Here is a 40375-nt window from a genome sequence, read left to right on the forward strand (position 1 = left end):
CCCGGCCCCGGGCCGGGGGGGCGCCGTTTGCCGCCGCGGGGGGTTTTTCCCCGGTCGGCGGCGGGCGGGGCAATGCGCGGGGCGGGGGGGGGGGGGGGGCGCCCCCCCGGCCGGGAGGATCACGTGGCAACGAACGAGGCGAACCGGACGGCCACCCGCCGACGCCGTCAGCTGTGGGCCGGGGTCCTCGCGCTCGTCGGCCTGGTCCTGCTGATCATCGGTGTCACCGTGGCCGACGGCGTCGCGGCCTGGGTCGAGGTGCTTGTCGCGATCCTGCTGCTGGTGACCAGTTACATCGTGCAGCACCTGGCCCGGCGGGCGACCGTCTACCGGCACGACGAGCGGCGCTGACACCGCCGACGGCCGGGCGTACCCCGGATCGTCGGGGGCCTGTGCCAGGCTGTCCGGCGTGGCACACCGACCCCCGATCCTGCTGATCGACGCAGCCAGCCTCTACTTCCGGGCCTACTTCGGCATTCCGGAGTCCGCCGCGCGCACCGCGGACGGCACCCCGGTCAACGCGGTGCGCGGCTTCCTCGACATGCTCGCCACCCTCATCCGCGGGCGCGGCGCCGACCGGATGGTCTGCGCACTGGACCACGACTGGCGGCCGGCGTGGCGGGTCGACCTGCTGCCGTCGTACAAGGCGCACCGGGTCGCCCCGCAGGGCGGCGAGATCGTTCCGGACACCCTCTCCCCGCAGGTCCCGATGATCCTGGAGGTGCTGGCCGCGGTCGGCATCACCGCCGTCGGCGCGACCGGCTACGAGGCCGACGACGTGCTCGGCACGCTCTCGGTCACCCAACCGGGGCCGGTCGAGGTGGTCTCCGGCGACCGGGACCTGTTCCAGCTCGTCGACGACACCCGGCCCGTCCGGCTGCTCTACGTCGGGCGCGGCGTGGCCAAGCTCGACGACTGCGACGACGCCGCGGTGCGGGCCCGTTACGGCGTGCCGGCCGACCGCTACGCCGACTTCGCCGCGCTGCGCGGTGACCCCAGCGACGGGCTGCCCGGCGTGGCGGGCGTCGGCGAGAAGACCGCCGCCCGGCTCATCGAGCGATACGGCAGCATCGCCGGGATCCTGGCCGCGCTCGACGACTCCGACTCGTCCTTCGCACCGGGCCTGCGCACCAAGCTGGCCGCGGCACGCGACTACCTGGCCGTCGCGCCGACGGTGGTCCGGGTCGCGCTGGACGTGCCACTGCCGGAGCTGGCTACCGCGCTGCCGACCGCGCCGGTCGACCCGGACCGGCTGCTGGACCTCGCCCAACGGTGGAACCTGGCCGGCTCCGCCCGCCGCCTGGTCGACGCCCTCGCCGCCCGCGCCGACGCCACCTGAGGGCCGGGAGACCGGCGTCGGCGAACACCCGGTCGCCGGCCGCGTCCCGGGGGCCGAGCAGGCCGAGCGGGTCACCCACGGCGTGGCGGTGCAGGGCACGGGAGTGGAGCTGGGCTGTCTCCCCGGGGTGCGGTCGGGCGGTGTTTACTTGATCTTCCGGGTGGTCCGGACCACGATCGCCTCGTACTCCGGGTGCTTGACGACCCAGTCGGCGATGAACGGGCAGATCGGCACGACTGTCCGTTTCCTGGCCCGCGCGTCGTCCAGCACCGCGCGCGCCAGGGTCGACCCGACACCTTTGCCCTCGTACGTCGGGTCGACCTCGGTGTGGGTGTAGGCGATGATGCCGCCGGTCAACTGGTAGGTGACGAAGCCGGCGAGCGCACCCGCCTCGTCGCGCGCCTCGAAACGCTCCCGTTCCGGCGCGTCTGTCACGGTGATCTGCACCCACCCATCCAATCACCCACCCCGCCACCGCCCACCGTGCGGCCGAGGCGAGGTGACGCCGCGCGCATTCTCCGGACCGCAACGGGAAACGCACAGCCGCCGGTCGCGACGTGGGAGGAGACGCGCCACATGACGAACCCGTCGAGGGACCTCGGCTTCGCCGTCGTGGAGATGTTCACCTCGCAGGGCTGTTCGAGCTGCCCTCCGGCGGAGGAGGTGCTGACCGAGATCGAGCGCGACGCCCGGGATCGGGGGCAACCCGTCTTCGCCCTCGGCTTCCACGTCGACTACTGGGACGACCTGGGCTGGCCCGACCGCTTCGCGGACGCGGCGTACACCGCGCGGCAGGAGGCGTACGCCCGCGCCTTCGGCACCGGACGCCTGTACACACCGCAGATGGTCGTCAACGGCACCGTCGAGTTCGTCGGGTCCGACCGTCGGCGTGCGGCCGGCGCGATCACCTCCGCCCTGACGTCGACCGCCACCTCGCCGGTCACGCTCACCGCACCGGACCTCAGCGGGCAGCGGGTGGCGGTGGACTACCAGACCGCGCGGCCACCGCGGGGTGCGGTGCTGCACGTGGCGATCGTGGAACGCGGCCTGGACAGTGCGATCGCCCGCGGGGAGAACGCCGGACGGACGCTGCGACAGGACAACGTCGTCCGCGCCTTCACGTCTGTGGATCCGCACGCCGAGCGGGGACGCGTGGAGCTGGCGGCACCACCCGATCTCGATCCGCGCGGCGCCACTGTCGTCGGGTACGTGCAGGAGAACGGCAACCGGGCCATCCTCGGTGCCGCCGCCGTCGACCTGTCCACCGCGTAATCTCGGCACATGCTGATCGTGCGCGGTGCGGGGGGCCTCGGTGGCTGACGCCGATGACGTACGCCGGGTGGCGCTGGCCCTGCCGCACGTGGTGGAGAATCCCAGTGACGGCTTCGACTTCCGGGTGGCCGACAAGGGCTTCGTCTGGTCCTATCCGGAGCGCGTCCCCGGAAAGCCCCGGGTGATCCGACTCGACATCGCCGTGCTGTTCGTCGGTGACGAGGCCGAGAAGCAGGCGCTGCTGCTCGGCGAGCCCGACCTCTTCTTCACCACCGCCGGCTACGACGGTCTGCCCCTGGTGCTGCTGCGGCTGGCGGCGGTGGACCGTGAGCGTCTGCGCGAGCTGGTGACCGACGCGTGGCGGATGCGGGCACCCGAGGCGCTCCTGGGCGACCTCGACGACGCCGCGTCGGTCGTCGCGACGGACGCGGGCGCCGGCACCTAGCGACATCGGCACGCAACGGGTTTGACACATTGACGGGGATCTCAGTGCTCCACTACCGTGGCCTGTGAGAGCGCTCTCTCAGTCGACCTTCTCCCCAATTCAGACGCACCGCGTCGGGCCCGGCAAGGGCCGCATCCCGGCGCGCGATGGAGGCACCATGAAACCTCCCGTCCCCCGCCGCCGCTGGGCCCTGGCCACGGCCACCGCACTGGCCCTGGTCGTCGGCGGTCTCGCGATCCCCGTCACCCGCGCCGCCGAGGCCGCACCCGTGGGCGCCGGCAGCTACACCACCACCGCGGTCGGCCCGCTGCCCAGCGGCTGCGGGGCGATGTCCAGCAACCCCCGCCAGTTCGCCACCGCCAACGCGCCGGCCGGGCCGATACCCACCAACGACTGGTGGTCCTCTTTGCTGTGGAAGCGCACCGACTGCTCCTTCAGCGAACCGCTGCACGCCCACCCGATCTCGTACGACACCTTCACCGACGGCCTGGGCTTCTCCGCCAACTCCACGCCCGCCATCAGCGGCACCGCGACCGGCGTCGGCGAGTACCACTACCCCTACGTCCAGGACATCCGGGTCGGCGTGGCCGGGCTCGCCGCGCCCCAGGTCAGGGTGGACGGCTGGACCGACTGGACGGTCAGCCCACACTGGAGTGACGGCACCCGCACCATGCGCGCCACCATCGGCCACGGGCTGCCCTTCGCGTACTTCCAGACCACCGGCGGGGACGCGGTGATCGGCACCGCCGGCACCCCCGAGGTGTGGTCCTCGGGCGGCGCCACCATCGGCTTCCGGGTCAACGGTCACGACTACGTCGGGTACGCGCCCACCGGCGCCACCTGGACCGTCGCCGGCGGCCGGATCTCGTCCACCCTCGCCGGTCGGGGCTACTTCTCCGTGGCCCTGCTGCCGCCGACGTCCAGCGCGACGGAACGCGCCGACCTGGCCGCGACCTACGGCCGGTACGCGCACGCCCACGTGACCGGCACCCGGGTCTCGTACGCGTACAACCCGGCGACAAGCGGCCTGAGCACCACGTACGCGTTCACCACGACCGCCCGGGAGGGCTCCGCCACGCAGACCGTGGTCAGCCTCTACCCGCACCAGTGGAAGTCGCTGAGCGGGTCCACCGCGATCACGCCGACCTACCCCTCGGCGCGCGGCCGGATGAAGGTGCTCACCGGCGTCAACCAGTTCCGCACCGCCATGACGTTCCAGGGCATCCTGCCGGAACTGCCGGCCGTCGGCGACGGCAGCGGTGCTGACCTGGCGACGCTCACCGGCCAACTCGCCGCCGCCCGCGCCAACCCGATGGACCAGCGCGGCAACGACACCTACTGGACCGGCAAGGGGCTCGGCCGGGCCGCCCGCATCGCCGAGATCGCCGACCTGGTCAACGACACCGCCACCCGCGACAGCGCGCTGAACGCCATCCGCAGCACGCTCACCGACTGGTTCACCGCGTCCAGCGGCAAGACCAGCCGGGTCTTCTACTACGACAACAACTGGGGCACCCTGATCGGCTACCCCGCGTCGTACGGCTCCGACCAGGAACTCAACGACCACCACTTCCACTACGGCTACTTCATCGCCGCCGCCGCCACGCTCGCCAAGTTCGACCCGACCTGGGCCACCACCAGCCGCTACGGCGGCATGGTGGACCTGCTCATCCGCGACGCGAACAACTACCGCCGGGACGACACCCGCTTTCCCTACCTGCGGGACTTCGACATCTACGCCGGCCACGACTGGGCGTCCGGGCACGGCTCGTTCGGTTCCGGCAACAACCAGGAGTCCTCGTCGGAGGGGATGAACTTCGCCAGCGCCCTCATCCAGTGGGGGCAGGTCACCGGCGACACCGCAGTCCGCGACGCCGGCGTGTTCCTCTACACCACCCAGGCCGCCGCGATCCAGGAGTACTGGTTCGACGTCGGCGACCAGAACTTCCCCGCCGCCTTCGGGCACTCGACTGTCGGCATGGTCTGGGGCGACGGCGGCGCGTACGCCACCTGGTTCAGCGGCGAGCCGGAGATGATCCAGGGCATCAACCTGCTGCCGATCACCGGCGGACACCTCTACCTGGGCAACAACCCGGCGTACGTGCGGACCAACTACGCCGAACTGGTCCGCAACAACGGCGGGCCTCCGACGGTGTGGCAGGACATCCTCTGGCAGTTCCAGGCCCTCGGCGACGCCGACGCGGCGCTGGCGAACCTCCGCGCGAACCCCGGCTACACCCCGGAGGAGGGCGAGAGCCGGGCACACACCTTCCACTGGATCCGCAACCTCGCGGCGCTGGGCACCGTCGACACCACGGTGACGGGCAACCACCCGCTGTCGGCGGTGTTCTCGCGCAACGGCGCGCGCACCTACGTGGCGTCGAACCCGACCGCCGCGCCGATCACCGTGACGTTCTCCAACGGCACCACCCTCACCGTGGGAGCCGGGAAGACGGCGACCACCGGGGCGTACACGTGGAGTGGGGGCAACGCCTCCGGCGGCGTACCTCCGACGACAGCCCCACCGACGACCACGCCGCCCACGACGGCCCCACCGACGACGGCGCCACCGACGACCACTCCGCCGCCGACGACCGGCGGTCCCACCCGGTACCTGTTGCCCGGGGGTGGGTTGGGCGCCGCCGGCAGCGCGGCCACGACGACAGTCGCGGCCGCCAACGGCAACCACGACGGTACGCCCACCAACGCGCAGGTCTTCACGGCGACCGGCCTCAACCTCGCCTACTCCGGCGGGCAGACCGCGTTCGACGTGTTCGTGGATGCCGGGACGGCGGTCGGCAACGGCGTGCAGGCGCGGATCTCCTACGACCTCACCGGCAACGGCAGTTGGGACCGGGTGGAGACGCTGCGCTACTTCGCCACCGACCCGGTGCCCGGCTACGAGCACTACACCCAGAGCGCCGGCCTGGCCTCGGCCACCGGCACGTTGGGCACGTTGCGCAACGGCACGGTCCGGGTGGAGATCTGGTCGGCGATCGGCAACAACCCCAGCACCGTGGGCATCGGCAACCAGTCGGTGCTGCGGTTGCCGTACTCCTGACCGACCCGTGCACCGCGAACGGCCGGTGTGCGGGACCAGGAACGGTCCCGCACACCGGCCGACGGGGACGGGTCGGTCAGTCGTGCCCGGTCAGGAGGCGGTGCAGGTGGGCGTGATGCCAGCCCCGCTGCCGGTGCCCTGGAAGCCGAACTCGGCGACCTGGCCGGCGGCGAGCTGGCCGTTGTAGTTGACGTTGGCGAACCGGACCGTGCCGGTGGAGCCACTGGCCGTCGCACTCCAGGTGTTGGTGACACTCGCGCCACCGGGCAGCGTGACGCTGACGTTCCAGCCGTTCGTGCCGGCCGAACCGGCGGTGACCTTCACGCTGGCCACGAAACCACCGGTCCACGAGTTCAGTGACACCGACGCCGTGCAACCCTCCGGGCCCGGCGGGGGCGTCGTGGGCGGCGGGGTGGTGGGCGGGGGCGTCGTGGGCGGCGGGGTGGTGGGGCCAGGCGTCGTCGGGCCCGGGGTCGTCGGCGACGGGGTGATCGCGGGGCCGGCGTTGAGGGCGTTCAGAACGCTCGTGTACGCCGCCTTCTTGTTGCCGCTGCACTCGAAGAGCAGGGCATTGTCCGACCCACGCCACGAGTCACAGTCGCGCACGCCCCACGTGGTGATGCCGGTGCAGCGCGACACGTTCATGCACGCACGGGTGACCCCGGCGAAGACGTTCGCCTGGTTGCCGCCGCTCATCACGTCCAGCTCGGTGATCTGCACGTCCACGCCGAGATCGGCGAAACGCTGCAGATTGGCCTGGTAGTCACTGGACAACGACGTGCCCAGGTGCGACTGGAAACCCACACAGTCGATCGGCACACCACGGGACTTGAAGTCCCGCACCATGTTGTAGATCCCGGTCGACTTCGCGTTGATCCCGTCGGTGTTGTAGTCGTTGTAACACAACTTCGCACCCGGATCCGCCGCCCGCGCCGCCCGGAACGCCGCCTCGATCCAGTCGTTGCCCGTGCGCTGCAGATTCGAGTCACGCCGCGCACCACTGTTACCGTCGGCGAACGCCTCGTTCACCACGTCCCACGCGTAGATCTTGCCCTTGAAGTGGGTCGCGACCTGCGTGACGTGGTTCATCATCGCGCTGCGCAACGCACTACCCGACATGCTCTGCGCCCAGCCCGGCTGCTGCTGATACCACAACAGCGCGTGACCCCGCACACTCTGACCGTTGGCCTGCGCATGCGCGACCAGCCGGTCCCCACCGGTGTAGTTGAACCGACCCTGCTGCGGCTCCGTCGCGTCCCACTTCATGTCGTTCTCGGCCACGACACTGTTGAACTCGCGGTTCAGGATGGTCACATACGTGTTGTCGGAGAGCTTCTGCCCCGCGACGGCCGCACCGAAGTAGCGGCCCTTCTCGGCCGCCGACGCCTTCAGGGTCGTGCCGGCACTGGCCGTGGAGGTCAGCGTCATCGTCATTCCGGCGGCGAGTGCGCCGGTGGCAGCGACGGTCACCGCCAATCGCAGGACTCTCTTGTGATTCATGCGAATTCCTTGTCTGTGGTGGTTCGGTGATGGAGGCGCAGCGCCCGATCTGCTCCCGCGAGGTCGTGCCACCGACACCGGCGATGCGGACGCCGAGTGCCGGTGCGGCCGCGGAGTCGGCTCGCAGTGACGGGATCGTGGCGAGCGAGAACCCGGTCGCCGTCACGGCCACCAGTGGTGGGATGCTCCGACACGACGTCCGGCATGCCCTGGGCGGACGTCGTGCTCCGAGGTGCGACCAGCAGGCTCGCCCGGTGAGCCACGGGTGCGGTCGCCCTCAACCATCGACTGTGAGCGATAACATGCCGTTCGTCAAGTCGTAACGATCCGCCGGCCGGGAAGCGGCTCGCTGCGGTCGTCACGCCGGGGCGAGTGCTGCCGGAGTCGTCCGCGGACGACTCCGGCAGCTCGCGTCACTGGAACGAGGCGTCGTCGACGAGGAGGCTGTCGGTGCCCGCCGCCGTCTCGACGTAGAAGGTCGCGTTGGACAGCGTGCCGCTCCACGACACGGTCGTCGTGCCGGTGAGCAGGGTCCAGCCGTTGACGTTCACTCCCACGGCCGGGGTGAGCTGGACGTAGTTCGTCGTGCCGTTCGCGGTCAGCGAGAGGGTCGCCTTGGCCGACGGCGTGCCGCTCTGCGCCCGTACCCAGACGTTCGTGGTGTAGGTCTTGCCGTTGGTGAGCTTCGAGGTCACGTCCTGGCCGGGGCCGTTCCAGGCCCCGGTCCGGCCGGTGATCGAGAGCGACCCGCCTCCGCCGTGGGCGACCGACGTGTTCCGGGAGAGCGTTCCGCTGCCGTGCACACTCCAGCCTGTCGTGCCGTTCTCCACGTCGCCGTTGGTGAGCACGGTGCCGCTGCCGCCGGTGCCGGCGAACTGCCACCAGTTGATGTTGAACAGGTTGCCGCTGCCGCCGGCGAAGCGCAGGTACAGGTCGTGGGTGCCGGTGGCGCCGTTGACCGCGCAGGTGGTGCTGGTCCAGGTCTGCCAGCCGCCGGTGCCGCCCACGGTGCAGGTGCCGACGACCGGGCCGCTGGCGCTGTCGAGGCGGACCTCGACGCGCCCACCACTGGTGGCCGAGGCGACCCGGGCGGTGAACGACGTCGCGCCCGCGCCGAACGCGACGCCCTTGACCTTGACGTAGTCGCCGTTCTCGATCCACCCGACGTTCATGCCGCCCTCGCTGGCGACCTCCGTCTCGATCCCGGAGCCCCACGCGATCGTCTCGGCCTCCTGGCGCACGTACGGGTTCAGGGTGCCCACCTGCGGTGCCCCGGTCGTGCTCATCGTGATCGTCGGGAACGTGCCGTTGGAGTTGTAGGAGAACTTCTCCACCGCCACCGACCTGGTGTAACCACTACCACCGGGCAACGCCCCGTTGTGGTAGAAGAAATACGATCCACCGTTGAAGTCGACGACCCCGGCATGATTGGTGAAACTCGCACCCTGCCGCGGCATGATCGTCCCCCGGTACGTCCACGGCCCGGTCGGCCCGGGAGCCGTCGAGTACGCGATGAATTCCGAACAACACTCCGCCGCGAACACGTTGTAGTACAACCCGTTGCGCTTGAACACCCACGGCCCCTCCTCGTAGAGGGTGGGCCGGGAGGCGTTCCCCGTCCGCGTGCCGAAACCCGCGGTCGTCAACGGAATCCGTGTCGCGCTGCCCGAGTACGAGATCATGTCCGCGTTCAACCGCACGTACCACAGACCCGGATTACCCCAGTACAGGTACGCCTGCCCGTCATCATCGATGAACACGTTCGGGTCGATCTCGTTGTTGCCCACCAGGGGCCGACCGAGAGCGTCACGGAACGGCCCGGTCGGGCTGTCCGCGACGCCGACGCCGATGACCATCTGCCCGTTCGACCGCTGCCGCACCGGCACGTACCAGTAGAACTTCCCATTGCGGGCGACCACGTGACCGGCCCACGCGTTGGCATCCGCCCACGCGAACGTCGCCAAACTCATCGGCGACCCGTGATCGGTCCAGTTCACCATGTCCGCCGACGAGAACACCCGCCAGTCCCGCATGGTGAAGTACGTCGAACCGTCCTCGTCGTGCCCGGTGTACAGATACACCCGACCGTCGTGCACCAACGGCGCCGGATCAGCGGTGTAGACGTGCTGGACTATCGGATTGTCCGCCTTCGATGCGGTGGCGGGGGCCAGTGCGAGGACGCAGGCGAGGCTCGCCAACCAGGCGATGGCGCGCCTGGGCCGGCGGGTGGTCCGGGTGGTGGTTCGGGTTCTCACCTTCACGATTACTCCCAGAGAGAGTGCGCTGTGCGCGAGGCCCGCGTCGAGTCGACGAGTCACCGCTACCCGGATTGCCGGTCGAACGGACCGCACCGTGCGCGTGCGAAAGGAGCACGGGCGGCATCCGTGTTAGCGCTAACAGATCTTCGTCAATGCTTTCCCCGGCGCTTGACCTGGACTTTTGAGCGATGCGGAATGGCTGTCGTAACGACAACGCCACAAGGATGTAGCGACCACGACATCCACGATTTACGATGCAACGTACTGAGCCGTGCCGCCGACGTCAACGGGGCGCCCCGCAGCTCGCCGACAACGGCTGCCCGTTACGGGCTGTTATCTTGTGGTGGCCAGAAGCCCCATCGACGTCCATTCCGGACCACCGACCACCTCTCGATCGCCGCCCACCAGGGGCCACGGGGTGCCGCCACCCGATCGACGCGCCAGGGTGATCAGCGCGGCGCATCCGGGGGTTGCGGGCGTGTTAACGACCAACTATGTTAGCGATCACATCGATGTGCCGCGATAGGCCCCCGGGCAGCCCGTCGCGTCCACGGCGGCACGTGCTCCACCACGCCGCGCCGACGACCGCCAGCACCGACGCGCACCGTGGCAGTTCGAGCACCGCCAACCGCCAGCACGCCACCGTGTCAGAACACCCCCATAGCGCACCCGTCCCCGTACCGAAGTTCCTGGAGGTTCCCATGCCATCCCTGCCCCTCAGCCGTCGCCACCTCCTTCAGGCCACCGGAGCCACCGCGGTGGTCACCGCCACCGGCGCCACCCTCGGCTCCGGCAGCGCCTCGGCCGCCGTGGTTCCCCCGGCCCGGGCGGACATCGGCGTCTCGGCGTACGCGTTCGACCTCGGCCAGGTGCGGCTGACCTCCGGCCGCTGGATGGACAACCAGTCGCGGACGCTCAACTACCTGCGGTTCGTCGACGTCGACCGGATGCTCTACAACTTCCGCGCCAACCACCGGCTGTCCACGAACGGCGCCGCCACCAACGGGGGCTGGGACGCGCCGAACTTCCCGTTCCGGACCCACATGCAGGGCCACTTCCTGAGCGCCTGGGCGTACGCGTACGCGGTGCTGGGTGACACCACCTGCCGGGACAAGGCGAACTACATGGTCGCCGAACTGGCCAAGTGCCAGGCGAACAACGGTGCCGCCGGGTTCGGCGCGGGTTACCTCTCGGGCTTCCCGGAGTCCGACTTCAACGCGCTCGAGGCACGGACGCTGTCCAACGGCAACGTGCCCTACTACTGCATCCACAAGACCCTCGCCGGCCTGCTCGACGTCTGGCGCTACATCGGCAACACGCAGGCCCGCACGGTGCTGCTGTCCCTCGCCGGCTGGGTCGACAACCGGACGAGCCGACTGAGCTACAACCAGATGCAGTCGATGCTGGGCACCGAGTTCGGGGGCATGAACGACGTACTCGCCGACATCTACCAGCAGACCGGCGACAGCCGGTGGCTCGCCACCGCGCAGCGGTTCGACCACGCCGGCATATTCGACCCGCTGGCCAACAACCAGGACCAGCTCAACGGCAAGCACGCCAACACTCAGGTGCCCAAGTGGATCGGCGCGGCCCGGGAGTTCAAGGCCACCGGGACCACCCGTTACCGCAACATCGCCAGCAACGCGTGGAACATCACCGTCGGCGCGCACACCTACGTCATCGGCGGCAACAGCCAGGCGGAGCACTTCCGGCCGCCCAACGCGATCGCCGGGTACCTCACCAACGACACCTGCGAGCAGTGCAACACGTACAACATGCTCAAACTGACCCGGGAGCTGTGGCTGCTCGACCCGAACCGGGCGGACTACTTCGACTACTACGAGCGCGCGCTGATGAACCACCTGATCGGCGGACAGAACTCGGCCGACAGCCGCGGCCACATCACCTACTTCACCCCGCTGCGGCCGGGTGGCCGTCGGGGCGTGGGCCCGGCGTGGGGTGGCGGCACCTGGAGCACCGACTACAACTCGTTCTGGTGCTGCCAGGGCACCGGCCTGGAGATCAACACGAGGTTGATGGACTCCATCTACTTCTACAACGGCACCACGCTGAGCGTGAACCTGTTCACGCCGTCGGTGCTGGACTGGACGCAGCGCGGCATCACCGTCACCCAGACCACCAGCTTCCCGGTCAGTGACACCACCACCCTGACCCTGGGCGGCTCGATGAGCGGCTCGTGGAGCATCCGGGTGCGGATCCCGTCCTGGACCAGCGGTGCGACGATCGCCGTCAACGGCACGATGGAGAACGTCACCACCACCCCGGGCAGCTACGCCACAGTCACGCGCACCTGGGCCGCGGGCGACACCATCACCGTGCGGCTGCCGATGCAGATCGCCGTCAAGGCCGCCAACGACAACGCCAACGTCGGCGCGGTCACGTACGGCCCCACGGTGCTGGCCGGCAACTACGGCAACACGGCGCTGAGCACCCTGCCCACCCTGACCGTCTCCTCGATCACCCGGACCAGCACCAGCTCGCTCGCGTTCACCGCCACCGCCAACGGGTCCACTGTCAACCTCGCGCCCTTCTACGACGCCCACGGCTACAACTACACGGTCTACTGGAACACCAGCGGCAGCGGCGGCGGCCCCACCGGCAGCTACCGGCTGGTCAACGTCGGCACCGGGCTGGTCCTCGGTGTGCAGAACATGTCCACCGCCGACGGTGGCCTGGCCGTGCAGTGGAGCGACAACGGAACCGCCGACCACAACTGGGTGGTCGTGACCGACGGCAACGCGGTCCGGTTCCGCAACGCCCACAGCAACAAGGTGCTGGGTGTGGAGAACATGTCCACCGCCGACAACGCCCGGGTCCTGCAGTGGGCGGACAACGGCACCGCCGACCACCGGTGGATCCTCGTGGACAACGGCGACGGCACCTACAAGATCCGCAACGTCAACAGCAACAAGCTGCTCGGCATCCTGAACGCCTCGACCGCCCTGGGCGCCCAGGCGGTACAGGATTCCGACAACGGCAGCGCGGACAACCGCTGGCGGCTGGTCCGCAACGCCTGACGATCCGCCCAGCTCGCCGGCGTCGCCGGCGCGGTCGCCCGAGGACCGCGTCGGCGACGCCGGGCGGGCGGTGGGCAGCGGTCGTACAGTGGGCAGGGTCCTGGCCCCATTGATCGTGGCGGATCTGTCGGCTCGTGCCGCGCTCCGTCCGAAAGGAGCACAGTGAACCGACCCCTCCGGGCCGCGCTCGGCGGTGCCCTGACCGCCGCCCTGCTGACCTCCGTCGCCGTCGCGCCCGCGCAGGCGCACCCCGCGCAACGGCTGCCCACCGTCCTCGCCCTGCCCGACGGGTTCCCACCCGAGGGCATCGCCACCGCCGGCCGGTACGCCTACGTCGGCTCCCGCGCCACCGGCGCGATCCAGCGCCTCGACCTGGTCACCGGCCAGGGTACGACGATCGGCGCGGCCACCGGCACCCCGTCGCTCGGCCTCAAGATCGACCCACGCGGCCGGCTCTTCGTCGCCGGGGGCACCGCCGGTGACGCCCGCGTGCTCGACACCCGCACCGGCAGGGTGCTGGCGAGCTACCAGTTCGCCACCACCCCCACGTTCGTCAACGACGTCGTCCTGACCCCCGACGCCGCGTACTTCACCGACTCGAACCGGCCCGTGCTCTACCGGTTGCCGCTCGGTCGCGGTGGGGCGCTGCCGCCCGCCGACGGGTTCACCACCATCGCGCTGACCGGCGCGTACGCGCAGGTCGGCACCGGCGTGAACCTCAACGGCATCACCACCACACCGGACGGCAGTGCGCTGATCGTCGTGCAGTCCAACACCGGGACGTTGTACCGGGTCGACCCGGCGACCGGCGCGACCACCGTCGTGGACGTGCCCGGCTACACCTTCACCAACGGCGACGGGCTGCTGCGGCGCGGTCGCACCCTCTACGTCGTACAGAACAGCCTCAACCAGATCGCGGTGGCCACACTGAACCACACCGGCACCGGGGGCACGGTCACCGGCACCATCACCGACCCGAGCTTCGACGTGCCCACCACCGTCGCCGAGGCGCTGGGCCGGCTCTACCTACCCAACGGCCGCTTCACCACGCCTCCGACGCCGACCACGCCGTACACGGTCGTCGCGGTCCACGCCCGCTGAGCGACCCGAGGGGGTACGCGCACCGCGGGTGCCCCCTCGGCCGCCCCGGCGGGGGCCGGTCGTCAGTAGGATCACGGGCACCTCGGCGAAGACTGTCGCCCTCTGCACCCGGAGCCCGCGTGGCCGACCGCCGTTCGCACCGCCCCCTGCGTCGCGCCCTGGCCGTCGGCTGCCTGATCGCCGCCGCCGCACTACCCGCCGGGCCGCCGGTGACCAGCTCGGCCGACAGCACCGGGCCCACGATCCTGCGAGTGTTGCAGATGAACCTCTGCAACAGCGGTCGCGCCGGCTGTTTCACCGGCCGATCGGTGCACCGGGCCGCCGAGGTGATCAGCGCCGAGGCACCCGACCTGGTCACCCTGAACGAGATCTGCCGGGACGACGTCGCCACCCTGGAGCGGGTGTTCGCGACGGCCCACACCGGCCGGAGGGTCGTGTCCGCGTTCCAGGCCGCCGGGGACCGCCCCAGCGGAGGTGACACCCGGTGCCGCAACGGCCAACCGTACGGCCTGGGACTGCTGACACGGATGCGGACCACCGACACCCCGCCCGCCGTGTACCGCGGAATCCACCCGACGCAGGACCTCGCGGACCCCGAGGAACGCGCCTGGCTCTGCGTCGACGTCGACGGGGTCCTGCTCGCCTGCACCACGCATCTCGCGAACACCGGTGACGGTGTCGCATCACCCAGTGCCGCCACCTGCTCGACACGATCCTGCCGAGCGTCCGCCGGCGTACCGGGAACGCGCCGGTCCTGCTCGGCGGCGACCTCAACCTCCACGACGGCGGCGACCCGGACGTGCGCTCCTGCACGCCGCCGGGTCACCAACGGATCGACGACGGCGCGCGGCAACACCTCGTGGCGACGACCGACATCGGGCTCTGTTGTCGCAGGTCCGTGGTGATGCGTGGGACGACCGACCACCCGGGGCTGCTGGCCACCCTCCGCGTCGACGGCAGTCGGCCCGGCCGCCGGCCGACCTGACCCCGCGCCGCCCGTTCGCCGCTCAGCGCGGTGGGGTGTCCCGGCGGGACGGGAACGGGGTGCCCGGCTGACCGAGGGTGGAGCGGGCACGCAACCCGACCGGGTCCGGGGCGACGTCGGGCGTCGCGGGGGCCGGCTCCGGGACCCGTCGCCCATCGAGGTACGCGGCGGCGGCCCGGTCGTCGTCGGTCGGAGCGGCGAGCAGGGCGTAGAGCAGACCGACCACGCCGAAGATCACCGCCACCATGATCGGCACCAGCAGCGTGCTCACCTGGGCACCGGTCACCCCGCCCACGCGTTCGTGCCGGTGCACCGACAGGGCGCTCATGCCGGTGAAGTGCATCCCGTTCACGGCGACGCCCATGACCAGCGCGGAGGCGAAGATCGCCAACCCTCGGCGGACGGTCATCGCCAGCCACAGCGCGACGGTGGACGCCACGACAGCGATGACCACCGAGAGCACGACCCGCGTGCTGTCGTAGCCGAGGCTGCCGTTGAGACGCATCGCCGCCATCCCGGTGTAGTGCATGGAGGCCACCCCGGCACCGGTGAAGACGCCACCGGCGACAAGTCGTACCGGATTCAGCCGGCCGGTGCCCACGATGGCCAGGCCGATGCCGACCGCCACCACGGCGATGGCCGTGCTCGCCGCGGTGAGCGGCACGTCGTAACGGATCCGGGTGCCCTCGACGGCGAAGCCCAACATGGCCATGAAGTGCATCGCCCAGATGGCGGTGCCGCCCAGCGCCCAGGCCGCCAGCAGACCCCACCAGGCCCGCTGGCGGGCGGTGTGCGCGGTGCGGATACGCCCGGCGCACACCAGCCCGAGGACCGAACCGAGCACGGACAACGCGTAACTCAACGCGGGCGTGATCCACCCGTACTCAAAGTGATTGATGTCCGCCACAGCGGTCTTCTCCCCGATCGTTACCGGCGCGTCAACAACGACGCTCGGCAATGATCAGGGGTGGTGTGATCAGGCGCAACAGCACCCCCCAGGCTATTCGGGGGGTGCTGTTGCGGTGACTGTCCGAAGCGTCGATTCGTCGGCGATCGTGACTGAATGTGACGATCAGGCGGAGGTGTGGTAGGCCAGCACACCCCGGTTGACGGCCGCGATGGCCTGGCGGGCGGTGGACCGCAGCTCCGGCGAGGCACCGCCGGAGTCGGCGAGCTGACCCAGCAGGTCGACCACCTGCCGCGCCCACCGGACGAAGTCACCGGCGGGCATCTCACCGTCGATCTCGTGACCGCTGCCGAGCACCTTGGCCAGCGCCTCGCCCCGCGCCCACCGGTAGACGGGCCAGGCGAAACCCAGATCCGGTTCCCGGGTCGCGGTCAGCCCGCGTGCCGCCTCGTCGGCCTCGATCTCCCCCCACAGCTTCAGCGTCTCCTCCACCGCGTCGGCCACCGGCCCACGCGGCAACGACGCCCGCTCGTCGACGTCGCGGCGCGCCTCGAAGACCACCACGGACACCGCGGCGGCCAACTCGGACGGCGACAGCCCGTTCCACACCCCCCGGCGCAGACACTCGGCGACCAGCAGGTCCGCCTCGGTCCAGATCCGACCGAGCATCCGACCGGCGTCGGTGACCGCGCCGTCGCGGCCCAGGTAACCGCGGTCGGTCAGCAACGCCACGATCCGGTCGAAGGTCCGCGCGAGGGACCCGGTGCGCCCGGAGACCCGCTCGCGCAGCTCCTCGGTGTCGCGCTCCAGCCGCCGACGCCGCTCCGCCCAGCGGGCGTGGTCGTCACGCTCCGGGCAGGCGTGGCAGGGGTGGTTGCGCAGCTCCGTGCGGAGCTGGGTGAGCCGGTGGTCCTCGCCTGTCGCCTGCCGGGAACGGCCACCCCGTCGGCCGCCGTGCCGGTCCAGACCGGTGCCGCTGACCTCGGCGGCGAGATCCCGGCGGGCGGCCGGGGAACGGTGGTTGAAGTGCTTGGGCACCCGGATCCGGGCCAACACCTCGGCGGGTGTGGTGAAGTCGCCGAGGCTGACCCGGCCGGCCCAACGATCCTGGGTCAACACCATCGGCCGAGGCTCACCGAACCCGCCGGTCGCCGGGTCCAGGACGACGGCCAGCCCGGCCCGCCGGCCCGACGGCACCCGGATCACGTCGCCGACCCGCAGCCGCTCCAGCGACGCCACCGCGGCGGCCTTGCGCTGGGTCTGCCCCTGCCGGGCGATCGCCTTCTCCCGGTCGGCGATCGCCACCCGCAGCGCGAAGTACTCGTCGAAGTCGCCGTGGTGGCAGGCGGCCTCCGCACCGTACGCGTCGATGGTCTCGGTGTTGCGCTGCACCTGCCGGGCCAGGCCGACCACCGACCGGTCGGCCTGGAACTGGGCGAACGACGACTCCAGCAGAGCCCGCGCCGGCTCCGCGCCGACCGTGCCGACCAGGTTCACCGCCATGTTGTACGACGGTCGGAAGCTGGAGCGCAGCGGGTAGGTGCGGGTGGACGCCAGCCCGGCCACGTGCCGTGGGTCGGTCTCCGGGGACCACACCACGACGGCGTGCCCCTCCACGTCGATGCCCCGGCGGCCGGCCCGACCGGTGAGCTGGGTGTACTCCCCCGGGGTCAGGTCGACGTGCGCCTCGCCGTTGTACTTGACCAGCCGTTCCAGCACCACGCAGCGGGCCGGCATGTTGATGCCCAGCGCCAGGGTCTCGGTGGCGAAGACCGCCTTGACCAGGCCACGGACGAACAACTCCTCGACGATCTCCTTGAACACCGGCAGCATGCCGGCGTGGTGGGCGGCCAGGCCACGCTCCAGGCCGTCGAGCCACTCCCAGTAACCGAGCACCGACAGGTCCTCGCCCGGAATGGCGGTCACCCGCGACTCGACCACCCGGCGGATCTCGGCCCGCTCGTCGGCCGAGGTGAGCCGCAGACCGGCGGCGAGACACTGCTGCACCGCGGCGGCGCAGCCGGCCCGGCTGAAGATGAACAGGATCGCCGGGAGCAGACCCTCCCGGTCCAGGCGGTCGACGATGTCCGGGCGCATCGGGCCACGCCAGCGCGGGCCACGCCGGCCGGCGCCCGGGCCCGCGCTGCGTCCCTCACCCAACTCCAGCCGCCGCGCCGTCTCCCGGGTGTAGCGCAGCAACTCCGGGTGCACGTCGTGCTTGCGGGCCGCGTCGGCGTCGTGGAACAGGTCGAACATCCGCTTGCCGACGAGCATGTGCTGCCACAGCGGCACCGGCCGGTGCTCGCTGACCACCACGGCGGTCTCACCGCGCACGGTGACCAGCCAGTCGGCGAACTCCTCGGCGTTCGACACGGTCGCCGACAACGAGACCAGGGTGACCGAGGCCGGCAGGTGGATGATCACCTCTTCCCACACCCCGCCGCGGAACCGGTCGGCCAGGTAGTGCACCTCGTCCATCACCACGTACGCGAGGCCCTGGAGGGTGCTGGAGCCCGCGTAGAGCATGTTGCGCAGCACCTCGGTGGTCATCACCACCACCGGCGCGTCACCGTTTATCGCGTTGTCACCGGTCAGCAGGCCGACCTGGTCGACGCCGTACCGGGCAACCAGGTCGTGGTACTTCTGGTTGGACAACGCCTTGATCGGCGTGGTGTAGAAACACTTGCGCCGGGCCGGCGGCGCGGCGTCGTCGGCCGCCGCCGGGTCGTCGGGCCGCCCGCGCAGCGCCAGGTGTACGGCGAACTCGCCGACCACGGTCTTACCGGCGCCGGTGGGGGCGCAGACCAGCACGCCGCTGCCCCGCTCCAACGACTGACACGCCTCGCGCTGGAAGTCGTCGAGGTCGAACCCCAGGTCAAGGGCGAACTCGTCCAGCGCCGGAAACTCTGCGGCCTGTGCGGCCCGGCGGCGCGCCGCTGCGTACCGCTCGGCGGGGCTCGACATGGCACCAAGATTAGTGCGTGCCGGCACGGGACACCCGACAAGGCCGTCCGCTTGGGCTATCGGGGGCGATCGGTAGGGTGCACGGCGTGCCGGACCATGCCGAACCGCCCCAGACCCGTCCGCCGGGCAGCGCCGAGGCCGCCGCCCCCCGGGCGTCCCGACGGCCCGTCAAGGCGGTCCTCTTCGACTTCCACGGCACGCTGGCCCAGGTGGAGGAGCCCCGGCAGTGGGTCACCGAGGCCGCCGCCGCGTGCGGGGTCACCCTGGACCGGGTTCGCGCCACCTCGCTGGCCGACCGGCTGCTCACCGCCGGCCGCGCGGGCGGTCCCCTGCCGGCCCGGGTGCCGCCCCGGCTGGCCGAGCTGTGGGCCGACCGGGATCTCTACCAACACGCCCACCGAGGCGCTTACGTCGGGCTGGCCGAGACCGTCGACGCGGGCATCGAGGGCTTCGCCGACGCGCTCTACGAGCGGCTGCTGACCGCCGAGGGCTGGCTGCCGTACCCGGACACCGCGCCCACGCTGACCGCGCTGCGGGACGCCGGGGTGCCGGTGGCGGTGGTCAGCAACATCGGCTTCGACCTCCGACCGCACTTCGACACCTGGGGGCTGACCGACCTGGTCTCCGCGTTCGCCCTGTCGTACGAGGTGGGACGCTGCAAACCCGACCCGGCGATCTTCTGGCGGGCCTGCGGGATGCTCGGCGTCGACCCGGAGCAGACGCTGATGGTCGGTGACACCCCGTCCGACGCGGGCGCGGTGGCCGCCGGCTGCTCGGTGCTGGTGCTCCCGGCCGCCGAGCCGGGCCGGGTGAACGGGCTGGGCGCGGTCCTGGACCTGGCCCTACCCGCCTGACCGGTGGTTACCCCGTCATCCACGCGGTTTCCCTGAAACGTGATCCACTCGGTTTTCCTGAAATCGGTGTGTCCGACGCGACGGGATGCCGCGACATCAGTGAAGCCGTGTCGATCATGGCGGCCGTTCACCGATCCTGGCCGCCGTTCACCGGTGGCCGCCGTCGACGGGCGACATCGGCAGGTCGACGCCGCCGTAGGGCGACCGGAGCGGACCGCCTACCGTCGTGCGCGTGACCGAGACGCCGCTGCCCATGCCAACGCCGGCCGCCACCGCACCGGCCCGGCACGGCGGCGTCGTCGCCGTGGGGCTGGTGCTCGGCGGGGCACTGTCGGTGCAGTTCGGCTCCGCGATGGCCGCGCTGCTGTTCCCGCGGACCGGGGTGGCCGGCGCGGTGACCCTGCGGCTGACCATCGCGGCGGTGCTGCTGCTCATCGTGTGCCGGCCCCGACTGCGCGGCCACGACCGGTCGGCCTGGCTCGCGGCGGGCGCGTTCGGGCTGGCGTTGGCCGGCATGAACTCGCTGTTCTACCAGGCGATCGAACGCATCCCGCTCGGCCCCACGGTGACGCTGGAGGTGCTCGGGCCGTTGGCGCTGTCGGTGGTCAGCGCCCGACGACTGGCCAGCTGGGGCTGGGCCGGGCTGGCCCTGGCCGGGGTGGCTCTGCTCGGGCAGGGCGGCTTCGACCGGCTGAACCCGGTCGGGGTGGCGTTCGCGTTCGGTGCGGGCGCCATGTGGGCCGCGTACATCGTGTTGAGCGCCCGGGTCGGCGGACGGTTCCCCGGTGCGGACGGGCTGGCCCTGGCGCTGACCGTCGCCGCGCTCGTCACCCTGCCGCTGGGCATCGTCGACGGCGGCGCGGTGCTGCTCGACCCGCCGGTGCTGGCGCTCGGCACCGGCCTCGCGGTGCTCGCCTCCGGGCTGCCGTACACCCTGGAACTGCTCGCGCTGCGGCGGATGCCGACCGCCACGTTCGCGGTGCTGATGAGTCTCGGCCCGGCCATCGCCACGCTCGCCGGGTGGCTGGTGCTGCGGCAGGCCCTGACCCTGCTGGAGTGCGCCGCCGTCGTGCTGGTCATCACGGCCAGCGTCGGGGCGGTGCGGTCATCGCAGCAGCCGCAGGGCGCCCGGGACGGCGCTGATCGTCACGGGCAGCTCCAGGGAACGTTCCCCGTCGGCGTAGGTGACGATGCCGTCGGCGGCCAACTCGACGGTGCGGGCCCGATAGCTGGTCACCAGGGGGTGGCTGACGTGGGTGCCCCGGTAGATGCGCGGCTTCACCCGGATCAGGGTCCGGCGGTTGACGCGACCCGCCACCACCACGTCGAGCAGCCCGTCGGTCGGGTCGGCGGCGGGGCAGATCCGCATCCCCCCGCCGTACGTCGGGCAGTTGCCCACCGCCACCAACACCGCGTCGAGGTCGTGCGGAACCCCGTCGAGGCGCAGGGTGTAGCGGCGGGGCCGCAGCCGGGCCAGCTCGACCAGGATCGCCAGGTCGTAGCGTCGGGGGCCACGCGGCCAGCGCATCCGGTTGGCCCGCTCGTTGACGATCGCGTCGAACCCCGCCGCGAGGACCGCCCCGAACCAGCGCTCGGCGCCGTCGACCCCGGTCATCCGGGCCAGATCGACGACGTGAGTCCGGTCGGCTCGCAGCGCTGACGCGATCACGTCCACCGCCGCCACCGGGTCGGCGGGGAAGCCGGTGTCCAGGGCGAAGTCGTTGCCGGTCCCCGCCGGCACCGGACCGAACGGCACCGCGGTGCCGGCGACCGCCTGCATCGCCCGGTGCACGGTGCCGTCCCCGCCGATCGCGATCAGCGCGCCGACGCCCTCGGCGACCGCGGCCCGGCAGGCCGCCTCCGCCTCGCCCGGACTGGACGCCGCCAGCAGCCGGACCGGTCGGCCGGCGCCGGCCAGCCCGTCCAGCAGCCGGGGCAGCAGGGCGCGGTGCCGTCCCCGACCGGCGGTCGGGTTGGCGAGCACGGCCACGGGCCCCCCAGCGACCGGAACGTGGTCGGCCGGGCCACCGGTAACCGGGGCGCGGTCCGCCGGGCCACCAACGACCGGAACGCGGTCCGCCGGGTCACCAGTAACCGGAGCGCGGTCCGCCGGACCACCGGCGATCGGGGCGCGGTCCGCCGGGCCACCAGTAACCGGAGCGCGGTCCGCCGGACCACCGGCGATCGGGGCGCGGTCCGCCGGGTCACCGGCGGGTGGGCCGGGCAGGTGATCGTCTGCGGTCACGGGCAGCACCGTACCGGTCGAGCACCCGACGTTCACCGGGGGCAGGTGCCGTCACCGCCGGTCCCGCCGTGACGCGACGACGCCGCCCCCGGGAAACGGGGACGGCGTCGGTGGACCGGGTGGCGCGGGGCCGTCAGGTCATGTCGTCGTAGCGGCGTTCGATCGGCGCCGGTTTGGCGATCGGCTCGGGTACGCCGATCGGCGCGGTCGAGTCGACCCGCTGCCCGGCCACGACCGGGTCCGCGTCGAACTCCAACGGCGACACCTCGTCGTCGTCGATGCCGGCGTAGATCTCCTTGCCGCGCCCACGCCGCCGGTCGTTGATGAACGCCACCCCGACCGCGGCGAAGTAGAGCGCGGAGAGGCAGATCGCCAGCGCGGTCATCCCGAACGGGTCCGGCGTGGGGGTGACCACGGCGGAGAACGCGAAGAACACGAAGATCGCCACCCGCCACCAGCTCAGCAACCGCTTGGCGCTGGCGATACCCACGAAGTTGAGCATCAGCACCAGCAGTGGGAACTCGAACGCCACCCCGAACAGCAGGATCAGATTGGTGATGAACGAGATGTACCGGGTGATGTCCAGCGTGGTGGTGATGTCCCCGCCACCGGAGACGTTGAGCAGGAACTCCAGGCCCTTCGAGGTGACGAAGTACGCCAGCACCGCGCCGGCCGCGAACAGCGGCGCGGCCAGAGCGGTGAAGACGTAGGCGTAGCGCCGCTCGTGCCGGTGCAGACCGGGGGCGATGAACGCCCAGAGCTGATAGAGCCAGATTGGCGCGGCCGCGATCAACCCGACCCAGAGTGCGACCTTCAGTTGCAACAGGAACAGGTCAGCCGGACCAAGCTGAACGAAGTTGCACGTGCCGTTGGCCAACCGGGACTTGGGCAGATCACAGTAGGGCTGTTGGAGCAGGTGCAGCACCGGCCCGGCCAGCCAGATGCCGAGGCCGAAGCCGACCACGATGCCCAGCGACGCGCGGAACAGACGGTTGCGCAACTCGCGGACATGCTCGATGAGCGTCATCGACCCGTCGGCGGCCCGCTCGAACGCCTTGGGGCCGCGTTTACGCAGTGCGAAGGCCACGGTGGTGGGGCCCTTCGGTCAGTTGTCGCGGACGCGGTGCACCGGGTCGACGACCGGCTGCTGCGGCGGCGTCTGCTGGTACGGCGCCTGCTGCGGCTGCCCGTACGGCGCCTGCTGCCCGGCCTGCGGGGGCAGCGGCTGGTAGCCGGCCTGCGCGTCGGCCTTCTCGGCGAGGTCGCGGTCGTCTTCCTGCAGACTCTTCGTCTCGGCCTTGATGATCCGCAGCGACCGACCCAGCGAACGGGCCGCGTCGGGAAGCCGCTTCGCACCGAACAGCAGGATCAGCACAACCACGAGAACAGCGATGTGCCACGGCTTGAGGGCACCCATGAGAAGCTCCAGTCGCTCTGTGTCCGAGGGGTGGTACGCAGCCCATCGTACGTGCGGATCGGCTGCTCGCCACCCGCCGGGTGGGGGTGGTTCGACCCGAAGGGTGAAGTCTTGACCAACGCGCGATGATCGTCAACCGTCGCCGGGATCCGGCTCGGTCGGGCCGGATCAGCCGCGCTTGGCCCTGATCACCGCGAGCCGCTGGGACGTGGTGTCGAGCTGACGTTGGACATCCTCGGCGCGTCGCTGCACCACCTCGGCGGTCTCCCGCAGCGCCTCGGCCTCGACGGCACGCCGCTGCAACGCCACCGCGGCGCGGCGCAGCCGAGGCAGCCGGGTCACCACCGGGCGCACGGCCAGCGCGAGCACCACGAGCGGAAGCAGCACCACCGCGAGCACGATCCAGATCAGCACGGCGGTCAGCCTACTGGGTGTGGCCGGCCACCGCCGGGTCACCCGACGGCGTGCTCGTCGCGTCGAGGACGGGCAGCCGGGGCGCGGCCATGGGGGCGGGCACCGCGTACGCGTCAAGTGCGCTGGCCGCCGCCGCCCGCACCTGCTCGGCCAGCTCGACCGGGGCGACCACGACGGCGTCCGGGCCCAGGCCCAGCACGAACCGGCGGGCCCACCCCAGGTCGGTCACGCGCAGGGAGACGAGCCACTGGTCGCCGTCGCCGGCCTCCACCCGCTCACACGGATAATATTCGGTGATCCACCGCTCGCTGCGGCCGATGCGCAGCGTGATCAGCGGCAGGTCGGCCGAGGGGCGGAAGACCCCCTCGGTGAGGTCGTGCGGGACCGCCTGCGGCGGCACCGTGACCGGCTCCGCCAGCTCGGTGATCGCGTCGATCCGGTCGGCCCGGAACAGGCGGACCGCCTCCGCGCGCCGACACCACGCCTCCACGTACGCCCGACCGCCGACCATCAGCATCCGCAGCGGGTCGATGACGCGCTCGGTGGTCTCGTCCCGGGCCGCCGTGTAGTAGGTGATCCGCAACGCCCGTCCGCCCTCCACGGCGGCACGCAGCGCCTCGACCCGCGGGGTGTCCCCGGGCAACCGCACCGCCACCGGGGCGCCCACCAGGTCGCCCGCGTCCTCGATCTTGGCCAGGGCGCGTTCGACGGCCTCGCGGTTGGCCACCCCGGGCGTCTCGGCGAGCATCCGCAGTGCCACCACCAGCGCGAGGGCCTCGTCCGGGGTGAGTCGCAGTGGCCGGTCGATGCCGGCGTCGTAGGTGATGGTCACCCGGTCACCGTCGAACGCCATGTCGATCAGGTCGCCGGGGCCGTAGCCGGGCAGCCCGCAGACCCACAGCAACTCCAGGTCCTCCCGGAGTTGGCGGTCGGTGACACCCAGGTCACCGGCCGCCTCGGCGATCTCGATGCCGGGTCGGGCCAGCAGGTAGGGCACCAGGTTGAGCAGTCGGGCCAGCCGGTCGGCGGACGCGCGGGAACCGCCCCGGGCGGCCGGGCGGGTCACCGGGCACCCCCGGTGACGGCCAACTCGTCGTGGCGGACGGCGATCTCCTTGAGTCGTTGGATGACCGCCTCGCGGACCTCCGGTGGGTCGAGCACCCGCACGTCCGGCCCGTAGCCGACGAGGTGACCCGCCAACCCGTCCGGATCGGCGTACGGCAGGACCAGGCGGTCGCCGTCCGGCCCGGTGGTCACCTCCACGGCCCAGCGGCGCAGCCCGGCGGCCCGGCCCGGTGCGGCCAGCACGGTGGCCCGGCCGGTGCGCTCCACCGGACCCGACCAGCGGGCGACGTGGCTGATCAGGTCGACGTTGGCCGGCGGCTGGTACGCGCCGGACGCACCGGTCAGCCGGACCGCGCCGACCACCCGGGACAGCCGGAAGCAGCGGGCCGCCGCTCGGTCCAGGTCGTGGCCGACCACATACCACCGGCCGCGCCAGCAGACCACGCCCCACGGTTGCAGCCGCCGACGACTGGGCGCGTCCCGGTCGGGCACCCGGTAGTCGAACCCGACCTCGCGGCGGTCCCGGGCCGCGGCGGTCAGCGGCGCGAACGCCGGATCGACGGTGACCATCGGCTCCAGCCCCAGGGTGGCCTGCGGGTCCACGTCGACCCCGGCGGCGCGCAGCTTGGCCAGCCCGGACGACGCGGCGGCGGCCAGCCCGGCGTGCTGCCACAGCCGGGCCGCGATGCCCACCGCGGCGGCCTCGTCGGGCTCGAGCAGGATGTCGGGCAGCGCGTACTCGCGGTGGGCGATGCGGTAGCCGGGCTCGGCGTCGAAGGCGCTCGCCGTGCCCGTCTCCAGCGGCACACCCAACTCGCGCAGCTCGGCCTTGTCCCGCTCGAACTTGCGTTGGAACGCTTCGTGGTCGCGCGCGTCGTCGGGGTCGTGCTCGTAACCGGGCACGGTCGCGGCGATCTGCGCGGCGGTCAGGAACCGTCGCGTGGACAGGAGGCAGATCACCAGGTTGACCAGGCGTTCGGTGCGGGTCCGCGACACCCGGTAGACGCTAGCAGCCGACGCGCCCACACCGCGCACCCATGCGGGCGTGCCGCACACTTGTTCGGATCCGACCTCCCCCGGCGCGTCGCCGTCCGGCGGTCATAGGGTGATCCTCATGTCGCAGACGGAGGCCAGGCAGGAGAGCGAGAGCGTCGGCACCGTCGTCGTCGCCGGCGCCGCCAACCTCGCCATCGCGATCGCCAAGCTGATCGCCGGTCTGATCTCCGGCTCCGCCGCGATGCTCTCCGAGGCGGCCCACTCGGTCGCCGACACCACCACCGAGGTGCTGCTCTTCCAGGCGCTGCGCCGGGGCGCCCGGCCGGCCGACCAGCGACACCCCTTCGGGTACGGCAAGGAGAGCTACGTCTGGGCGTTCTTCGCGGCGATGTTCACCTTCGTCGCCGGTGCCGGTTTCGCCGTCACCCACGGCGTCACCACGATCCTCGTGCACGAGCACAGCGGCGACTACCTGGTCTCGTACCTCGTGCTCGGGGTGTCGTTCGTCATCGAGTCGATCTCCCTGACCCGGGCGGTGCGCCAGGTGCGCCGCGAGTCGCGACGCTGGCAGACCACTCCCCGGCGCTTCCTGCGGCTGACCGCCGACACCACGATCAAGGCGGTCTTCCTGGAGGACAGCGCGGCCCTGATCGGTCTGCTGCTGGCCGGGGCCGGCGTCGGCCTGTCCCACGCCACCGGCGACGAGGTGTGGGACGGCGTGGCGTCGATCCTGATCGGGCTGCTGCTGCTCACGGTCGCCGGGATCCTCGCCGGCAACAACCTGTCGCTGCTGGTCGGCCGCGCCGTTCCCGAGCGGCTGCGCCACGAGATCGAGCAGGAGCTGGCCGGGCTGCCCGAGGTGGAACGCATCGACACCCTGCTGACCATGCAGCTCGGCCCGCAGGACATCCTGGTCGCCGCGAAGATCGACTTCCGCGACGAGGCCACCGGCGCGCAGATCGAGGCCACCGCCGACGAGGCCGAGCGGCGGCTCACCGGCCGGTACCCGGAGATCCGCTTCGTCTTCCTCGACCCCACCCGCTCCCTGCCGGGGGCCACCGGCACCGCCCGGCACACCCAGGCCGGGCCGAGCCCGGACGCCGGCGGCCCCGACCCGACCTGATCCGAGACCCCCACCGCACCCGGGCGCGGGCCGTCCGGGCCGCGCGGCTAGCGTGCCCGTCATGGTGCGATGGCGTACGGGGACGGTGGCGACGCTGCGACGGCAGTGGACCGGGGCGGTGGAGCTCGACGTCGACCTGCCCGACGGCACGCGCATGCGGGCGCTTGCCTACCCGGAGCTGGTCGGCACGCCCGAGCCCGGCGACCGGGTGCTGCTCAACGCCGGTGCGCTGCTGATGGGGTTGGGCACCGGCGGGTACGCCCTCGTGGTGGCCCTGCCGGACCGGCTCCCCCCGGACCCGCCGGACGTCGCCGACACCCGCGACGCCGGGCACCTGGTCAAGGCCCGCTACACGCCGTTGCAGCCGATCCTGCTCGGCGTCGACGAGGAGGCGTCCCCGCACCGCGCGGTGCTGGCCGACGCGGACGACCTGGGCGGCCTGCCGGTGGTCACCGCCGACCTGCACTCGGCGCTGCCGGCGATCCTGGCCGGCATCCGGGCCGACGCCCCGCGGGCGCGGGTGGCGTACCTGCTCACCGACGGCGGGGCCCTGCCCGCCTGGTTCTCCCGCACCCTGGCGGGCCTACGCGCCGACCTGGCCGGCACCGTCACCGTCGGGCAGGCATTCGGCGGCGACCTGGAGGCGACCACCCTGCACGGCGGCCTGCTCGCCGCCCGGCACGTACTCGCCGCCGACATCGCCATCGTGGCCCAGGGGCCCGGCAACCTGGGCACCGGCACCCGGTGGGGATTCTCCGGCGTCGCCGTCGGTGAGGCGGTCAACGCGATCGCCACGCTCGGCGGACGACCGGTCGGCTCGCTGCGGATCTCCGCCGCCGACCCCCGCCCCCGGCACCGGGGAGTGTCGCACCACAGCCTCACCGCGTACGGCCGGGTGGCGCTCGCCCCGGCGGAGCTGGTGGTGCCCGATGACCTCGACCCGGCCCTCGCGGCCGAGGTGGACGCGGCGCTGGCCCCCCTGACGGCCCGGCACCGGATCGTCCGGGTGCCCACCGCCGGTCTCGACGCCGCGCTGCGCGCCAGCTCCGTGCCGCTGTCCACGATGGGCCGTGGTCTCGACGCCGACCACGCGTACTTCCTGGCAGCAGCCGCCGCGGGCCGCCACGCAGCAACCCTGCTCCCCTGACCCACCCCGAGTTGATCAAGAGGTTTGCGTCAGAAACCGGGCTCGGCTCGACGCAAACCTCTTGATCAAACGTGAGGGTGCGTCCGGGTCAGGCCAGGAAGATCAGGGCCAGCCAGCCACCGACGATGAGCACCAGCGCCAGGGCCAGCACCCACGTCGGCACCGTGTAGTCGCCGCGCCGGTTACGGTCGATCTCGGCGCGGATCTTCTCTCGCCGGCGTTCGACCCAGTTCTGCCGCTCGGTGCCGCCCTCGGAGCGGTCGGAAGGTCCAGAAGTCGTCATGGCGCGCTCAGCTTAACCGCTCGGTGCGCCGGGCTGACCGGCCCCGTCGGCGCAGCGCACCGCCGGGGCCGGCAACCGGTCACATGCTGGCGATCAGCCGCTCCACCCGCTCGTCGTACGCCCGGAACGGGTCCTTGCAGAGCACGGTGCGCTGCGCCTGGTCGTTGAGCTTCAGGTGCACCCAGTCGACGGTGAAGTCCCGCCGCTTCTCCTGGGCGTGCCGGATGAACTCGCCGCGCAACCGGGCCCGGGTGGTCTGCGGTGGGGTCTCCTTGGCCTCGAAGATCTCCGGGTCGGTGGCCACCCGGTCGACCTCGCCGCGCCGCTCCAGCAGACCGTAGAGGCCGCGACCGCGACGCACGTCGTGGTAGGCCAGGTCCATCTGCGCGACCCGGGGGTGCGACAGCGGCAGGTCGTGCTTGCGCTGGTAACGCTCGATCAGCCGCAGCTTGCTGACCCAGTCGATCTCCCGGGAGACCGGCTCCAGGTCACCGCTCTCCACCGCGTTCAACACCCGCCCCCACAGCTCGACGACCCGCTTGGCGGCCTGGTCGCCGCCACGGCGCTCGACGAACTCGGTGGCCTTGGCCAGGTATTCCTGCTGGATGTCCAGGGCACTGACCTCCTTGCCGGAGGCCAACCGCACCTTGCGCCGGCCGGTGATGTCGTGCGACACCTCCCGGATCGCCCGGATCGGGTTCTCCAGGGACAGGTCCCGCATGACCACCCCGGCCTCGATCATCCGCAGCACGATGTCGGCGGTGCCGACCTTGAGCAGCGTGGTGACCTCGTTCATGTTGGAGTCACCGACGATGACATGCAGCCGCCGATAGCGCTCGGCGTCGGCGTGCGGCTCGTCGCGGGTGTTAATGATCGGGCGGCTGCGGGTGGTCGCCGAGGAGACGCCCTCCCAGATGTGCTCGGCCCGCTGCGACAGGCAGTAGACCGCACCGCGCGGGGTTTGCAGGACCTTGCCGGCCCCACAGATCAACTGCCTGGTGACCAGGAACGGGATGAGGACGTCGGCCAGCCGGCCGAACTCCCCGTGCCGGGAGACCAGGTAGTTCTCGTGGCAGCCGTACGAGTTGCCGGCCGAGTCGGTGTTGTTCTTGAACAGGTAGATCTCACCCGCGATGCCCTCGTCGTGCAGCCGCTTCTCCGCGTCGACGAGCAGGCCCTCCAGGATCCGCTCGCCGGCCCGGTCGTGGGCGACGAGATCGGTCACCGAGTCGCACTCCGGTGTCGCGTACTCCGGATGCGACCCGACGTCCAGGTAGAGCCGGGCTCCATTACGCAGGAAGACGTTGCTCGACCGACCCCAGGACACCACGCGCCGGAACAGATACCGCGCGACCTCGTCCGGGGACAGCCGCCGCTGCCCGCGATAGGTGCAGGTGACGCCGTACTCGGTCTCGAGGCCGAAGATTCGCCGCTCCATGATGAGACATTAGCCGCCCGGAGGCCCCGTTCGTCACTGTCACACCACAGGTCGTGCCCCGGGGGCTGTCACATACCGGTTGAGTGCGACATTCCGTCCGGCCCGAGGCTCGCCACGAACCGCCGGCAGGCGTCGTACTCCGGCAGCAGGCCGGTCTCCCGAGCCTGGGCGAGCGTCGGCGCCGCGTCGTCGCGCGCGGACAGCAGCGGAACGTCGGCGGGCCACTCGATGCCCAGCTCCTCGTCCAGCGGGTGCACCGCGTGCTCACCTGTCGGGTTGTAACTGGCCGAGCAGAGATAGCTCAACGTCGCGTCGTCGGTCAGCGCGCAGAAACCGTGCCCCAGCCCCTCGCTGAGGTAGACCGCCCGACGGTCGGTGTCGTCCAGCCGCACGCCCTCCCAACGACCGAAGGTCGGCGAACCCACCCGCAGGTCCACGATCACGTCCAGGACCGCGCCGCGCACACAGGTGACGTACTTGGCCTGCCCCGGCGGAACGTCGGCGAAGTGGATGCCGCGCACCACACCACGGGCGGAGACCGACAGGTTGGCCTGGGCCAGCCGCAGCGGATGCCCCACCACGTCGGCGAGCTTGTCGAAGCGGTACCACTCCATGAACATGCCGCGCGGGTCGCCGTGCTGCTGGGGGCTGATCTCCCAGGCGCCCTCGATGCTCAACTCCCGGATCTTCACCAGGTCCCCCCGTGGCTGCCGTTCGGCTCGGCGAGCAGACCGAGCAAATAGTCGCCGTAACCGCTCTTGGTCAACGGCGTGGCCAGCGCGCGCAGCTGGTCGTCGTCGATGAGGCCGGCCCGCCAGGCCACCTCCTCGACACAGCCGATCTTCAGACCCTGCCGCTCCTCGACCACCCGGACGAACTCGGCCGCCTGCATCATCGAGGTGAACGTGCCGGTGTCCAACCAGGCGGTGCCCCGATCCAGCACCGTCACCGACAGCTCCCCGGTCTCCCGGTACACCTCGTTGACCGCCGTGATCTCCAGCTCGCCGCGGGCGCTCGGGGTGAGCTTGCGGGCGATGTCCACCACCCGGTTGTCGTAGAAGTACAGGCCCGGCACCGCGTAGCGGGACTTCGGCCGGGCCGGCTTCTCCTCGATCGAGAGCACCCGACCGGCGTCGTCGAAGTCGACCACACCGTACTCCTGCGGGTTGGCGACCTGGTAGGCGAAGACCCGCCCGCCGACCGGGTCACCGTGGGCGGCGAGCTGCCGGCCCAGGCCACCACCGTGGAAGATGTTGTCACCCAGGATCAGCGCCACCGACTCGGCGCCGATGAAGTCCGCACCGAGGATGAATGCCTGCGCGATGCCCTCCGGCCGCTCCTGGCTGACGTACTCCAGCCGCAACCCGAACTGGCTGCCGTCACCGAGCAGCCGGCGGAACTGGTCCTGGTCGTCCGGGGTCGTGATCACCAGGATCTCCCGTACCCCGGACATCACCAGGGTGGAGAGCGGGTAGTAGACCATCGGCTTGTCGAAGACCGGCATCAGCTGCTTCGAAACCGCACGGGTGATCGGCCAGAGCCGGGAACCGGTGCCGCCGGCAAGTAGGATTCCACGCACCGGGGCAGCCTAGCGGCACAAAAGCGCGCTGCGCCGGGGGGTCGCGCCCCGCGCAGCGCACCCAACTTCGCGTACACTTCCCGACCCGTGAGGATCCTCGTCACCGGCGGAGCCGGATTCATCGGGTCGGAGTACGTTCGCCTGCTGCTGGGCAAGCCCCTCGGCAGCGCCGACGGCGTACCCCCGATCGAGCCGGCGGTCGTGACCGTGCTCGACAAACTGACCTACTCGGGCAACCTGGCCAACCTCGACCCGGTCCGCGACGACCCCCGACTGCGCTTCGTCCAGGGCGACATCTGCGACCCGGCCATCGTCGACGAGGTCGTCGCCGAGCACGACGTGATCGTGCACTTCGCCGCCGAATCACACGTCGACCGCTCCATCGCCGGCGCCGCCCCCTTCGTCACCACCAACGTCCTGGGCACCCAGACCCTGCTCGACGCCGCCCTGCGCCACCGCACCAACCGCTTCGTGCACGTCTCCACCGACGAGGTCTACGGCTCCATCGACGAAGGCTCCTGGACCGAAACCTGGCCCCTCGCACCGAACTCCCCCTACTCGGCCTCCAAGGCCGGCTCCGACCTGCTCGCCCTGTCCTACCACCGCACCCACGGCATGGACGTCGTCGTCACCCGCTGCTCCAACAACTACGGCCCCTACCAGTACCCCGAGAAGGTCATCCCCCTGTTCGTCACCAACCTCCTCGACGGCCAGACCGTCCCCCTCTACGGCGACGGCGGCAACATCCGCGACTGGCTACACGTACACGACCACTGCCGCGGCATCGCCCTGGTCCAACAGAAAGGCCGCGCCGGCGAGGTCTACAACATCGGCGGCGGCACCGAACTGACGAACAAGGACCTCACCGGCCGACTCCTCGACGCCTGCGACGCCGACTGGGACCGCGTCGTACCCGTCACCGACCGCAAGGGCCACGACCGCCGCTACTCCCTCGACATCACCAAGATCCACCAAGAACTCGGCTACACCCCCAGCATCACCCTCGACGCCGGCCTCGCCGACACCGTCACCTGGTACCGCGACAACCGCACCTGGTGGGAACCCCTCAAGACCACACCCACCGCATGACCCGACTACTCGTCACCGGCGCCGGCGGGATGCTCGGACGGGACCTGGTCACCGTGCTGCACGCCCGGTCCGACCTCAAGGTGACCGCCGCGGGTCGCGCCGACCTGGACGTCACCGACCCCTCCGCCGTGCGGGCGGCGGTCGCCGGGCACGACATCGTGATCAACACGGCGGCGTGGACCAATGTCGACGGCGCCGAGGCCGACGAGGCGGCGGCCACCGCCGTGAACGGCCACGGCGTGGCGAACCTCGCGACGGCGTGCGCCACCAGCGGCGCGCGGCTCATCCAGATCTCCACCGACTACGTCCTCGCCGGCGACGCACGGGTCCCCTACCCGGAGGACGCCCCCACCGCGCCGGTCAACGCCTACGGCCGGGGCAAGCTGGTCGGTGAGCAGGCCGTCGCCCGGCTGCTGCCCGACACCGGTTACGTGGTCCGCACCGCCTGGCTGTACGGCGCGCACGGGCCGAACTTCGTGGCCACCATGCTCCGCCTCGCCGACCAGCGGGAGTACATCGACGTGGTCGACGACCAGCACGGCCAGCCCACCTGGTCCTACCGGCTCGCCGAACGGCTCGTCGCGCTCGCCGACGCCGCCCTGGACGGTCGGGCCGCGGCCGGCATCTACCACAGCACCTGCGCCGGCCAGACCACCTGGTACGGGCTGGCCCGCGCGGCGTTCACGCTGGCCGGACTGGACCCGGACCGGATCCGACCCACCACCAGTGACCGGTATCCTCGTCCTGCTCCCCGTCCGGCGTACAGTGTGCTAGCGCACAGCCGCTGGGCGGCCGCAGGTCTGCCGTCGCTCCCCGACTGGCATGCCACACTCGTCGACGCGTTCGACTCCCCCGCTCCGCCCGCTCCGTGGAAGGTCGCATGAAGCTCACCCTCGTCACCGGCTTGACCGGCCTGATATTGCTGGCCACGATCGTCGAGCTGCTGCGCCGCCGGCAGCTCCGCGAGAAGTACGGCATGCTCTGGCTCGGCGTCCTGGTGATCGTCATCCCCCTGTCGCTCTTCCCCCGCCTGCTGGACAACGTCGCCGAGCTGCTCGGCGTCGCCTCCGGCGTGAGCCTCGTGCTCTTCCTCGGCATCATCTTCCTGCTGCTGGTGTGCGTGCACCTCAGTTGGGAGGTCAGCGCCCTGGAAGAGGAGACCCGCACGCTGGCAGAAGACTTCGCTCTGCTCCGCACCGAGATCGACGCGGACCGGGCGGCCCGAGACGGACTGGTGCGCACCGATGGTTAACGGCAAGCGGGTTCTGATCATCATCCCGGCGCTCAACGAGTCCGGCTCGATCGCCGACGTGGTCGGCGAGGTCCGCGGTGAGCTGCCCGGCGTCGACGTGATCGTCATCGACGACGGCTCCACCGACCGCACCGCGGCGGTCGCCGCCGCCGCCGGCGCCCTCGTCGCGAAGCTGCCCTACAACCTCGGCGTCGGCGGCGCCATGCGGGTCGGCTACCGGTACGCGCGCGACCACGACTACGACGTCGCCATCCAGATCGACGCGGACGGCCAGCACGATCCCCGGTACGTGCCGAAGCTCGTCGACCTGCTCGACGAGACCGACCTGGTGATCGGCGCCCGGTTCGCCGGCGAGGGTGACTACAACGTCCGCGGCCCCCGCCGCTGGGCCATGGTCATGCTCTCCGGCGTGCTGTCCCGCGTCGCCCGCACCAAGCTCACCGACACCACCTCCGGGTTCCGCGCGGCCAACCGTCGGGTGATCGACATGTTCGCCACCTGGTACCCGGTGGAATACCTGGGCGACACGGTGGAGACCCTGGTGCACACCGCCCGACGCGGCTACACCATCCGCCAGGTGCCGGTGGCCATGCGCAAGCGGATGGCGGGCACCCCCAGCCACTCCCCCGCCAAAGCCATGATCTACCTCGGCCGCGCGTTCGCCGTCCTCACGTTGGCGCTCATTCGCCGGTGATCCGCCGGCTCCTGAGTCTGGTCCCACCGGGCACCGTCGCTGTTGGCGCCGGGCTGGCCCTGCTGGGGCTCGCCTCCTACGTCCACCTGGCGGTCGCCGGGCACAGCCTCAGCGGAGCGGACTACAACTCCCTCTCCGTACTCTGGTCGATCGTCTTCACCCTCGGCATCGGCCTGTTCATGCCGGTCGAGCAGGAGATCGCCCGACTCGTCGCCGCCCGGCACAGCCAGGGCCTTCCCCCCGGGCCGGTACTGGCCCGGGGGGCGGCTCTGGCCGCCGGCCTGCTCGCCGCCGTCGTCGCCCTGATCATCGCCACCCGGGAGCCACTCGCCGACCGGCTCTTCGCCGGCGACAGCGCCATGGTCACCGTCCTGATCGGCTCGCTGGCCGGCCTCGCCGTCGCGCACACCACCCGTGGCGTCCTCTCCGGCCTGCAACTGTTCCCCTGGTACGGCACCCAACTCGGCATCGACGGCGGCCTGCGCATCGCACTCGTCGCCGTGCTCGGCCTCAACGGCGTCACCAACCCCGTCTGGTACGGCGCGGTGCTGGTCATCGCGCCCGTCGCCGGTGCCATCCTCACCGCGCCACCGGTCCTGCGGGCCATCGGCGGCGGCGCCCCCGTGGCCTGGACGGCCCTCCTGCGTGGCCTCGGCCTCCTCACCGCCTCCAGCCTGCTCGCCCAGGTCGTGGTCAACATCGGCGTGATCAACGTCAAGGTGCTCGACCCGTCCGACGTGGCGACCGCCGGCGCACTGCTCTCCGCGCTGGTGCTGGTCCGGATCCCGCTGTTCGTCTTCGCCTCGCTACAGGCATCGCTGCTGCCCGGCCTCGCCACCTCGGCCAGCACCGGCGACCTCAACGGCTTCCACAACCTGCTGCGCCGCGCCCTGGGCATCGTCAGCGCCCTGGGCCTCACCGGCGCCGTCCTCGCCGTGCTCCTCGGCCCCTGGCTGGTGCAGACCCTCTTCGACGCGCCCGGCGTCCTCGGCCACGCCGACTTCGCCTGGCTCGCCGTCGCCACCCTCGCCTACCTCTGGGCCATGGTCCTCGGCCAGGCGCTGCTCGCCCTCAACCGGCATCGGGCGCAGGCCCTCGCCTGGGCCATCGGCGTGGCCGCACTCGTCGTCGCGACGCTCGCCCCGGTCTCCACCGCGCTGCGCGTCGAGCTCGGCTACGCCATCGGCTCCGTCGTGGTCGCCGCCGTCATGGCCGTGCTGCTGCGCACCCGCGCCACCCGCCCGGCAGCACCCACCCACGTCCCTACCTTCGAGACTGCCGCGCCGGGAGTGACCGGCGGGGCCTGACGGGCCGCACCCGCGCGCGCCGTTGTCACTACCGTCCTGCGGCGCACGGGATGGGCCCCGACCCGCGCCGGGCCGACCGGCTGGACCCGCGCCGGAGGACGCACAGCCGTCCTGCGGCGCACGGGGCTGGCCCGCCCGCCGCAGGACGCCGGACGTGCTGCGGCGGGCGGCCCCGAAGCCGGGGCCGCCCGCCGCATCCGTCGGTGTTACTTGCCGTCCGCCGGCTTGTCCTCCAGGTCGGCGGAGCCCGCCGACGTCGTCGGCTTGTGCGACTCCGTGGTGGGCTGCGCCGGAGTGTCCGGCCCACCCGCCTCCGCCGGCTGCTCGGCGGACACGTCGCCGTCCAACAGCGCGGTCAGCGCCGCGCCGGTGATCCGGCGGAACGTACGCCCCACCCGGTGGCGGTCCAACACCGCCACCTCCAACTGGTTGGCGGCGATCGTCCGGGCGGCACCGCCCTCGCCGCCAACCGTGCTCAACGCCTGCACCGCCACCCGGGCCGCCTCGCCGAGAGACATGTCCGCGCGGTGCTGCGACTTCAGCACGCCGGTGATCGCCTCGGCCTGGCCACCCATGGCCATCCGCCCCGGCTCGTCGTTGACCGAGCCGTCGTACGTCAGCCGGTACAACTCGTCGTCCTCCGCGGTCGCCCCGACCTCCGCCACGCAGATCTCCACCTCGAACGGCTTCGACTGCTCGGTGAAGATCGCACCCAGCGTCTGCGCGAACGCGTTGGCCAGGGCCCGACCGGTGACGTCACGCCGGTCGTAGCTGAGCCCGTTCAGGTCGGCCATCCGCACACCGGCCCGGCGCAGATTCTCGAACTCGTTGTACCGACCGACCGCGGCGAACCCGATCCGGTCGTAGATCTCGCTGACCTTGTGCAGGGCGCTGGAGAGGTTCTCCGCGACGAAGAGCACCCCGCCGGAATAGCTGAGGACCACCGCGCTGCGACCCCGAGCGATGCCCTTGCGGGCCAACTCGGAGCGGTCGCGCATGATCTGTTCGGGCGAGGCGTAGAACTGCATGGCCACGGCGGCGGTTCTCCTTACGGCGCGGTGCTGACGACTGCTGACTGGTGGGGGTGGACGGGGCTCATCCGCCCGGGTTCTCCATCCGACCGGCGACCACGCCCTCGGCGATCGCCGCCGTCTCGGCGTCGGTCAACCGGCGGGTGCCCTCGGCGGTAGCGGTCATCACCACCGGATAGATCCGACGGGTCAGGTCCGGTCCGCCGGTCGCGGTGTCGTCGTCGGCCGCGTCGTAGAGCGCCTCGACCGCGAGGCGGGTGGCGTCGTCGACCGACAGACCGCTGCGGAAACGCTTCTTCAGCGCCGACTTCGCGAAGAGCGAGCCGGAGCCGATGGCGTCGTAGCCGGTCTCCTCGTACGGACCGCCGGTCACGTCGAAACTGAAGATCCGACCGGCCCTCGCCGGGTCGGCGGCGGCCAGGTCGAAGCCGGCGAGCAGCGGCACCACGGCCAGGCCCTGCATGGCCGCACCCAGGTTGCCACGGATCATCGACGCCAACCGGTTGGCCTTGCCGTCGAGCGAGAGCATCGCGCCCTCGATCTTCTCGTAGTGCTCCAGCTCCACCTGGAACAGTCGCATCAGCTCGATCCCGATGCCCGCCGTGCCCGCGATCCCCACCAGGGAGTACGCATCGGCCGGGTGCACCTTCTCGATGTCGCGCTGGGCGATCAGGTTGCCCATGGTGGCCCGCCGGTCGCCTGCCATCACCACGCCACCGGCGGCCGAGATGGCCACGATGGTGGTCGCGTGCGGCGCCAGGTCCGCTGCCATGCCCGGCGGCAACGGCCGCCTTCCGGGCAGCATCTCGGGAGCCACCCGACTCAGGAACGTCGTGAAGGAGGACGTCCCCGCGTTGGTGAACACATCTGGTAGACGCCCGGATGGATCAAAGCCCGCTGCCACGTGGTTCCTCTCAGATACGTGATCGCCCTGGCCAGTCTCATGGGACTGTCACGGAACCGGCCAAGACCACCGTTGCAGTTGAAGCAGAGTATCCCGCGCACCCACCCGGTGCGATGATCGTGGTCCAGATGTTGCGGGTCCGCGCCGCCACAGATCGCGCAGACCCCGCCCTGCTCGGCCAGGAGCTCCTGAAACTTCTTCTCCCCGACGCCGTACCGCCGCCGCAGGTGGTACTCGCGTGCGCCGCCGTGCAGCCGGATCCTGCTCTCCTTGCCCTTCTTGAGCGGACGTTGAAGCACGGCTTGCAGTAGCTGCCGCGACCGTCTGGCCGTTTGCTGTTAGCGCAGAATTGATCAAGGGACAGCCACTCGCCGCAGTCGCGGCAGCGGCGGTGGCCATCCCGGTCATCCAAAGGACGAGGCATGTCCGTTTTGCCCGGCCATGCCCTACTCGCCCCCTTTCTGTACGTAGCCCCTCACGAACTCCTCTGCGTTTTCTTCGAGGACGGAGTCGATCTCGTCGAGGAGGTCGTCGACGTCCTCGGTGATCTCGGCGTGCCGCTCGGCCACCTCGGGGTTGGGCTCGGTGGTGACGTCCTCGATTTCCTCGCCCTGACGGGACTTGCCGGACTGCGACTGGCCGCCGCTGTCATGAGTGGCCATTGCTGCCTCCTCCACGATCGTCTGCGATGAACTTACCTCGCGCGGGCGACGAAAAGCCCGCCGCGCGCCGGCTTACGGCACGCGACGGGCATAAGGACGTGCGTTCAGCCGCCGGTCAACGTCTCCAGCAGATCCTTGGCGCTGGCGCAACGGTCGAACAGCGCCCCGACGTGCGCACGCGTGCCGCGCTCCGGCTCCATCATCGGCACCCGGACCAGCGACTCCCGGCCCACGTCGAAGATCACCGAATCCCAGCTCGCGGCGACGACCTCGGACGCGTACTGGGCCAGGCAGCGGCCCCGGAAGTAGGCCCGGGTGTCCTCCGGCGGCTCGGTCATCGCGGTGCGCGTCTCGTCGTCGGTGAGCAGCGTCTTCATCGCCTTCCGGGTGACCAGGCGGTGGTAGAGGCCCTTCTCCGGCCGGACGTCGGAATACTGTAGGTCGACGAGCTGGAGCTTGTGCGAGCCCCAGCCGAGCTTCTCCCGCTCGCGGTAACCCTCGAGCAGCCGCAGCTTGGCCACCCAGTCCAACTCGTCGACGCAGAGCATCGGGTCGCGGCCGAGCCGGTCCAGGACGCTCTCCCAGCGGTCGAGCACGTCGACGGTCTGCTCGTCGGCGTCGGTGCCGTAGCGGTCGTCGACAAAGGACCGGGCCCGTTCCAGGTACGCCCACTGCAGGTCCAGTGCGGTGAGCCGGCGACCGTCGCGCAGTCGCATGAGGTGCGACAGGCCGGGGTCGTGGCTGACCGCGCGCAACTCGCTGACCGGGTCGGCGATGCCGAGGTCGGCACCGAGCGCCTTCTCCTCGATCATGTTGAGGATCAGCGCGGTGGTGCCGACCTTGAGGTAGGTGGAGATTTCGGAGAGGTTGGCGTCGCCGATGATGACGTGCAGCCGACGGTATTTGTCGGCATCGGCGTGCGGCTCGTCGCGGGTGTTGATGATCGGCCGCTTGAGCGTGGTCTCCAGTCCCACCTCGACCTCGAAGAAGTCGGCACGCTGCGAGATCTGGAAGCCGCTCTGGCCGCCGTCCTGGCCGATGCCGACCCGGCCGGCGCCGCAGACGATCTGGCGGGTGACGAAGAACGGCGTCAGGTACGCCACGATGTCGGCGAACGGGGTCTGCCGGCGCATCAGGTAGTTTTCGTGGGCCCCGTAGCTGGCACCCTTGTTGTCGGTGTTGTTCTTGTAGAGGTGGATCGGCTGGCTGCCCGGGATGGTCGCGGCGCGGCGGGACGCCTCGGCCATCACCCGCTCCCCGGCCTTGTCCCAGCGCACGATGTCGCGCGGGGTGGTGACCTCCGGAGTGGAGTATTCGGGGTGGGCGTGGTCGACGTAGAGGCGTGCACCGTTGGTGAGTATCACGTTGGCCAGGCCGAGATCCTCGTCGGCCAGCGCCTCGGCGGGGTCGTAGGCGGCCCCGGAGTAGGTGAAACCACGGGCGTCGCGCAGCGGCGACTCTTCCTCGTAGTCCCAGCGGGCTCGACCGCCCCGGTTGAGCTCGGGGCGTGCCCCGTAGGCGTTGACCACCTGTGATGAGGTGACCATCGGGTTGGCTCCGGCCTGCCCGGGCACGGAGATGCCGTACTCGACTTCGGTGCCCATGATCCGACGTACCGTCATGCGACCACTCGCTTCGCTCGCCCCTGGAGCCGGCGTACCCGCCGCTCACACCATCGAGACTAGTCTGCGCGATGGCCGACCGCGCGGCCCTGCCGGTCGGCGCGGCGCGGCTGCCGTGCCGCGGCGACTCCCGGTGGCCCCACGCTCAGCCGGCGCACGGTGCCCGTAGGGTCCGTCGATGGCCTGCTGAAGGCCCGGGCCGGCCACGACGAGCCGCGGTCAGCCGAGGGGGCGCCAGGATGCGCGGGGCCCGGACGGGCCGGTGGAACGAACGCGGCGGGGGGGGGGGGGCGGGGGGGGGGGCGGCCCCCCCCCGGGGGGGCCGCCGCCGGGGGGGGGTGTGGGGGGGGTTTTTTGCCACCCCCCCGCACGCCCCCGACACC

The 40375-nt window shown here is 71.4% G+C and carries 37 protein-coding genes and 1 pseudogene; 17 read left to right on the forward strand and 21 right to left on the reverse strand.

Going from position 1 to position 40375, the window contains the following annotated elements:
* Positions 1-123: 123 nt before the first annotated feature.
* Together ACGFIW_RS20220 and ACGFIW_RS20225 are read left to right on the forward strand one after the other, a co-directional pair.
* Entirely contained in the window at positions 124-351 is a 228-nt protein-coding gene (locus ACGFIW_RS20220) for a hypothetical protein (RefSeq protein ID WP_393317734.1), read from the forward strand.
* 58 nt (positions 352-409) lie between these two features.
* A complete protein-coding gene (locus ACGFIW_RS20225) occupies positions 410-1339 on the forward strand; it encodes a 5'-3' exonuclease H3TH domain-containing protein (RefSeq protein WP_393317737.1) in 930 nt (309 codons plus the stop codon).
* 144 nt (positions 1340-1483) lie between these two features.
* Here the strand turns inward: ACGFIW_RS20225 and ACGFIW_RS20230 are convergent, their stop codons facing one another.
* A complete protein-coding gene (locus ACGFIW_RS20230) occupies positions 1484-1786 on the reverse strand; it encodes a GNAT family N-acetyltransferase (RefSeq protein WP_393317740.1) in 303 nt (100 codons plus the stop codon).
* 129 nt (positions 1787-1915) lie between these two features.
* On the opposite strand from ACGFIW_RS20230, the gene ACGFIW_RS20235 reads away from it, so the two are divergent.
* The 3 genes from ACGFIW_RS20235 to ACGFIW_RS20245 all read left to right on the forward strand — a co-directional run bounded on the left by ACGFIW_RS20235 (position 1916) and on the right by ACGFIW_RS20245 (position 6117).
* The gene (locus tag ACGFIW_RS20235; RefSeq protein ID WP_393317743.1) at positions 1916-2611 is read left to right on the forward strand and encodes a DUF1223 domain-containing protein; all 696 of its coding nucleotides are present in this window, start codon (positions 1916-1918) and stop codon (positions 2609-2611) included.
* 40 nt (positions 2612-2651) lie between these two features.
* On the forward strand, positions 2652-3056 hold the full coding sequence (locus tag ACGFIW_RS20240) for an MmcQ/YjbR family DNA-binding protein (protein ID WP_393317745.1): 405 nt from the start codon (positions 2652-2654) through the stop codon (positions 3054-3056).
* Between the two features lie 157 nt (positions 3057-3213).
* The gene (locus ACGFIW_RS20245) at positions 3214-6117 is read left to right on the forward strand and encodes a glycosyl hydrolase (protein WP_393317748.1); all 2904 of its coding nucleotides are present in this window, start codon (positions 3214-3216) and stop codon (positions 6115-6117) included.
* Positions 6118-6207: 90 nt separating this feature from the next.
* On the opposite strand, the gene ACGFIW_RS20250 is transcribed toward ACGFIW_RS20245, so the two are convergent.
* Together ACGFIW_RS20250 and ACGFIW_RS20255 are read right to left on the reverse strand one after the other, a co-directional pair.
* Entirely contained in the window at positions 6208-7617 is a 1410-nt protein-coding gene (locus ACGFIW_RS20250; RefSeq protein WP_393317751.1) for an endo-1,4-beta-xylanase, read from the reverse strand.
* A gap of 413 nt (positions 7618-8030) precedes the next feature.
* Positions 8031-9815 carry a family 43 glycosylhydrolase gene (locus ACGFIW_RS20255; protein ID WP_393318500.1) on the reverse strand — a complete coding sequence of 595 codons (1785 nt, stop codon included), beginning with the start codon at positions 9813-9815 and terminating at the stop codon, positions 8031-8033.
* A 761-nt stretch (positions 9816-10576) separates the two neighbouring features.
* Here ACGFIW_RS20255 and ACGFIW_RS20260 point away from each other — a divergent pair.
* From ACGFIW_RS20260 to ACGFIW_RS20270, 3 genes are all read left to right on the forward strand, one after another.
* The gene (locus ACGFIW_RS20260; protein ID WP_393317754.1) at positions 10577-12913 is read left to right on the forward strand and encodes a beta-L-arabinofuranosidase domain-containing protein; all 2337 of its coding nucleotides are present in this window, start codon (positions 10577-10579) and stop codon (positions 12911-12913) included.
* Between the two features lie 162 nt (positions 12914-13075).
* Entirely contained in the window at positions 13076-14014 is a 939-nt protein-coding gene (locus tag ACGFIW_RS20265) for a superoxide dismutase (protein WP_393317757.1), read from the forward strand.
* Positions 14015-14133: 119 nt separating this feature from the next.
* Positions 14134-14919 (forward strand): endonuclease/exonuclease/phosphatase family protein, encoded by a 786-nt coding sequence (locus ACGFIW_RS20270; protein WP_393317760.1) that lies wholly within the window; start codon positions 14134-14136, stop codon positions 14917-14919.
* A 102-nt stretch (positions 14920-15021) separates the two neighbouring features.
* Here the strand turns inward: ACGFIW_RS20270 and ACGFIW_RS20275 are convergent, their stop codons facing one another.
* Entirely contained in the window at positions 15022-15906 is an 885-nt protein-coding gene (locus ACGFIW_RS20275; RefSeq protein ID WP_393317762.1) for an MHYT domain-containing protein, read from the reverse strand.
* Between the two features lie 165 nt (positions 15907-16071).
* A complete protein-coding gene (locus ACGFIW_RS20280) occupies positions 16072-18870 on the reverse strand; it encodes a DEAD/DEAH box helicase (RefSeq protein WP_393317765.1) in 2799 nt (932 codons plus the stop codon).
* Positions 18871-18956: 86 nt separating this feature from the next.
* On the opposite strand from ACGFIW_RS20280, the gene ACGFIW_RS20285 reads away from it, so the two are divergent.
* Complete coding sequence (locus tag ACGFIW_RS20285; protein ID WP_393317768.1) at positions 18957-19724, forward strand: HAD family hydrolase; 768 nt, start codon at positions 18957-18959, stop codon at positions 19722-19724.
* Positions 19725-19871: 147 nt separating this feature from the next.
* On the opposite strand, the gene ACGFIW_RS20290 is transcribed toward ACGFIW_RS20285, so the two are convergent.
* Positions 19872-20240: a hypothetical protein gene (locus ACGFIW_RS20290; protein ID WP_393318552.1), complete on the reverse strand. Its 369-nt coding sequence runs from the start codon at positions 20238-20240 to the stop codon at positions 19872-19874.
* 217 nt (positions 20241-20457) lie between these two features.
* On the opposite strand from ACGFIW_RS20290, the pseudogene ACGFIW_RS20295 reads away from it, so the two are divergent.
* A pseudogene (locus ACGFIW_RS20295) lies at positions 20458-20757 on the forward strand (EamA family transporter); the annotation flags it as partial.
* Between the two features lie 72 nt (positions 20758-20829).
* Here the strand turns inward: ACGFIW_RS20295 and ACGFIW_RS20300 are convergent.
* From ACGFIW_RS20300 to ACGFIW_RS20325, 6 genes are all read right to left on the reverse strand, one after another.
* Positions 20830-21714, reverse strand: coding sequence for a diacylglycerol kinase family protein (locus tag ACGFIW_RS20300; RefSeq protein ID WP_393318503.1), 885 nt, complete (start codon positions 21712-21714; stop codon positions 20830-20832).
* Positions 21715-22102: 388 nt separating this feature from the next.
* A complete protein-coding gene (tatC, locus tag ACGFIW_RS20305; protein ID WP_393317770.1) occupies positions 22103-23056 on the reverse strand; it encodes a twin-arginine translocase subunit TatC in 954 nt (317 codons plus the stop codon).
* 18 nt (positions 23057-23074) lie between these two features.
* Positions 23075-23386 carry a Sec-independent protein translocase subunit TatA gene (gene tatA, locus ACGFIW_RS20310; RefSeq protein WP_393317773.1) on the reverse strand — a complete coding sequence of 104 codons (312 nt, stop codon included), beginning with the start codon at positions 23384-23386 and terminating at the stop codon, positions 23075-23077.
* A 168-nt stretch (positions 23387-23554) separates the two neighbouring features.
* Positions 23555-23800 (reverse strand): hypothetical protein, encoded by a 246-nt coding sequence (locus ACGFIW_RS20315; RefSeq protein WP_393317776.1) that lies wholly within the window; start codon positions 23798-23800, stop codon positions 23555-23557.
* 10 nt (positions 23801-23810) lie between these two features.
* Positions 23811-24866: a helix-turn-helix transcriptional regulator gene (locus ACGFIW_RS20320; protein ID WP_393317779.1), complete on the reverse strand. Its 1056-nt coding sequence runs from the start codon at positions 24864-24866 to the stop codon at positions 23811-23813.
* Positions 24863-25861 (reverse strand): helix-turn-helix transcriptional regulator, encoded by a 999-nt coding sequence (locus ACGFIW_RS20325; RefSeq protein ID WP_393317781.1) that lies wholly within the window; start codon positions 25859-25861, stop codon positions 24863-24865. Before ACGFIW_RS20325 ends, ACGFIW_RS20320 begins: the two co-directional genes overlap by 4 nt.
* 118 nt (positions 25862-25979) lie before the next feature.
* Here ACGFIW_RS20325 and ACGFIW_RS20330 point away from each other — a divergent pair, with 118 nt between their 5' ends.
* Both ACGFIW_RS20330 and ACGFIW_RS20335 read left to right on the forward strand, forming a co-directional pair.
* On the forward strand, positions 25980-26984 hold the full coding sequence (locus ACGFIW_RS20330) for a cation diffusion facilitator family transporter (RefSeq protein WP_393317784.1): 1005 nt from the start codon (positions 25980-25982) through the stop codon (positions 26982-26984).
* A gap of 61 nt (positions 26985-27045) precedes the next feature.
* The gene (locus ACGFIW_RS20335; protein WP_393317787.1) at positions 27046-28131 is read left to right on the forward strand and encodes a DUF3866 family protein; all 1086 of its coding nucleotides are present in this window, start codon (positions 27046-27048) and stop codon (positions 28129-28131) included.
* A gap of 88 nt (positions 28132-28219) precedes the next feature.
* Here ACGFIW_RS20335 and ACGFIW_RS20340 read toward each other — a convergent pair whose 3' ends face one another.
* From ACGFIW_RS20340 to rfbA, 4 genes are all read right to left on the reverse strand, one after another.
* A complete protein-coding gene (locus ACGFIW_RS20340; protein WP_393317790.1) occupies positions 28220-28414 on the reverse strand; it encodes a hypothetical protein in 195 nt (64 codons plus the stop codon).
* A gap of 79 nt (positions 28415-28493) precedes the next feature.
* The gene (pafA, locus tag ACGFIW_RS20345) at positions 28494-29852 is read right to left on the reverse strand and encodes a Pup--protein ligase (RefSeq protein ID WP_234581936.1); all 1359 of its coding nucleotides are present in this window, start codon (positions 29850-29852) and stop codon (positions 28494-28496) included.
* 68 nt (positions 29853-29920) lie between these two features.
* Positions 29921-30544, reverse strand: a complete 624-nt coding sequence (gene rfbC, locus ACGFIW_RS20350) for a dTDP-4-dehydrorhamnose 3,5-epimerase (protein ID WP_393317793.1) — start codon at positions 30542-30544, stop codon at positions 29921-29923.
* The gene (gene rfbA, locus ACGFIW_RS20355; RefSeq protein ID WP_393317796.1) at positions 30541-31431 is read right to left on the reverse strand and encodes a glucose-1-phosphate thymidylyltransferase RfbA; all 891 of its coding nucleotides are present in this window, start codon (positions 31429-31431) and stop codon (positions 30541-30543) included. The genes rfbC and rfbA overlap by 4 nt, the downstream gene beginning before the upstream one ends.
* 87 nt (positions 31432-31518) lie before the next feature.
* On the opposite strand from rfbA, the gene rfbB reads away from it, so the two are divergent.
* The 5 genes from rfbB to ACGFIW_RS20380 are packed head-to-tail and all read left to right on the forward strand — an operon-like array spanning position 31519 to position 35773.
* Entirely contained in the window at positions 31519-32520 is a 1002-nt protein-coding gene (gene rfbB / locus ACGFIW_RS20360) for a dTDP-glucose 4,6-dehydratase (protein WP_393317799.1), read from the forward strand.
* On the forward strand, positions 32517-33404 hold the full coding sequence (gene rfbD, locus ACGFIW_RS20365; RefSeq protein WP_393317802.1) for a dTDP-4-dehydrorhamnose reductase: 888 nt from the start codon (positions 32517-32519) through the stop codon (positions 33402-33404). The genes rfbB and rfbD overlap by 4 nt, the downstream gene beginning before the upstream one ends.
* Positions 33401-33772: a DUF2304 domain-containing protein gene (locus ACGFIW_RS20370; RefSeq protein ID WP_393317805.1), complete on the forward strand. Its 372-nt coding sequence runs from the start codon at positions 33401-33403 to the stop codon at positions 33770-33772. The genes rfbD and ACGFIW_RS20370 overlap by 4 nt, the downstream gene beginning before the upstream one ends.
* A complete protein-coding gene (locus tag ACGFIW_RS20375) occupies positions 33765-34466 on the forward strand; it encodes a glycosyltransferase family 2 protein (RefSeq protein WP_393317807.1) in 702 nt (233 codons plus the stop codon). Before ACGFIW_RS20370 ends, ACGFIW_RS20375 begins: the two co-directional genes overlap by 8 nt.
* Positions 34463-35773, forward strand: coding sequence for a lipopolysaccharide biosynthesis protein (locus ACGFIW_RS20380; RefSeq protein WP_393317810.1), 1311 nt, complete (start codon positions 34463-34465; stop codon positions 35771-35773). The genes ACGFIW_RS20375 and ACGFIW_RS20380 overlap by 4 nt, the downstream gene beginning before the upstream one ends.
* 206 nt (positions 35774-35979) lie before the next feature.
* Here the strand turns inward: ACGFIW_RS20380 and prcA are convergent, their stop codons facing one another.
* The 5 genes from prcA to dop form a co-directional block, all read right to left on the reverse strand.
* On the reverse strand, positions 35980-36807 hold the full coding sequence (gene prcA / locus ACGFIW_RS20385) for a proteasome subunit alpha (RefSeq protein WP_393317812.1): 828 nt from the start codon (positions 36805-36807) through the stop codon (positions 35980-35982).
* Positions 36808-36868: 61 nt separating this feature from the next.
* Positions 36869-37708 (reverse strand): proteasome subunit beta, encoded by an 840-nt coding sequence (prcB, locus tag ACGFIW_RS20390; protein WP_393317815.1) that lies wholly within the window; start codon positions 37706-37708, stop codon positions 36869-36871.
* Positions 37627-38007 carry an endonuclease VII domain-containing protein gene (locus ACGFIW_RS20395; protein WP_393317818.1) on the reverse strand — a complete coding sequence of 127 codons (381 nt, stop codon included), beginning with the start codon at positions 38005-38007 and terminating at the stop codon, positions 37627-37629. The genes prcB and ACGFIW_RS20395 overlap by 82 nt, the downstream gene beginning before the upstream one ends.
* A 147-nt stretch (positions 38008-38154) precedes the next feature.
* The gene (locus tag ACGFIW_RS20400; protein ID WP_393317821.1) at positions 38155-38370 is read right to left on the reverse strand and encodes a ubiquitin-like protein Pup; all 216 of its coding nucleotides are present in this window, start codon (positions 38368-38370) and stop codon (positions 38155-38157) included.
* Between the two features lie 104 nt (positions 38371-38474).
* On the reverse strand, positions 38475-39992 hold the full coding sequence (gene dop, locus ACGFIW_RS20405) for a depupylase/deamidase Dop (RefSeq protein ID WP_393317824.1): 1518 nt from the start codon (positions 39990-39992) through the stop codon (positions 38475-38477).
* Between the last annotated feature and the right edge of the window lie 383 nt (positions 39993-40375).

It is taken from the genome of Micromonospora sp. NPDC048935 (assembly GCF_043197875.1).
In the GTDB taxonomy this organism is placed as follows: Bacteria; Actinomycetota; Actinomycetes; order Mycobacteriales; family Micromonosporaceae; genus Micromonospora.

What these genes read in the sequence shown, in the direction of transcription:
- ACGFIW_RS20245 (WP_393317748.1), top strand. Translation starts at nt 3,214, where the DNA reads ATGAAACCTCCCGTCCCCCGCCGCCGCTGGGCCCTGGCCACGGCCACC.
- ACGFIW_RS20260 (WP_393317754.1), top strand. Translation starts at nt 10,577, where the DNA reads ATGCCATCCCTGCCCCTCAGCCGTCGCCACCTCCTTCAGGCCACCGGA.
- ACGFIW_RS20375 (WP_393317807.1), top strand. Translation starts at nt 33,765, where the DNA reads ATGGTTAACGGCAAGCGGGTTCTGATCATCATCCCGGCGCTCAACGAG.
- ACGFIW_RS20290 (WP_393318552.1), bottom strand. Translation starts at nt 20,240, where the DNA reads ATGCCGGCCAACGCCAGCCCGAACGCGCCCGCCGCGAGCCAGGCCGAC.
- ACGFIW_RS20235 (WP_393317743.1), top strand. Translation starts at nt 1,916, where the DNA reads ATGACGAACCCGTCGAGGGACCTCGGCTTCGCCGTCGTGGAGATGTTC.
- rfbD (WP_393317802.1), top strand. Translation starts at nt 32,517, where the DNA reads ATGACCCGACTACTCGTCACCGGCGCCGGCGGGATGCTCGGACGGGAC.
- ACGFIW_RS20335 (WP_393317787.1), top strand. Translation starts at nt 27,046, where the DNA reads ATGGTGCGATGGCGTACGGGGACGGTGGCGACGCTGCGACGGCAGTGG.
- ACGFIW_RS20280 (WP_393317765.1), bottom strand. Translation starts at nt 18,870, where the DNA reads ATGTCGAGCCCCGCCGAGCGGTACGCAGCGGCGCGCCGCCGGGCCGCA.
- ACGFIW_RS20340 (WP_393317790.1), bottom strand. Translation starts at nt 28,414, where the DNA reads ATGACGACTTCTGGACCTTCCGACCGCTCCGAGGGCGGCACCGAGCGG.
- ACGFIW_RS20250 (WP_393317751.1), bottom strand. Translation starts at nt 7,617, where the DNA reads ATGAATCACAAGAGAGTCCTGCGATTGGCGGTGACCGTCGCTGCCACC.
- dop (WP_393317824.1), bottom strand. Translation starts at nt 39,992, where the DNA reads ATGACGGTACGTCGGATCATGGGCACCGAAGTCGAGTACGGCATCTCC.
- ACGFIW_RS20370 (WP_393317805.1), top strand. Translation starts at nt 33,401, where the DNA reads ATGAAGCTCACCCTCGTCACCGGCTTGACCGGCCTGATATTGCTGGCC.
- ACGFIW_RS20330 (WP_393317784.1), top strand. Translation starts at nt 25,980, where the DNA reads ATGTCGCAGACGGAGGCCAGGCAGGAGAGCGAGAGCGTCGGCACCGTC.
- pafA (WP_234581936.1), bottom strand. Translation starts at nt 29,852, where the DNA reads ATGGAGCGGCGAATCTTCGGCCTCGAGACCGAGTACGGCGTCACCTGC.
- tatA (WP_393317773.1), bottom strand. Translation starts at nt 23,386, where the DNA reads ATGGGTGCCCTCAAGCCGTGGCACATCGCTGTTCTCGTGGTTGTGCTG.
- ACGFIW_RS20400 (WP_393317821.1), bottom strand. Translation starts at nt 38,370, where the DNA reads ATGGCCACTCATGACAGCGGCGGCCAGTCGCAGTCCGGCAAGTCCCGT.